This is a genomic window from Gemmobacter lanyuensis (genome assembly GCF_014652355.1).
Classification (GTDB): domain Bacteria; phylum Pseudomonadota; class Alphaproteobacteria; order Rhodobacterales; family Rhodobacteraceae; genus Gemmobacter; species Gemmobacter lanyuensis.
On the sequence record NZ_BMYQ01000013.1, the window covers coordinates 57,672 to 114,233 of the forward strand.

46 protein-coding genes and 1 pseudogene (1 of these 47 cut by a window edge) are annotated in these 56,562 nt (G+C 63.2%); 4 read left to right on the top strand and 43 right to left on the bottom strand.

Features of this window, described 5'->3' with window-relative positions; genetic code table 11:
- The 13 genes from lpdA to IE101_RS16385 form a co-directional block, all read right to left on the bottom strand.
- Positions 1-1,257, bottom strand: partial view of a dihydrolipoyl dehydrogenase gene (lpdA, locus tag IE101_RS16325; protein WP_189634914.1) — the 5' portion only. Its footprint begins 147 nt before the window's first position; only the first 1,257 of its 1,404 coding nucleotides appear in the window; the start codon lies at positions 1,255-1,257; the stop codon falls past the left edge of the window.
- Positions 1,258-1,296: 39 nt separating this feature from the next.
- Positions 1,297-2,208: an HAD-IIA family hydrolase gene (locus IE101_RS16330; RefSeq protein WP_189634915.1), complete on the bottom strand. Its 912-nt coding sequence runs from the start codon at positions 2,206-2,208 to the stop codon at positions 1,297-1,299.
- A 33-nt stretch (positions 2,209-2,241) separates the two neighbouring features.
- Positions 2,242-3,762, bottom strand: a complete 1,521-nt coding sequence (locus IE101_RS16335) for a xylulokinase (protein ID WP_189634916.1) — start codon at positions 3,760-3,762, stop codon at positions 2,242-2,244.
- On the bottom strand, positions 3,752-5,227 hold the full coding sequence (locus IE101_RS16340; protein WP_189634917.1) for an iron-containing alcohol dehydrogenase: 1,476 nt from the start codon (positions 5,225-5,227) through the stop codon (positions 3,752-3,754). Before IE101_RS16340 ends, IE101_RS16335 begins: the two co-directional genes overlap by 11 nt.
- Positions 5,228-5,283: 56 nt before the next feature.
- Complete coding sequence (locus IE101_RS16345; RefSeq protein WP_229804254.1) at positions 5,284-6,288, bottom strand: ABC transporter permease; 1,005 nt, start codon at positions 6,286-6,288, stop codon at positions 5,284-5,286.
- Position 6,289: 1 nt separating this feature from the next.
- Positions 6,290-7,810 (bottom strand): sugar ABC transporter ATP-binding protein, encoded by a 1,521-nt coding sequence (locus IE101_RS16350; protein ID WP_189634918.1) that lies wholly within the window; start codon positions 7,808-7,810, stop codon positions 6,290-6,292.
- Between the two features lie 79 nt (positions 7,811-7,889).
- Positions 7,890-8,864: a substrate-binding domain-containing protein gene (locus IE101_RS16355; protein ID WP_189634919.1), complete on the bottom strand. Its 975-nt coding sequence runs from the start codon at positions 8,862-8,864 to the stop codon at positions 7,890-7,892.
- Between the two features lie 77 nt (positions 8,865-8,941).
- On the bottom strand, positions 8,942-9,613 hold the full coding sequence (locus tag IE101_RS16360) for a 2-oxo acid dehydrogenase subunit E2 (protein ID WP_189634920.1): 672 nt from the start codon (positions 9,611-9,613) through the stop codon (positions 8,942-8,944).
- Positions 9,614-9,623: 10 nt separating this feature from the next.
- Positions 9,624-10,487: a class II fructose-bisphosphate aldolase gene (locus IE101_RS16365; protein ID WP_189634921.1), complete on the bottom strand. Its 864-nt coding sequence runs from the start codon at positions 10,485-10,487 to the stop codon at positions 9,624-9,626.
- 57 nt (positions 10,488-10,544) lie between these two features.
- A complete protein-coding gene (glpD, locus tag IE101_RS16370; protein WP_229804255.1) occupies positions 10,545-12,218 on the bottom strand; it encodes a glycerol-3-phosphate dehydrogenase in 1,674 nt (557 codons plus the stop codon).
- A gap of 99 nt (positions 12,219-12,317) precedes the next feature.
- Positions 12,318-12,560 (bottom strand): biotin/lipoyl-containing protein, encoded by a 243-nt coding sequence (locus IE101_RS16375; protein ID WP_189634922.1) that lies wholly within the window; start codon positions 12,558-12,560, stop codon positions 12,318-12,320.
- A 24-nt stretch (positions 12,561-12,584) separates the two neighbouring features.
- Complete coding sequence (locus IE101_RS16380; protein ID WP_229804259.1) at positions 12,585-13,574, bottom strand: alpha-ketoacid dehydrogenase subunit beta; 990 nt, start codon at positions 13,572-13,574, stop codon at positions 12,585-12,587.
- Between the two features lie 5 nt (positions 13,575-13,579).
- A complete protein-coding gene (locus IE101_RS16385; RefSeq protein ID WP_229804256.1) occupies positions 13,580-14,584 on the bottom strand; it encodes a thiamine pyrophosphate-dependent dehydrogenase E1 component subunit alpha in 1,005 nt (334 codons plus the stop codon).
- Positions 14,585-14,853: 269 nt separating this feature from the next.
- Here IE101_RS16385 and IE101_RS16390 point away from each other — a divergent pair, with 269 nt between their 5' ends.
- From IE101_RS16390 to lipA, 3 genes are all read left to right on the top strand, one after another.
- Positions 14,854-15,798, top strand: a complete 945-nt coding sequence (locus IE101_RS16390; RefSeq protein WP_189634924.1) for a sugar-binding transcriptional regulator — start codon at positions 14,854-14,856, stop codon at positions 15,796-15,798.
- Between the two features lie 140 nt (positions 15,799-15,938).
- Positions 15,939-17,396 (top strand): FGGY-family carbohydrate kinase, encoded by a 1,458-nt coding sequence (locus IE101_RS16395; protein ID WP_189634925.1) that lies wholly within the window; start codon positions 15,939-15,941, stop codon positions 17,394-17,396.
- Positions 17,397-17,424: 28 nt separating this feature from the next.
- Complete coding sequence (gene lipA, locus IE101_RS16400; protein ID WP_189634926.1) at positions 17,425-18,381, top strand: lipoyl synthase; 957 nt, start codon at positions 17,425-17,427, stop codon at positions 18,379-18,381.
- Positions 18,382-18,529: 148 nt separating this feature from the next.
- On the opposite strand, the gene IE101_RS16405 is transcribed toward lipA, so the two are convergent.
- From IE101_RS16405 to IE101_RS16510, 22 genes are all read right to left on the bottom strand, one after another.
- Positions 18,530-19,549, bottom strand: coding sequence for an ABC transporter permease (locus IE101_RS16405; RefSeq protein ID WP_229804257.1), 1,020 nt, complete (start codon positions 19,547-19,549; stop codon positions 18,530-18,532).
- Positions 19,549-21,078, bottom strand: a complete 1,530-nt coding sequence (locus IE101_RS16410) for a sugar ABC transporter ATP-binding protein (RefSeq protein WP_189634928.1) — start codon at positions 21,076-21,078, stop codon at positions 19,549-19,551. The genes IE101_RS16405 and IE101_RS16410 overlap by 1 nt, the downstream gene beginning before the upstream one ends.
- Positions 21,075-22,049: an ABC transporter permease gene (locus IE101_RS16415; RefSeq protein ID WP_189634929.1), complete on the bottom strand. Its 975-nt coding sequence runs from the start codon at positions 22,047-22,049 to the stop codon at positions 21,075-21,077. The genes IE101_RS16410 and IE101_RS16415 overlap by 4 nt, the downstream gene beginning before the upstream one ends.
- A gap of 93 nt (positions 22,050-22,142) precedes the next feature.
- Complete coding sequence (locus IE101_RS16420) at positions 22,143-23,246, bottom strand: sugar ABC transporter substrate-binding protein (protein ID WP_189634930.1); 1,104 nt, start codon at positions 23,244-23,246, stop codon at positions 22,143-22,145.
- 45 nt (positions 23,247-23,291) lie between these two features.
- On the bottom strand, positions 23,292-24,530 hold the full coding sequence (locus IE101_RS16425; RefSeq protein WP_189634931.1) for an epoxide hydrolase family protein: 1,239 nt from the start codon (positions 24,528-24,530) through the stop codon (positions 23,292-23,294).
- Positions 24,531-24,626: 96 nt separating this feature from the next.
- Positions 24,627-26,093 carry a beta-Ala-His dipeptidase gene (pepD, locus tag IE101_RS16430; protein WP_189634932.1) on the bottom strand — a complete coding sequence of 489 codons (1,467 nt, stop codon included), beginning with the start codon at positions 26,091-26,093 and terminating at the stop codon, positions 24,627-24,629.
- A 710-nt stretch (positions 26,094-26,803) separates the two neighbouring features.
- Positions 26,804-27,988 carry an efflux RND transporter periplasmic adaptor subunit gene (locus tag IE101_RS16435; RefSeq protein WP_189634933.1) on the bottom strand — a complete coding sequence of 395 codons (1,185 nt, stop codon included), beginning with the start codon at positions 27,986-27,988 and terminating at the stop codon, positions 26,804-26,806.
- Between the two features lie 2 nt (positions 27,989-27,990).
- Positions 27,991-30,351: an ABC transporter permease gene (locus IE101_RS16440; RefSeq protein WP_189634961.1), complete on the bottom strand. Its 2,361-nt coding sequence runs from the start codon at positions 30,349-30,351 to the stop codon at positions 27,991-27,993.
- Positions 30,351-31,067, bottom strand: a complete 717-nt coding sequence (locus IE101_RS16445; RefSeq protein ID WP_189634934.1) for an ABC transporter ATP-binding protein — start codon at positions 31,065-31,067, stop codon at positions 30,351-30,353. Before IE101_RS16445 ends, IE101_RS16440 begins: the two co-directional genes overlap by 1 nt.
- Before the next feature lie 195 nt (positions 31,068-31,262).
- The gene (locus IE101_RS16450; RefSeq protein WP_189634935.1) at positions 31,263-31,775 is read right to left on the bottom strand and encodes a hypothetical protein; all 513 of its coding nucleotides are present in this window, start codon (positions 31,773-31,775) and stop codon (positions 31,263-31,265) included.
- Between the two features lie 338 nt (positions 31,776-32,113).
- On the bottom strand, positions 32,114-34,879 hold the full coding sequence (locus tag IE101_RS16455) for an AMP-binding protein (RefSeq protein ID WP_189634936.1): 2,766 nt from the start codon (positions 34,877-34,879) through the stop codon (positions 32,114-32,116).
- A gap of 7 nt (positions 34,880-34,886) precedes the next feature.
- Positions 34,887-35,747: a uroporphyrinogen decarboxylase family protein gene (locus tag IE101_RS16460; RefSeq protein ID WP_189634937.1), complete on the bottom strand. Its 861-nt coding sequence runs from the start codon at positions 35,745-35,747 to the stop codon at positions 34,887-34,889.
- Between the two features lie 377 nt (positions 35,748-36,124).
- Positions 36,125-36,871 carry an amino acid ABC transporter ATP-binding protein gene (locus IE101_RS16465; protein WP_189634938.1) on the bottom strand — a complete coding sequence of 249 codons (747 nt, stop codon included), beginning with the start codon at positions 36,869-36,871 and terminating at the stop codon, positions 36,125-36,127.
- Positions 36,872-36,875: 4 nt separating this feature from the next.
- Positions 36,876-37,961: an amino acid ABC transporter permease gene (locus IE101_RS16470; protein ID WP_189634939.1), complete on the bottom strand. Its 1,086-nt coding sequence runs from the start codon at positions 37,959-37,961 to the stop codon at positions 36,876-36,878.
- Positions 37,958-39,073: an ABC transporter permease subunit gene (locus IE101_RS16475; RefSeq protein WP_229804258.1), complete on the bottom strand. Its 1,116-nt coding sequence runs from the start codon at positions 39,071-39,073 to the stop codon at positions 37,958-37,960. Before IE101_RS16475 ends, IE101_RS16470 begins: the two co-directional genes overlap by 4 nt.
- A gap of 134 nt (positions 39,074-39,207) precedes the next feature.
- Positions 39,208-40,239 (bottom strand): amino acid ABC transporter substrate-binding protein, encoded by a 1,032-nt coding sequence (locus tag IE101_RS16480; RefSeq protein ID WP_189634941.1) that lies wholly within the window; start codon positions 40,237-40,239, stop codon positions 39,208-39,210.
- A gap of 93 nt (positions 40,240-40,332) precedes the next feature.
- Complete coding sequence (locus IE101_RS16485; protein WP_189634942.1) at positions 40,333-41,082, bottom strand: SDR family NAD(P)-dependent oxidoreductase; 750 nt, start codon at positions 41,080-41,082, stop codon at positions 40,333-40,335.
- A gap of 7 nt (positions 41,083-41,089) precedes the next feature.
- On the bottom strand, positions 41,090-41,803 hold the full coding sequence (locus IE101_RS16490; protein WP_189634943.1) for an SDR family oxidoreductase: 714 nt from the start codon (positions 41,801-41,803) through the stop codon (positions 41,090-41,092).
- Between the two features lie 163 nt (positions 41,804-41,966).
- Positions 41,967-42,698 carry a FadR/GntR family transcriptional regulator gene (locus tag IE101_RS16495; protein ID WP_189634944.1) on the bottom strand — a complete coding sequence of 244 codons (732 nt, stop codon included), beginning with the start codon at positions 42,696-42,698 and terminating at the stop codon, positions 41,967-41,969.
- A gap of 33 nt (positions 42,699-42,731) precedes the next feature.
- Complete coding sequence (locus IE101_RS16500) at positions 42,732-43,079, bottom strand: RidA family protein (protein ID WP_189634945.1); 348 nt, start codon at positions 43,077-43,079, stop codon at positions 42,732-42,734.
- A gap of 3 nt (positions 43,080-43,082) precedes the next feature.
- Entirely contained in the window at positions 43,083-43,874 is a 792-nt protein-coding gene (locus IE101_RS16505; protein ID WP_189634946.1) for an SDR family NAD(P)-dependent oxidoreductase, read from the bottom strand.
- Positions 43,867-44,676: a shikimate dehydrogenase family protein gene (locus tag IE101_RS16510; protein ID WP_189634947.1), complete on the bottom strand. Its 810-nt coding sequence runs from the start codon at positions 44,674-44,676 to the stop codon at positions 43,867-43,869. Before IE101_RS16510 ends, IE101_RS16505 begins: the two co-directional genes overlap by 8 nt.
- An 84-nt stretch (positions 44,677-44,760) precedes the next feature.
- On the opposite strand from IE101_RS16510, the gene IE101_RS16515 reads away from it, so the two are divergent.
- The gene (locus IE101_RS16515) at positions 44,761-45,978 is read left to right on the top strand and encodes an NAD(P)/FAD-dependent oxidoreductase (RefSeq protein ID WP_189634948.1); all 1,218 of its coding nucleotides are present in this window, start codon (positions 44,761-44,763) and stop codon (positions 45,976-45,978) included.
- A gap of 42 nt (positions 45,979-46,020) precedes the next feature.
- On the opposite strand, the gene IE101_RS16520 is transcribed toward IE101_RS16515, so the two are convergent.
- The 8 genes and pseudogenes from IE101_RS16520 to IE101_RS16555 all read right to left on the bottom strand — a co-directional run.
- Entirely contained in the window at positions 46,021-47,229 is a 1,209-nt protein-coding gene (locus IE101_RS16520) for an NAD(P)/FAD-dependent oxidoreductase (RefSeq protein ID WP_189634949.1), read from the bottom strand.
- Positions 47,226-48,044 carry an NAD-dependent epimerase/dehydratase family protein gene (locus tag IE101_RS16525; protein WP_189634950.1) on the bottom strand — a complete coding sequence of 273 codons (819 nt, stop codon included), beginning with the start codon at positions 48,042-48,044 and terminating at the stop codon, positions 47,226-47,228. The genes IE101_RS16520 and IE101_RS16525 overlap by 4 nt, the downstream gene beginning before the upstream one ends.
- Complete coding sequence (locus IE101_RS16530; RefSeq protein ID WP_189634951.1) at positions 48,041-49,252, bottom strand: pyridoxal phosphate-dependent aminotransferase; 1,212 nt, start codon at positions 49,250-49,252, stop codon at positions 48,041-48,043. The genes IE101_RS16525 and IE101_RS16530 overlap by 4 nt, the downstream gene beginning before the upstream one ends.
- Complete coding sequence (locus tag IE101_RS16535) at positions 49,249-50,871, bottom strand: hydantoinase B/oxoprolinase family protein (protein ID WP_189634952.1); 1,623 nt, start codon at positions 50,869-50,871, stop codon at positions 49,249-49,251. Before IE101_RS16535 ends, IE101_RS16530 begins: the two co-directional genes overlap by 4 nt.
- Positions 50,871-52,955: a hydantoinase/oxoprolinase family protein gene (locus IE101_RS16540; RefSeq protein WP_189634953.1), complete on the bottom strand. Its 2,085-nt coding sequence runs from the start codon at positions 52,953-52,955 to the stop codon at positions 50,871-50,873. Before IE101_RS16540 ends, IE101_RS16535 begins: the two co-directional genes overlap by 1 nt.
- A complete protein-coding gene (locus IE101_RS16545) occupies positions 52,952-54,619 on the bottom strand; it encodes a thiamine pyrophosphate-dependent enzyme (RefSeq protein ID WP_189634954.1) in 1,668 nt (555 codons plus the stop codon). Before IE101_RS16545 ends, IE101_RS16540 begins: the two co-directional genes overlap by 4 nt.
- A 131-nt stretch (positions 54,620-54,750) precedes the next feature.
- Positions 54,751-56,184, bottom strand: coding sequence for an aldehyde dehydrogenase family protein (locus tag IE101_RS16550; protein ID WP_189634955.1), 1,434 nt, complete (start codon positions 56,182-56,184; stop codon positions 54,751-54,753).
- Between the two features lie 222 nt (positions 56,185-56,406).
- Positions 56,407-56,562 (bottom strand): annotated as a pseudogene (locus IE101_RS16555) (electron transfer flavoprotein subunit alpha/FixB family protein); the annotation flags it as partial.

Consider the following 56,562-nt stretch of genomic DNA (forward strand, 5'->3'; position numbering starts at 1 on the left):
CGCCTCGGCACCGATGATCTGCGCGCCGACCAGACTGTCGGTCGCGGCACCAAAGACGCATTTCACCAACCCCTCGGGTTCCCCTAGCACCAGCGCCTTGCCATTGCCGCGCAGCAAGAAGCGGCCCAGACGCACACCCAGCCCCGCTGCGCGTGCCGCCTCTTCCGTCAGGCCGACCGAGGCGACCTGCGGGCTGGCATAGATGCAGGCGGGGATGGGCGCCTTATGCGGCTTGGCGTCAGAGGAGGCGACAATCGCCTCGACGCAGGCGATGCCGTCATGTTCGGCCTTGTGCGCGAGCATGGGCGGCCCCGCCAGATCGCCGATGGCGTAAAGGCCCGGAACGCTGGTGCGCCCTGCCCCTTCGGTCCGAACAGCGCCGCGGTCGAAAGTGACGCCAAGCGCCTCAAGGCCAAGCCCCTCGACATTCGGCACCACCCCGGCGGCCGACAGCAGCCGATCAGCCTCAAGCACCGCACCATCCGACAGGGTGGCAATCACGCCCTCGGCCTGCCGGTCCAAAGTGGCGATCAGAACTCCGTTGCGGATCTCGATCCCGCGCTTTTGCAGGGCTTTGGCCATCAGGCCCGCGATTTCGCTGTCTTCGGTGGGCAGGATGCGCGGCGCCATTTCCACGATGGTCACCTTGCTGCCCATCGCCGCATAGATCGAGGCGAATTCGACGCCAATCGCCCCTGACCCGACAACGATCAGCCGCGCGGGAACGGCGGCGGGGCGCAGTGCCTCGCGGTAGGTCCAGATCAGCTGGCCGTCCGGCTCCAACCCCGGCAGGACGCGCGGCCGGGCGCCGGTGGCCAGGATGATGTGATCGGCGCTATAGCGGCCCGGCCCCTTGGCCCCGCGGGGGGCGGGGGTCGCGCTCTCTGCCACCTCGACCTGACCGGGCGCGGCCAAGTGTGCGGCGCCCCAGATCACCTCGACGCCGTTCTTTTTCAGAAGAAACCCGATCCCTGCGGTCAGCTGGCCGCTGACCTCGACCGCGCGGCCCACCAGCCGGGCGGGATCGATCACCGGCGACAGCGGCGCAAGCCCGAAGCGGTCGGCCTGCCGGGCCGCATGCAGCAGGTCGGTGCCCTTGAGCATCGCCTTGGTCGGGATGCAGCCCCAGTTCAGGCAGATGCCGCCCAGATGGTCCCGCTCGACCAGCGCGACCTTTTTGCCCAGCTGCGCGGCGCGAATGGCCGCCACATAGCCACCGGGGCCAGCCCCGATGACGAGAATGTCGTAATTACTCATTCTTTGATGTCCTTGTGGTCGCGCGCCGCAGGGCGCGCCTCAGATCGTGGGGATGATCCAGTCGGGCCCGATGCGGGATGCCGCGATGAAGGGGGCCACATCGCGCCCTTTGAAAAGACCGTGGTCGGTGACAAGGATGGTGCCATGCCCCGCCGCCTGTCCGCCGAGAATATCGGTATGAAGCGTATCGCCCACCATGCCGAGCCGCCCGCCCCCGAGGCGCTCGGCCGCAATGGCGAAGGCATCTCCAAAGGGTTTGCCGAAGTATTCGACAGTAATTCCGGCACGGTCCTGCAGGTCATGTGCCCAGAATCCGGGTTCGACCGTCAGCCCGTCTTCGCGCGGGGCCACCAGATCGGGGTTGCCCACCAGAACCGGGCGCGGGTTGCGCTGCAGTGCGGCCACCAGCCGATCCTGGTCGGCCACCGTCCAGCGCACGGCCGAGAGGAAGAGGAACCCTTCGGCCGCATCCCAATCGGTCAGATCGTGCAGATGGCGCAGGTCAGCTTCGGTATCGGCAAAGCGATCTTCGGCCGCCGCAATCGCCCCCCAGCACCGCCCGGCATGGGCGGTTTCCAGATGGCGGAACAGCACATCGCGGCTTGAGAGGATCTCCTCGGGGTGGATATCCAGCCCGAGGCGCTGGTATTTGTGGAAGGCCTCGGCGCTGGTGTAGCTGGCGGCATTGGTCAGGATGCAGAAGGGCTTTCCCAGCTGACGCAAAGACAAAAGACATTCAGCGGCGCCGACAATGGCCGTTTCACCGACATTTAGAACCCCGAAGGAATCAAAGAGATATCCGTCGAAATCTCCCAACGTGTCGCGCAGCCCCGCAGCCAGGCGCCCGGCGCCGGGAGTTCCGGCGGCGGGCAGCCGCGGGCGGATCGCCTCATAGCGCGCGAAGGCCGTGTCGAAGGCAAGGGTGGGCTGGGTGGCGGGCGGAGCTGTCATCCTGATCATTTCTGTCGCGTTTCCGGGTCTGGATCAACCGATGTCGGCCATGACCTGCCGCAAGCGCAGGAAATGATCGCGCAGGGCGGGGTAGATGTCTTTGTAGAGGCCGTAGATGTGATCATATTTGGCGCTCTGTTGCGGCTGGGGGTCATAGGTCTTGCCCACGCCGGTCATGGCGGCAGCGGCCTCTTCAACTGACCCGAAACACCCCGCGCCATAGGCGGCGAGGATGCCAGATCCCAGACAGGTCGCCTCGGGTTCGCGGGCGACGCTGACGGGTTTGCCCAGCACATCGGCAATGATCTGGCACCAGAGCGGGCTGCGTGCCCCGCCCCCCATCGCAAGGAAGCGGCGGATGGGCATGTCGCTTGCGGCCTCGGCCCCGGTGGTGGACAGGCGCTGCTCCATCGCGAGGCCCTCGAGAATGGCACGATACATATGGGCCTTGCCATGGCGCCCGGTCAGCCCGAACAGCACGCCCCGAGCGGTGCTGTCCCAATAGGGGGTCAGAACCCCGGTCAGATAGGGCAGCGACAGCAGGCCGTCGGCACCTGCCGGCAACGCGCTCGCCGCGGCCTCAAGAATTTGTTCGGGGTTCAGATCGAGGCCAAAGGGTCGATCGTCGATCCCGGAAAACTGCTGCACGAACCAGTTGAGGTTATAGGTCCCGCCGCCGAAGAAGGTCTCGAAGATATAGCTGCCGGGGACACCGCCCGTCATGGTGCGGAAAGAGCGGTCTGTGCCATAGCTCGCACTGAAGTTGCCCGAAACGATGCCGGTGCCAAGGTTCAGATAGGCCTCACCGGGCTTGGTGATGCCGACGCCAAGGCCCGCCGATTGCCCATCGCCCAGCCCCGCGATGACGCGCAGACCACGGTTCAGGCCCAAAAGCTCGGCCACATCATGGCGCAGGATGCCCAGCACCTCGCCGGGGGCGCAAAGTTCGGGAAACTGGTCGGGGCGCAGCCCGACCTGCCCCACAAGGTCAGAGGACAACGTGAAGGTCCGCAGGTCCACCACCCCCAGCGGATCGACGCTGCCGTAAGAGGTGCGCCATTCACCCGTCAGGCGGTTCACCAGATAGGAATGGACATCGGCCACGCGATCCGTCGCCTCAAGGCAGCGGGGTTCGTGGTCTTGCAGCCAGGCCAGCTTGTACCAGCTGGTCGCGGTATTCGGCGGCTTACCAGTGATCTGATGGATATGGTCCGATCCGAGGCGGTTCACCTGATCGGTGGCGCGGGTATCGAGCCAGAGCATCGCCGGGCGCAGAGCATGGCCTTCCCGGTCAAGGCAGACAAAGGTTTCGCGTTGATGCGTGATGGAAATTGCCGCAAGCCGCGAGGGATCGATCTGGCGGCAGGCAGAGCCAATGGCAGCGATGGTGGCGTTCCACCAATCAACCGGGTCCTGCTCGCCCCAACCCGGATGCAGCGAGGAATGGCTATAGGGCGCACGACCGACGCTGATGCTGGTGCCATCCAGCGACCAGACCACCGCCTTGGCCGCCGTGGTGGAACAATCCAGCCCCAGAACCAGATCACGCGGCATGGTCCACCCCTTTGGCCTGGGCCAGCACTTCATCCACGCGGGCCATGATGCGCGAGACGCCCGCCGCATCCAGCCAGCCGGACAGATAAAGCAGATCGGCAATCGTCAGACGTTCGCGCATGAATTGGCAATTGCCGATCACCCAGCGGGTCAGCTCTTCCGACGGCGCGGGTTTCAGCGCGTCAAACCGCATGGCCGAACCGCCGCGTGACAGGTATTCGACAATCTTGGCCGTGTCGAAGACCAGCGCATCATGGGCCTGCCGGTGACGCGGCCAATCGGCAAAGAAGGCCTCGACGGCGGACCAGCTTTGCTGCAGTGCCAGCAGCTTGCTGCGGTAGCGGCCCTCACATTCCGCACCGATCGCGCCCGTGGGATCAAGATCGGCAAAGGCAGCGCGGCAGACCGCCAGCTGTTCCTCCAGATCGAAGGCGAGCATGGCCGCCGTCAGCGGGGTTTCCGACATGCGGGCGCAGAACACATCCCAGGCTGCGGCGGCAATCACCGCCCCCACGCCCACCTGCGCGCCATGCTGGCTCATGGGGCTGTGGGTCTGGCTTGCGACCATGTCGAGCATATGACTGAAGAGATGCTCCATCCCGGACAGGGTAGCCGTGGTGCCGCCCGTGCCCGTGACGATGCCACGCAGCGACAGGGCGCGGGTCAGGCTTTCGGCAGCGGCAATATCGCCGCTCTGCAGGCCACGTGACCAATCTTCGATCCCGTAGCCACAGATCGCGAGAAGTTCGAGCAGCACCGGCGTGAACGAGCCGTCGACGCCCAGCTCAGACGCCAGATACCAGTCCCCCGGCGCGCAGAACATCGACATCATCTCGCCCATGCCCGCCGCGGTCAGGAAGGCGGGCGCCTCGGCGATGGTGCGCACATCGGCCAGCACCGCATCGGGCCAACGGCTGAGCGCAGTCCTCTTGACCCCGTTCTGCAGCACGACCGAGAAATTGTCGGTGAACCCGTCGACCGAGGCCGCAGTCTGGATCACCACATGCACCGGAACCCCCGCGCGGACCGAGGCGACCTTGGCCACGTCGGTTAGCGTGCCGCTGCCGACCGAGACGATGCAATCGGCGCCCTTCACGCGCGCGGCAGCCTCAGCCAGGATCGGTTCATCGGCATGCAGCACATCGCTGCCGTCATCCAGTTCCACGCGACTGACCCGGTGGCGCCGCGACAAAAGCGCGATGACATCGGCCTTCAGATCGCGGCCTGCGCGGCGGATCACCACCGGATCGACCACCACCCGGATATCGGCGCCCCGATGCCCTGGCCCACCCGCCTCGGTGATATGCCGAGCCACCACGTCGATCAGATGGTCCAGCACGTTTTCCGCGATGATGACATCTTTCATACCAAGGTCGGCAAATTGCCCGCGCGGATCGTTGCGCTTCATGGCAGCGTTGATTCGGTCGAGATGCGACAGATCGTCAATCGAAAGTCCAAGCAGCATCGCGGCGTTCCTTGTGACGCAGGTGACGGGACAGGTACGGAAAGGCAGCGAGGGTCTCAGCGCTGCGCGCTGCGTCGGTCCAGCATCACGGCGAGGATAATGGCAAACCCGATGACCACAGGCTGCAAGTTGGGCGAGACATTGATCAGCGCCATGCCGTTGCGAAGCACACCGATGATCATCAAGCCGATGAAAGTGCCCATCATGCCGCCCGATCCGCCAGCAAGGCTCGCCCCGCCGATCACGACCACGGCGATGACTGACAGCAGATCATTCACACCCGCGGTCGGATGGGCCGCGTCCAGACGGGACCCCACGATCAGCCCAGCCAGTGCAGCCAGGAAACCTGCGGCGACATAGACCATTACCTTGGCGCGGCGGGTGTTGATGCCCGAAAGACGCGCGACTTCCTCATTCCCGCCGATGGCATAAAGCGCCCGCCCCGAGGGTCGGAAGTAGAGCCAGAAAGCTACCACGAGATATACCGTGACGAGGATGACGAATTCCAGCGGCAGACCAAGCACCCGCGCCGAAGTGATGTCGGAAAACCAGGTCGGAAAGCCGGTCACCGGGCTGCCGTTGGTGATGAACAGCGCAAGGCCCGAACAGGCCGACATGGTGGCGAGCGTCGCGACAAAGGGCTGGATGCGGCCGTAGGTCGACAGCACGCCATTCACGAAACCGATGAAGGCACCCAGCGCCAGACCCGCCAGCGTGGTCAGCACGAAAGGCACGCCCATGTCGCGGTAAAGCCAGGCATTGAGCATCAACGTCACCGCCAGCACTGCGCCGACCGAAAGGTCGATCCCCCCGATGATGATGACCAGCGCTGCACCCGCCGCCATGATGCCGATCTCGGACATTTGCGAAAAGATGTTGAACATGTTGCGCGTCGTCAGGAAATAGGGCGACAGCGTCGAGAACACTATACAGACCAGGATCAGCCCGATCAGCGGCCCCGGAATAAACCTCTGCACGGTCTTGATGGCGTTCAACATGGTCTTTTCCTTGCCCTTCTGCGTTGCACCGGTTTTCTGTCCGGTCTGATCCAGCACAGCCATTTCAGTTCCCCCCATGCGCGTCAGCGGAGCTGACCACGGCAAGCGACATGACACGTTCCGGTGTTGCTTCGGCGCGGGGCAGTTCGCCCCGGATGCGCCCGCCCGACATCACCATGACGCGGTGACAAAGACCCAGCACCTCTTCGAGTTCGGACGAAATGACGATCACACTGATCCCCGAAGCTGCAAGTTCGCGGATGATTTCATAAATCGCCATCTTGGCGCCGACATCGACACCGCGTGTCGGTTCATCGACGATGAAGACGCGCGGCGTCTTCACCAGCCATTTCGCCAGCAGTACCTTCTGCTGGTTGCCGCCGGACATGGAACTGACCGGCAGCTCCATCCGGCCGCGAATGTCAAAGCGTTTCTGCTGCGTGCGGCCCAGATCGTCGATGGCCGCGGGCATCACCATGCCCGCCCGCGCCAGCCTGCGTTCCCAGGGCTGCGCGATGTTGCGCGCGGCCGACTGATTGAGCGAGAGTCCCAGCCCCTTGCGGTCCTCCGAGACCATGACAATCCCGGCCTCGATCGCGTCGCGTGGCGAGGACAGGCGCAGCGCGCGCCCGTCCAGACGGATTTCACCCGCCTCGATCAGGTCGGCGCCGGACAGCGCGCGGCCGACCTCGGACCGGCCCGCGCCGATCAGACCCGCAAGGCCCAGGATTTCGCCCTGCCGCAGGTCGAAGGAAATGTCGCGGAAGGCGCTGCCGCGCGACAGGCCCCGCACCTCAAGCACCGGGCGGTCGCCATTTGGGGCCGGGGCGCGATGTTCAAAAGTGAATTCGCGGCCCACCATGCCGTTGATCATTTGTTCCTTGCTGACTGAGGGGCCATCCCAATCGGCTACGCGCACGCCATCGCGGAAGCAGACTACATGGTCGGCAATCGCCTTGATCTCGTCCAGACGGTGCGAGACGTAGATGATTGCGGTTCCGTTGCTTTTCAGCCGGCGCACCTGTTCGAAGATGCGTTCCGCATCCGCCTCGCCCAGCGAGGCCGTGGGTTCATCGAAGATCACGTAACGGGGTTTGCGGAGCAGCGCCTTGCAGATCTCAATCCCCTGCTGCACTGCCATCGACAGACCGCGCACCTGCCGGGCGGGATCAATGTCAAAGCCAAGTGCCTCCAGGATTTCGCGCGACTGGCGGATCATCTCCGCGCGGTCAACCCGGCCGCCGCGGGTGGGCTGACGGCCCAGAAAGATGTTTTCGGCCACGGAAAGATCGGGCAGCAGGCGGATTTCCTGATGTATCAGCACGACGCCGTGCTGCATTGCCTCGGCCGGGGAATGGGGGGCATAGACCTCTCCGTCCAGCCACATTTGACCGCCCGAAGGCAGGATGCCACCGGCGATGATATTGTTGAACGTGGATTTCCCGGCCCCGTTTTCGCCAATCAGCGCTACGACCTGACCGGGCAGGACAGAAAAATCCACCGACTTCAGCACCTGAACGGGACCGTAGCTCTTGCAAAGGCCGCGCACGTGCAGACCGGCGGCATGGGGTGCGGTGTCTAGCATATTACCTGTTCCGTGATAGGGCGGCGGAAATGAACCGGGGAGCTGCGGGCCCGAACGATGCCGGACCCGCAAGGGACGCTTACTTCATGGCCTCGGCCGCCGGGCCATAGAAATCGACCGGCGAGATCGACTCCACGTTTTCGGCAGTGACCAGCACGGTGTCCTGATACTGAAGCTCGGGGATGGTTTCGCCGTTCAGCACCTTGATCGCGTTTTCGACGCCCATCTGGCCCATCTTGTAGGGGATCTGCGCCATGGTGGCCTGGGTCAGGCCCTCCTTGATGCCGTCGAACATGGTCGGGAACCCATCGATGCCGACCGAGATCAGGTCCTCACGGCCCGCCTCACGCGCGGCCTTCGCTGCGCCGAGCGACATGGCGTCGCTTTCCGCGAAAACGGCGGCCAAATCGGGGTTGGCGGTCAGGATGTTCTGGGTGGCCTTGAAGGCTTCGGTTTCATCCCAGTTGGCCGTCTGTTCGGCCACGACCTGGATGTCGGGGTGTTTGGTCAGTGCCTCTTGGCAACCCTGGGTGCGCTGGATTTCGGCGGTCGAACCCAGAACGCCATGCAGAATGGCGATCTTGCCCTTGCCGCCCATCTGGCCGAACATCCAGGTGCAAAGATCACGGGCCGCTTTCACACTGTCGGTGGCGATATAGGTCGCAAGTTCGCCCGAACCCGATTCCGGGCGCTGGTCCACGGCAATGACCGGGACGCCGGCCTTGTTGGCGGCCTTGACGCCCGCCGCCGCCGCAGTCGAATCCTGCGAGATGAAGACCAGCGCGCCGATGTTCTGCACCAGCAGGTTTTCGACCTGGTTCACCTGTTCGCGGCTGTCGTTGTTGGCGACGGCCACGGCGACCTCATAGCCCGCGGCCTCGGCGGCGGCCTTCATGCCGTCCAGCGCCGCAACATAGAACAGAGACTTCTGGTCGGCCACGGCAATGCCGATCACAGGCTTGTCCTGTGCCAGGGTGACCGTCGGCGCCAGCGTCAAGGCGCAAGCTGCCCCCATCAGGCCGCGCAACACCATTCGTTTGGTTGCATTCATCATTTTCGTTTCTCCTCCGCATTGGAAATCTTGTTCTTGGGTCCCGAAGGCACGCGCGGTGCCTTCAGGTTTCTTTGGGCTCAGACCGGGCGGCCTTCGAGCCGGGTCTTCAATTCGCCCATGAACCGTGCCGCCAGCGCGCCATCCACGGCGCGGTGATCGCAGGTCAGGGTGAATTCGCTGATCTGCCGCCATTCCGGCGCTCCGTCGTTCCAGACGTTGCACATCCGGGTCGAGCCGACGGCTAGGATGGCCACCTGCGGCGGATTGATGATGGCGGTGAACTGCTTGACGTCGAACATCCCGAGGTTCGACACCGTGAAGGTGCCGCCGATGACTTCGGCCACGGTGATGGAACCCGCGCGGACCCGCTCCACCAGGGCGCGGCGGCGTTCGGCGATGCCTTCAATCGACAGGCTGTCGGTGCCATGAATGACCGGAACCGTCAGTCCGCGGGGCGACGCGACCGCCAGCCCGACATTAGCGACAGCGTATTGATACACGGCATCATCGCGATACAGCGCATTCATCGCCGGAAAGCGGATGAGTGTCTGAGCACAGGCATCAAGGATCACGTCGGTGACGGTAACGCCGGGGCGCCGCTGGTCTAGGGCGTGCTGCATGTCGATTTCGACGACAATGTCGAACATTGGCGCAGACCAGGCGGTCTGCATCGCGCGCGACATGACCTTTTCGGTCTTGGTGAGCGCGCGTACGGTGACCTGCGGGTCCTGTTCAAGCAGAGCGGTCACGGCGGCCCCCTTATGCGGCAGCAGCGTCAAGGGCAGATTTGCCGATGCAGCCGTAGGATTTCATCTTGTCGATGGTGGCATCGATCATGCGGGTGCGGCCTTCGGCCATCGCTTCTTCCAACTGGCGATCCCCCTTGGCCCAGACCGCCTCGAACCCGGCGCGGAAGGCATGGCGCAAATCGGTATCGGCATTGAACTTGTGGACGCCTGCGGCGCGGGCGGCATCGACCTCTTGCTGCGTCAGACCCGAAGCGCCGTGCAACACAAGCGGAATGCCGGTCGCGGCCTTGATGTCCTTGATGCGCTGGATATTGATTGGCTCCAGCGGGATGCCCGGCACCACGCCATGCACGATGCCCACCGAAATCGCGAGATAGTCGATCCCGGTTTCGGCAACGAAGCGGCGGGCCTCTTCGACATCGGTATAATAGTCCTCCCAGTTCACCGACTGACCCACATCCGGGATCTTGCCCAGCTCGGCTTCGACCGGAATGCCAAAGGCATGGGCGATTTCCACGATCTTGCGGGTGGTGGCGATATTCTCCTCAAAGGGCAGATGCGCGCCATCATACATGACCGAGCTGAAGCCAAGCTTGATCGCCTCAAGCACCTCATCCCAGGAGCCGTGATCAAGGTGGATGACATAATCAGCATTCGATTTTTCGGCGATGCGCTTGGTCATCTCAAAGGCGCGACGGACCCCCATATGCGGGATGATCGCGCGACCAACCTGCAGGAAGATGGGCGAGTTCGACCGCTCTGCCGCCCAGACCAGCGCCTCGGTCGTCTCTTCGTTGTGCATGTTGTAGGCGCCCACGGCATAGCCGCCGCGGCGGGCGTTCTCGATCAGCGACCGGGGGTTGGCTTGTTTCATCTCGGCATCTCCAGGAGGTTTTGGCGCGCCTGACCGGCCGCCGCAGTTTGGAAGGGGTTAGCTCGCCCGGGCCTGCGAGGCCGTGGGCACGTCAAATCGGGTGATATAGTTGAGGTATCCGGCGATCTCGGCCTGCCGGCGCGCCTCGGACCAGCCCAGCCGGCTGGCAAGGATATCCGCGGCGCTTTCAAGTACCTCGCGTCCGCAAGACCCGTTCAGCCCCACCATGATCCGCCGGATCAGTACATCGGTCAGGGTGCGGCAGAATTCGTTCCGGAAGGTAAAGACCAGCTCGGCCCCAATTGCGCCGCTGTCGGGGTCAAAGACCTTGAACAGATCCGAATCCGTACGGCAAAGTTCGAGGATATCGGCAGCGCGGGCGCCATAGACCCCGACCAGCCGGTCCACGACTATGGCATCGACCGGAAAGCTCGCCTTCAGCGCCTGGGCAAATTGGGCCGGATCGGCAATGCGCGCACCGGGGAATAGCGCCTTACGCGTGGGGCAAGGCGGGGCCTTCTTGCCCAGCATGGCAAAGACCTGATCGACGGTTTCCTCGGCAAGGCTACGATAGGTGGTCAGCTTGCCCCCGATGATCGACAGGAGGCCCGGCCATTTTGGCGCGTGATCAAAGATCACATGGCTGCGCGGCACCTTCCATTCGCTTTGCGCCGGGACATAGGGCAAGGGCCGCACGCCGCTGTAGGTGTAAAGCACATCCGCCGGGGTCAAGTTCGCGCCTGGGATCAGTTGGTTCACCTCGCCCAGCAGATAGTCCATTTCCAAGGGGTCGGCCTTGGCGGTATCCGGATCGGCCTCGAATTTCTTGTCGGTGGTGCCGATCATGTAGCGATCGCCCCAAGGGATCACCAACACCAGACGCCCATCGGCGCGGGATTCGTAATAGACTACATCCTTCGGCGCGCCGGCGAAGGGATTGACGATGAGGTGGCTGCCCTTGGCGCCGCCAATATGGCGGCGATCGCCAACATTGGCGTCACCCAGCACCATATCAACCCAAGGCCCGGCGGCATTTACCACAACCGAGGCCCGCAGGCTGTGGCGCGATCCGTCGATCATATCGGTGAATTGCACCCCGGCCACGCGCCCTTCTTCGTGCAACAGGCCATCCACCTTGGACCAAGTGTAAACATGCGCCCCGTCGGCATGGGCCGCCAGTGTGATTTCGGTGCAAAGCCGTTCCGACCAGACGACCTGCCCGTCCATGAAGATGGCCGCGCCGCGCAGCCCGTCGGTGGAGATGCCCGGAAACCGCTTCAGCGTTTCCGACCGCGACAGGATGCGGTGGGTCACCGTGCTTTTATCAAAAGACAGGATATCATAGGCCAGCATCGCCAGACGGATCATCCAGGCGGGGCGGGCATTATGCTTGTAAAGCGGCATCATCAGCGGCACGGGCCTGACGATATGGGGCGCCAGGCGGAACAGCAGTTCGCGTTCGCGCAGCGATTCCCGCACCAGCGCGATATCGCCCTGCTCCAGATAGCGCAGCCCGCCGTGAATCAGGCGCCCCGACCAGCTTGAGGTGCCGCTGCCGATATCTTCCTTTTCCACCAGCGCGACGCGCAGGCCCCTGGCCGCAGCGTCGCGGGCGATCCCCGCGCCGTTGCATCCGGCCCCGATCACGATCAGATCATAGACCGAATCCACGATGCCATCGCCGCGCGGGCTTTGGGTGGTCAAAGTGTGAGTGTCCTGAACCTGTTGCATGACTGCCTTCGTCTTGTCGCGAATGTGCGGTTTTCGGTTCCGGGACGGCGGCAACCCCACCGCCGCCCCGGGAACACCCCTCCGGGAGGAAGAGGGGGATCAGGCGTCGGTCTCGATATAGGCGATGATCTCGCGCACCTTGACCTCTTGCCCCTCGGGAACGAGGATCTCGACCAGCACGCCAGAGGCGGGGGACTCAAGCTCCTGCGTGGCCTTTTCGGCCTCGATCTCGGCCAGAGGCTCGTCTTCCTCGATGCGCTCTCCGACCTTTTTCAGCCAGCTGGTGATGGTGCCTTCGCTCATCCCCATGCCCCACTGGGGCAGCAGAACTTCAACTTTCATGGGTGCAATCTCCTGTATGACGGGTCACTTGCCGCAGACGGTGCGGATGGCCGCGACGATCTTTTCCTTGGTGGGATAGAAGTGGCGCTCCAGCGCCGGGCTGAATGGGATCTGCATGTTCGGCGCAGTGACCCGAAGGATCGGCGCCTTCAGCCAGGGCTGCGCCTTTTCCGCGACGATGGCCGAGATTTCGGCGGCCGCGCCACAGGTGCGGTGCGCGGGTTCCGCAATGACCAGACGCCCGGTTTTCTTGACCGATTCCACGATGCTCGCACTGTCCAGCGGCACCAATGTGCGGGGATCGATCACTTCGCAGGAGACGCCGCTTTCGGCCATCACATCCGCCGCCTGCACCGCCAGCGGCAGCGATCCGGAAATCCCCACGACCGTCACATCGCTGCCTTCGCGGCGGATACGGGCCTTGCCGAAGGGAATGTGGTATTCCTCGTCCGGAACCTCTTCCTTCTGGCCCCAGAGCGGCACGGCCTCGAAAATCAGGACCGGGTCATCACTGTCCACCGCGGACCGCATCAGCCCCTTGGCATCGGCTGCCGAGGCAGGGGCTAGGATTTTCAGACCCGGAATGGTCATGAACATGGAATAGGGGCGGTCGGAATGGTGCGCGCCGGTGTTCAGCCCGTAGAACATGGCCGAGCGGAACACGACCGGGATCGAGCTTTGCCCGCCGAACATGTAGCGGTTCTTGGCCGCCTGGTTCACGAACTGATCCATCGCCATGTAAAGGAAGCTGGAATAGGACAGGTCCACGATGGGGCGCAGGCCGGTCATTGCCGCGCCGATCGCGGCCCCCACCATCGCCTCTTCCGAAATCGGCGTATTGCGGATCCGCATCTTGCCGAATTGCTGGACGAAATCGCCAGACTCTGCGCGCTGCTTGCTTTCGCCGGTGGTACCGTAGACGTTGGCTTCGACATCCTCGCCGATGATGATGACGCGCTTGTCGGCCTGCATGGCCTCACGCTGGGCGGCGCCGATAGCACCGATGTAGGTCATGACGCTCAAAGCACGTCCTCCAGTTCGTAGTGGTCGCTGTAAAGGTCGTCGTAGGCGACGCTTTCAGCCGGATCGGGGCTTTCGAGGGCGAAGGTCGCGCAATCCTCAACCTCTTGGGCGATGACGGCGTCCAGCGCGTCCATTTCCTCGACGGTGGCCCGGTTCATCTCGATCAACTCGGTGCGGAACATCTGGATCGGATCGCGGGACAGCCATAGCTCGCGCTCGGCGGCATCGCGGTAATCGACGTTGATCCGCAGTCCTTCGGAGTGTTCGCGGAAACGGTAGGTCATCACCTCGACCAGCGTCGGGCCTTCGCCCCGGCGGGCGCGGGCCACGGCCTCTGACACGGTGTCATACACGGCCAGCACATCCTGACCGTTCTCAACACGGACACCCGGCATCCCGAAGCCCGCCGCGCGGTCTACGATGCGGCCGCCAGTTACGGTATGGGCCGGGGTAGAAAGGGCATAGTGGTTGTTTTCGCACAGGAAAATGATCGGCAGCTTCCAGGCCGAGGCAAGGTTCATCGATTCATAAAGCACGCCCTGATTCGCCGCCCCATCGCCGAAAAAGCAGATGGCCACACGATCTTCGCCCAGCACCTGCGCCGACAGCCCTGCTCCGACCGCAATCGGGATCGACGACCCGGTGATCCCGGACTCCCCAAGGCTGCCCACCGCATAATCCGCAAGATGCAGCGACCCGCCCTTGCCCTTGCAGACGCCCGTAGCCTTGCCGACGAGCTCCGCCATCAGCGGTCCGAGGGGCGAGCCCATGCCGATGGGATGCCCGTGGCTACGGTGGTTGCCCGACATGTGATCGCCCGGACGCAGCGCCATGCAGGCCCCCACCACCTGGGCCTCTTGGCCGATGCTCGTGTGCACGGTGCCGGGGATATAGCCGCGCTTGACCATCTTCGAAGCGCGTTCGTCGAAGAGGCGGATACGCAACATGCGACGCTGCATTTCGAGCAGGGTTTCCGTCGCGAGATTGGGGCGCGATGTCATGGCAGCTCCGGTTGAAACTTTTGTGCAATTGATGAACATTTGTAGCGTCTGAGGTTTTGTTCTGACAAGCCCAGATTTGCGCCCGACCGATCTTTTTTCGCAGATCGGAATTTTTGGACGTATTTTCAGTTTGTTAGATTTTCTGTGCAGAAAAATTTGCTTGACGGCGTGGGGGTGAATAAAGTGTTCAGGGTAAGAACATGATTGTTTCTGCAAGGCCTTAGCCCTGCAGAGCGCAGCCGACCGCAGGTCGAAACCGAGGCCGTCAGATGAATGACTTTGAGAAGAGATCGAGCGAAATGGCCCGTGCGGCTTGGCTCTATTACGCCGAAGAGCTGACCCAGAGCCAAATCGCCGACAAACTGAACGTCAGCCGCAGCACCGTGATCCGCATGATCCAGCGCGCTCGTGAAATCGGGCTGGTCAAGATTTCGATCGGGGTGCCGTCCGACACGTTCGAGCTGGAACGTGATCTGGAAAATATGTTTGGATTGCGCAAGGTTAGGCTGGTCCCCGAAGCCGTGAACGACCAGATGCAGCGCCGATGGCTGGGCCAGGCCGCCGCCGAGATGCTGATCGAACTGGCGCGCGACGATTCCATCATAGCGCTCAGCTGGGGGTCCACCATGCAGGCGATGGCTGATTCGCTGCAGGGCAGCACAGCGCATAAGGGCATGATGACCGTGGCGCTGAACGGCGGGCTGCACAACGCCAGCCGCGGCACCAACCCGCATGAGGTGGCCGAACAGGTTGGCCAGTTCTTCGGGGCGATTTCGCATTCGCTCTACGCTCCGGTCTATGTTCGCACCGAAGCGACAGCTGCAGGGCTCTACCGCGATGCCGGCGTGCAAGAGGCGCTGAACCTTGCCCGCAAGGCAGGGCTGGTGGTCTTCAGCTTTGGCGGCATTCAGGAAAACGCCACCATGCTGAAACTGGGCTATGTCACCCCGGATGAACGGGAATTCCTGCTGCGGAACGGCGCGGTGGGAGAAATCGCGGGCCGTTGGATCGACCGTGACGGGGTTTCCGTGCGGACCCCCGCCACCATCCACCCCATCGGAATCACGCTGGAAGAGCTGAAGCGCATCCCCGAACGTCTGGCCGTGGCCGGGGGGCAGGAAAAGCTGAATGCGATTCGTGCCGGGTTGAAGGGCGGGCTGGTGACGCATTTCGTGTCGGACGAACGCACTGCGCATGAACTCTTGGGGCGCTGATCCCACAGGGGGTCACCCTGCCCGCTGACCGCCCCACCCATACTAATTTGACACTTATGTTCAGTTGACGGACATTTGTTTCAGTCTTACAACTTCTCCCAAGACAGCGGCAAGCTGTCACCGCGACGGGGAGGGTTGCGATGATCCTAGGAATCGATCTGGGCACGTCGATGGTGAAGGCCACGGCCTTTTCCATCGACGGGCGTTGTCTGGGTTCGGCGGCACGCCGGACGGTGCTGAACTACCTGGGCGCAGGCCGAGTTGAACAGGATTACGAACTGCTGGTGCAATCCGTTGGCGCCGTGGTGCGCGAAGTCGTCGCCAGCACCGGACAAACCCCGATCGCCATCGGCATCACCGGCCAAAGTGACGGCCTGTGGCTGGTCGATGACAAGGGCCATGCCACGCAGGCGGCGGTGTCTTGGCTTGATGATCGGGGGAACCCCTATCTCAAGAACTGGATCGACAACGGCACCTTCGAGGCCGTTTTCCGCCGGAACGGCAATGCGATTTTCCCCGGCAGTCATGCCCCGCTGATTGCCGCAATGGCGGCCGCGGACCCGGCGGCGCTGGAGCGGGCGCATACAGTAACTTACCTCAAGGATGCGATCCTGCAACGGCTTACAGGCGTGCGCGTGACCGATGCCTCGGATGCCTCGCTGCCCTTTCTCGACACCCGCACCCGCGAATATGACCCCGAGATTTTCCGCCTGCTGGGGCTGGAGACGTATCGCCGCCTGCTCTCTCCGGTCATACCCGCACCGGGCCAAGCCTTCCCTATGACGAGGGCGGGGTCCGAATTGACCGGGTTACCCGAAGGCATCCCCGTGCATGCCGGGCCCTTTGATCTGCCCGCCTGCGCGATTGGCGGTGGCGTGCGCAATGTGGGGGATGGTCTGATCATCGTGGGCACCACGCTCGCCTGTGAGGTGCTCGTCGATGAGGTCCGCACCGATGGCCCGCCGGTCGGGATGACACTGTGCCTGCCCGAAACCGGGCGCTGGATCCGCGCCCTGCCCGCCACGGTGGGCACGGCCTCGCTCGACTGGATTTTGGGGATCATCGGTGCCGATGCCACGGACGTCGACCGCCTGCTGGCGCAAAGCCGCCCGGGGGCAATCGGGGTGGCGGCGCTGCCCTATTTCTCGGCCACCGGGGAACGCGCGCCTTTTGTGGATGTGAATGCGCGCGGCATGCTTTCCGGTCTCAATACCTCGACCACACGGGCCGATCTGGTGCGCGCGGTCTGTGAATCGGTCGCCTATGCCGCGCGGCACTGCATCGAAGCGGCGGGGCTGACGGGCAATCTTTACGTCTGCGGCGGGGGATCGAATTCGACCCTCTGGAGCCAGATGATCGCCGATGCGCTGCAAATTCCGCTGCATATCTCACCCCGTCCCGAAGTGGGCGCGCGCGGCGCCTCGATGGCGGCGCTAAGGGTGATCGGTGTCGATTTCGACGCAGATGCCTGGACACGCCCAGAGGGCGTGATCACGCCAGACAAGGCGATGGCCGCCCATTACGAACGCGGCTTCGCCTTTTACCAAGAGATGGTCGCCGCGGCGCGCCCGCTCTGGCACAGCCCCTACCGGGTGTAGCCATTTTCCGAACGAAGGAGCCAAGCCCTTGCGTGACCTGACCATTCCGTCCGAGCGCCACCCTGAAAAGGCGCATCGGCCCGATATCGAACGCCTGAAACGGCCCGATTGGATCCGCGTGCGCGCGACCCATTCCAAGGCCTTCAAGGACACGCACGACACCGTGCGCGCCCACCAGCTGGTGACAGTCTGCGAAGAGGCGGGCTGCCCCAATGTCGGCGAATGCTGGAGCCAGGGCCACGCCACCATGATGATCATGGGCGAGATCTGCACCCGCGGCTGCACCTTCTGCAACGTGGCAACCGGCAAGCCCGATGCGCTGGACCTGTTCGAACCCGGGCGCGTGGCCGATGCGGTCGCCAAGCTTGGCCTGTCGCATGTCGTCATCACCTCGGTCGACCGGGATGATCTGCAGGATGGGGGCGCCGCGCATTTCGCCCAGACGATCCGCGCGATCCGCCACCGCACCCCCGCAACGACGATCGAGGTTCTGACCCCCGATTTCCTGAAATGTGACGCCCGGGCGCTGGAGACGGTGGTGGCCGCGCGACCTGATGTCTTCAACCACAATCTGGAAACCGTGCCGGGGCTTTACCCCACGGTCCGGCCCGGCGCGCGTTACTTCCATTCGCTGCGTCTGCTGCAGCGGGTGAAAGAACTGGACCCGACCATCTTCACCAAATCCGGCATCATGGTCGGTCTGGGGGAAGACCGGCAAGGGGTGGGGCAAGTCATGGATGACATGCGCGCAGCCGAGGTCGATTTCCTGACCATCGGCCAGTATCTGCAGCCGACCCCGAAGCATCACCGCATCGACCGCTACGTCACGCCCGAGGAATTTGCCGCCTATGAACGTGCGGCCTATGGCAAGGGGTTCCTGATGGTTTCTGCTTCGCCCCTGACCCGGTCGTCCTATCACGCCGGGGCGGATTTCGCGCAATTGCGCGACAACCGCCTGAAGGCACTGGGGAAAGCAGCGCGCTGACGTCCTGCCCTATCGGAATGTGCGGCGCCGGGAGTTTTCCCTGGCGCCTTTTTCTCTGCCCTGCAGCCGAGGTGCAAAAGGAAACGGCCTGCCCGGCAACCGCCGGACAAGCCGCACACATATCGTCCCGGGCCGAAGGGCGACAGCGTTACTTGATCACCGCGCCGCGCACGCGCGACGTGGTCAGCGCAACTACGGTGATGATGAAAAGGCCGTAAACAAGGCTCTGCGCTTCGGCGCCAAACCCCATAGCCTGAATGGCAATCGGCACGAAGGCCACGGTCAGTGCCCCGAACACCACGTTGATTGGGTTGGTCTGCCCGCCCGAAATCGAGGTGCCGCCCACAAGCGCAGCCGCGATCCCCGGCAGAAGCAGGTTACTGCCCAAGCCGCTGGCCGAGGCCGATCCAGCCTGTGCCACGATCGCAAGCCCCGCAAGACCGCCGCTCAGCCCTGAAATCGCATAGGTGATGACCTTGATGGGCAGGGTCGGCACGGCAGAAAGCGTTGCCGCGCGTTCATTCTTGCCGATTGCCGTCATGCCAAGGCCTAGGCGGGTCAGCGAGAGCAGGCCCCAATAAACCAGCGCTACGAAAACCCCGATCCAGAATGTCAGCGGCGCGAACAACAGCGAGGTGCTGTAAAGCGCGGCGATCAGCTCCCGGTTTTCCGAGATGTAGATGGTCTGAGAGTCGCTCGTGACCAGAGCCGCAGTCTGCAGCAGGCCAAGCGTCCCCAGCGTCAACGCAAAGGACGGTACCTGCGTAACCGCGACCAGCAGCCCGTTCAGGATACCGATGGCAACGGTCACCGCCAGTACCGCCACGATGCCCATCACCCCCATGCCCGGCAACCAAAGCGCAACAAGAATGGCGCCGACCATGCTGATCGCCGCATTCGAGAGGTCGATGGAGCCGATGTTCAGCACCATGGCCTGCCCCAGTGCGACGAACAGGATGGGTGCGGCCGATGCCGTGACGATGGAAATCCCCAGCGGCTTCAGGTAGTTGGGGTTCAAAATCCCGACGATCAGCAGCATCGACACAAAGACCAGCACCGGGGCCAGCGCATGCCAGGCCGCCACGACGCGATGGCGCGTCAGACCGCCCGGCGGGATCACGCCGCCAAAGCTCGGCTGTGAGGAGGAGATCGTCTGTATCTTGTTCATCATACCATATCCGCCACGATGTCCTGAATCGCCAGGTTCCGGTTGCTGTGAAGGTCATGCCGGGCCGAGCGCAGCCCATCGCGCATGACGATGATGTCGTCGGCCATCTCTAGCGCCTCTTCGATGGTATCGGGGATCAGGATCACCGCCACCCCGGCCTTGCAGGCTGCGCGGATCTGGGCGTTCACCGTTTTTGATGCCCCCACATCCAGCCCGCGCAACGGGTGATCGAGGATCAGAACCTTCAACGCATCGCTGTTCAGCCATTTGGCCATGACGACCTTCTGCTGGTTCCCGCCGGAAAACTGCCCCAGCGGCAGCGATACGTCACCGGGCCGCACATCCAGACGGCTGAACCAGTCCTTCGCCACCCGTGCCATGGTACGGGGCCGCAGGAAGGGGCCAACCGCGCCGACACCCGGATTGGTCAGTGCGATATTGCGGGTTGACGACAGCCCCCCCACGATGCCTTCCACCTTGCGTTCGGCGGGCACAAAGGCCAGCCCCGCCGCCACCGCCTTGCGGATCGACCAGCGGGATACAGGCTTGCCGTTGATTTCGATGCTGCCGCCATCGTGGGTTTCGGCGCCAAAAAGTGTACGAGCGAGCGATTCACGCCCCGATTTTGATGCCCCCACCAACGCGAGGATCTGGCCGGGATGCACCTCGAACGAGATATCATGGAATTCCCCCTGCCGAGACAGGCGCGTCACTTTGACCGCAGGCTTGCTGGCCACAGCCGGGCGCTGGCGGGCGTGGATCACGGGTTCCGCCTGACCGTCCACCATGGCGCTGAAGAGATCCGCCTTGGACACCCCGGCGGTGGGGCGGTCGCTTGACAGCGATCCGCTGCGCATCACGACCACGCGGTCACAGATCCGCAGGATCTCATCCAGACGGTGCGAAACGAAGATCACGCTGGCAAACTCGCGCAGCTTGCGAATTTCCCGTTCCAGCACCGCGGTTTCCTGCTGTTCCAGCACGGCCGTTGGTTCATCAAGGATGACAAGCGGGGTCGATCGCCTGCCGGGGTCGATGCAGACCGCGCGGGCAATTTCTACCATCTGGCGGTCGATGAAGGAGAGGTCTGAAACCTTGGTATTCGGGTTCAGCTTTGCCCCGATCTTGTCCAGCACCTTCTGCGCCTCTCGGTTCAGACGGCCCCAATCCTGAAGGCCGAGCCGCGACAGGGCGCTTCCGGTCATGGCATGCTGTTCGATGTTTTCGGCCACCGTGAGGTTGGTGAAAAGCGACTGCTCCTGATGCACCACGCCCACCCCCGCCGCGCGGGCATCATTGGGACCGCGGAACTTCACCTCGACGCCGTTCATCTCGATCTTGCCGGTGTCGGGCTTTTCGATCCCCGCAAGGATCTTCAGCAGCGTGGATTTACCGGCGCCGTTTTCGCCCACAAGGCCCAGCACCTCGCCGCGCCGGATTTCAAGAGAGACATTGTTCAGCGCCTTAACGGCCCCGAATGACCTGCTGACATTGATCAGCCGCAGGACAGGAGGAGGGGTCTGGGTCATTTTGCCACCTTCAGGCGGTTGCGATGCGGCCAGGCGACCGTGACGATCGCGAGAATGAGGATCAGCCCGAAGACGCCCTGCTGGTAATCCGGGTCTACCCCCGCCAACACGAGGCCATTGTTCAGGATGACCAGTAGGAAGACCCCAAGCGAAGACCGCAGAACGCCGCCTTCCCCCCCGCTGAGCGCGGTACCGCCGATCACGGCCGCCGGGATGACGGTGAAAAGCTGGGTTGAACCGATGTCCGAGGACCCGGAGCCAAGCTGCATGGTGGCAAGGATGCCTGCCAGGGCACTTAGCCCCCCGGCGATGGCAAGCGCCATGATCTTATAGCGCGAGACACTGATACCGCTTGACCGGGCGATCGCTTCATTGTTGCCGATGGCCAGCAGACCGCGGCCGAAACGGGTGTAATTCATGATCACCAGACCAACCACGACGACAGCGCCGGCCAGCCAGAAGGAGTTCGGGATGCCCAGCGTCAGCCGTGTGGGCCAGCGGGCGAGGGCTTCATTCGTCAGGCTGGGCAGAAGCCCGTTGCCGTAAAGCATAATCCCAATGCCAAGGCCGACATACCAGGTACCTAGCGTGGCAACAAAGGACGGCACTTTCAGCCGTTCATAGATCAGCCCGGCAAACAGCCCCAGCGCGACCCCGGTTCCCAGTGCGATGACCCAGGCCCAGACCCCGTAATCTAGGCCCGTGCGGGTGTTCGGCGTGATCAGGATCCAAGCCATACCGGCCGCCCCCATCACGCCCTGCACCGAAAGGTCGATCGACCCCATCAGGATGACCAGCGTTGCCCCGACCACAATGATCAGCGGCACGGATGACTGGAACAGCACGTTCTGCAGGTTCTCCACACTCGCAAAGCGCGGGTTCAGAAACGAGAACACGACCATCAGGGCCACAACCGCGAGGATCAGCCCGGTCGGCCCCTTGCTTTCCCTGGACAGCAGATGATTGACCATCTTCTTTCTCCTCAAATCTCAAATGATTGGTGCGCCTTGGGGCCATGACAGGTCTGGCCAGGACACCCCGGCCAGACCCGCCGCGTCAGGCGGTTACCATTCAGAGGCGTCCGCGCGACCGCCACCAACCAGCGGCATGGGATCGGTCGCCCAGGGGCCATTCTGGACCAGACGATCCACGAAGGCGGCCGGGGCGCCCGGTTCGTCATACTGCAGATATTGCTGGTAGTTGCCGGGGGTGACGCAGCTCAGCTGGAACAGGCTTTCGCGTTTGTCGTCAGACAGTTCGCTTGGGACGATCTCGCCCGTGGCGGCCAGATAGGCGGTGTAAAGACCAACCGCCGAGGCCATGTAACCGCGATGGAAGGTTTCGCCGACGATGGCATTGTTGCCGCGGCCCGATTGGATGTCTTCCAGCGTCTTGGGATACAGGCCGTCCGAGGCGAATTTCACCTTGTCCAGCAGCCCGGCATTTTCGAACGACTGCATCGCGCCGATCTGCATGCCGTCATCTGCGCTCCAGACGCCGTTGATCTGATCGCCGTATTTCACGATCAGGTCTTGCGCGTTGCGGGCGCCCAGTTGCGGGTCCCAGTTGGAGGGACGTTCGTCCAGGATCTTGATATCGGGCCAGTTGGCCTCGATTTCGGCGCGGAAGCCGGCCACGCGGGTTTTCGACGTGGTCGAATCCGGCACGCCCGGCAGCAGCACCACATTGCCCTTGCCGCCGATGGATTCGGCAATCGCCTTGGCACCGCACGCGCCCGATGACAGGCCCGGAATTTTCTGGAAGGCCACGAAATTGTCGCCCACGTCCTGCGGTTTGTAATCGGCGGGCTTGTTCCACCAGATCGTCACATAGCCACCGGCCTGCTTGACCGCGTCCACAATGGTCGGCGCGTCGGACGAGGCCACGGTATTGACGAACATGATGGGCGTCTTGCCGCTGGCAAGGATCGACATGATCCCCGCGATCTCGGTCTGGGACGAACCATTGGAGTTCACGATCTCCAGCGGGATGCCCAGCTCTTCGGACAGCGCCTTGCCGCCTTCGATGTTGGAGATCATGTAAGGGTTCGTGGTGTTGATGACGGAAACCACCAGAACCATGTCTTCCTTGGCAACCGGGGCGGCCAGGGCAGCACCAGAGAGTGTGCTGGCCGCGATACCGGCCAGCAGCAGAGATTTCGTTTTCATGTTTTCCTCCGTTGGACTTGTTATCTTGCGTTTCGGGTCCGCGGATCAGCCGCGATAGGCTCGAAAGAAGGTGCGCAGGTCGCCGACGAACAGGTCGGGCACCTCAAGAGGCGCAAAATGGCCACCCTGGTCATGGACGCGGTATTGCTTGAGGTTGAAGTACTTCTCGGTCCAGGTCATCGGCGGTTTGTAGATCTCGCCGGGGAAGATCGAGACGGCAGTGGGCACGCCCACCACGGGGAAGCGGTCATGGCTGGGCTTCCACGGATTGCCGCGGCATTCCCAGTAGTAGCGCGACGAGGTGCCGCCGGTGCTGGTCAGGAAATAGACCGCCGCGGTGGTGATCAGATCTTCCTTGGGCCAGACCTGTTCGAAGGCCGCCGTGCCCAGGCCGCGTTCTGCCAGACCCCAGAAATAGCGTTTCTCGGTGATCCAGGCGAGCTGGCCTGCCGGGCTGTCGGCCACCAGCGCCGCCAGCGTCTGCGGCTTGGTCAGCTGCATTTCGCCATAGCCGCTTTCGTTCTGCACGAAAAGCTTGCCGCGTTCGAACCATCCGGCTTCCTCGGGCGTGTATTCGCTTTCGGCGGGCAGCCCCAGCACCGGGTCGAAGGTGACGCCTGCGGGCTGGTCGGGGTGGCTGGGCAGATAGTGGCTCATCTGTGCGGGGAAATGGGTATAGACCCCGATCACATCGTCTTCATACTTGTGGCCATGCTGCTGGGCGATCAGCGCCCCCCAGTCGCCCCCGGCGGTCGCATAGCGCTCATAGCCCAGAACCTCTTTCATCAGCACGTTTTCAAGATCGGCCGTGTGCCAGAAGTTCCAGCCCGTTTCGCGCAGCGGCGACGAAAAGCCATAACCCGGCAGCGAAATCAGCACGACGTCAAAGCTGTCTTCCGCCTTGCCGCCATAAGCCTCGGGGTCGGTCAGCGGCCCGATCACCTTGCGAAGGTCCCAGAAGGTCCAAGGCCAGCCGTGATGGATCAAGAGCGGCATCGGATTCTTGCCCTTGCCCTTCACATGGATGAAGTGCAGCGGCACGCCCATCAGATCGACCTTGAACTGCGGCAGCTCATTCATGCGGCGTTCAACATCGCGCCAGTCGTAGTCTTCGATCCAGTAGCGGATCAGCTCGCGGTGATAGGCGGTGTTGTAGCCGTATTTCCAGTCGTCATTGGCGAAGTCATCCGGAAAGCGCGTGCGCTTCAGCCGGTCCATCATGTCAGTCAGATCGGCCTCGGGAATGGCGATCTTGAAGGGTTTCACATCGTATTTCGGTGCCATCCTGGTTTCTCCCTCGTGGCAAATCTTCCCTGTTTGCCCAAGCGAACGGGCGCTTGGGCAGGTCTGCGATGTCAGATGTCAGAGGTGGCGGCCGGGTTAGTGCTTCAGGCTGCGCATCACATCCTTGATCAGCGGCCAGACGCGCGCCGCCGAGGTGTGATCCATGGATTCTTTGGGGGAATGCAGGTCGTAAAGGTTGGTGCCAATACCGATGGTATCGAGCCCTGCAATCCGCTGGGTGAACATCCCCAGTTCGAGGCTACAGACCGAAACCAGCACATCGGGCTTGTGGCCCATCACACGTTCATAGCTGTCCTTGGCGATCTGCAGCATGGTCGAATTCGGGTTCCAGGGGAATTCCGGCGCATCCAGCCCGATCTGCGTGGCGGACACACCCTCGCCTGCAAGATCGGCCAGCAGCATCAGCTGATCCAGCACCGCATGCTTGCGCGAGGTGACGGCGCTGGTGATGGTGCAGATGATCTCGACCCCGGGCTTCGTCATCTTCATCAGCCCGATATTGTTCGAGGTTTCCCAGTTCCCCGGCACATCGAGGTTCTGGTTGGTGATCCCGTTGGGCATCAGCGCGATGGCCTGTACCAACCGGGCCGAGGCGCGGGGCGAAAAGGCCTGTGCGGGGGGGTCGTCGACGCGCCTCGTGGCAATCCGCATATCGGGGTCAGCCAGACGGAATTCGTGCCGGATATCAGCCGCCAGCGCCGCAACCGCAGCCTCAATCGCGCCAGTCGCTTCGGGCGGAGCCATGAGCAGCGCCTCAGCCTCGGCTGGGATGACGTTGTTCTGCACGCCTCCCGAAATCCGCGCGATTTGCACCGCCCCCGCCTGGATGGCCCGGCGCACCAGCCGCCCGATCAGCACGATGGCATTGCCGCGTTCCTGATCGATGTCGAATTCGCAATGCCCGCCCCGCAGACCCCGCAGGTCAATCAGTAGTGGCACTAGGCCCGGTTTTGGCACCTGCCATTCGGCGTCGAAATCTAGACGGCAGGACACATCTCCCGAACAGCCCGCAAGCAGTTGCTTTTCGTCAATCCAGTTGAAGTCGATCATGCGCTTGCCGGTTAGAAGCTTCAGGTCGATGCTGTCACCGCCGACCTTGCCCATCTCCTCCATCACCGTCATCACGCATTCCAGCGGCGGGTGAGGAATATCGGTAGAGTCGAGCAGCGCGAGCATATAGCTGATGCCCAGCCCGTTATCGGCGCCAAGGGTCGTGCCCTCGGCCCGGATTCGGTCGCCATCGACCTTCAGCTTGACACCCTGGGTGGCAAAGTCGTGCAGCACACCGTCATCCAGCTTGCAGACCATGTCGATGTGGCCATGCAGGATCACCGTAGGCGAATTCTCGTACCCCGGCGTGCCCGGCTTTTTCACGATGATATTGTCAAGCGCGTCACGGTGAAACACCAGCGCCCGCGACGTGGCAAAATCCGCAATGAAATCCGTCGCTTGCTTTTCATGTTGTGAACACCGGTGCTTGGCGCTGAGTTGTTCGAAAAAGCCCATCACTTCCTGCGGTTCAATCCCTTGCAGCACTGACATTCCGTTCTCCCTTGTCTCCCCTGCGGCGATGCACCCCATCGGGACGCCTGCCTACTTCTGTCAGTCGGCGGCCCACACGTCACCCACGACCAGCCGAAATCCCGGCTTGTCTTGTGTTGTGTCCTTCGTGTCCTGTGCCACAGGTCTGGTGGCCTCCTCTGCCCCCAGCGGTCCCGCAGTCAAGACTCTGTCGCCGCCCCCTCTTCGATTGGCACTTATGTTCACATTAGTGGACATTTGCTTCTTTCAATACGGATAACAAACAGCCCGGAATCTGACAACAGAAATTCTGCGTCGGCCGGAAATTGCGCCAGATGAAGCTTTCATGATGATTATCAGATGGTTGCTTGGGGGCTGTTACTTCGGCAGCTCTGGCAGCTATCCCGATTCTCTCCGGTGGCGAGGTAGCGGGGGCTACAATTCAGCATGATTCTGCAACACGTCTGGGCGCCGCTGTGCCCAAATTCAGGATCACCTCCGGGTCCGCCGACCACATCGGGCAGCCCACCTGCCAGCATTCAGGTGGACATGCCCGGCCAGAATCCACAGCGCTGCATCACAGGCATGACCCGCCCTGCGACTGCTCAGGCCAAAGCCGGCTGAAACACGGCAGCCGCAATCGAGCGGTTACCCACGATCAGAGATCGGCAGCTTGGGGTCTGGGAAGAAGCTCGGTTCTGCGATTGCAAAACGAACCTGCGACGATCTTTTCAGAGATCATCCGTTGCGGTGACATGCGTGCCGTTCAGGACGCGATCGCTGGGATGCAGAATGACCTGATCGCCCGGGTGCAGCCCCCCAAGCACCTGCGCATGGATATCATCGCGTTCGCCCAGGACGATGGGCTGGATCTCGGCGCGATTGCCGCGGACCACGAAAGTTGCCCAGTCCGCACCATCTCGGAACAAGGCCCCGATGGGTATGGCCAGCGCATCCTGGACCGTCAGGACAGAGATCTGCGCGACGACCCGATAGCCATGCGCAAGCGCCTGCCAATCTTTGCGGTCGCCCGTCAGGCGCAACAGAACCTCGACCCGCTGCTCATCGATGCCCAAGGCCGATGTGCGGGTGACGGCGGTCGGTTCGACCTGCTCGACCTCGGCAGCAAGGTCGGGGCCGCCCCAACCAGTGATCCGCGCGGCAGCCCCTGGTCGGACTCGGACAGCATCACGCGACAAAAGGTCCACCCGCAGCACCAGATCGCCCGGATCGCCAATTACGAGGATCGGGGTGCCCGGTTCGACGATCTGGTCATCTTCGGTCAGCACCTGCAACACCCGGCCTGACACCGGGGCGGTCACCGGCACGCAACAGGTTTGCTCTCCGCCAATGCCGAAAGGATCAAGCACCGCGGCTGCGCTGTCACGCTCGCGCTCCCGCATGGCGGCTGTGGCCCGGGCGCTGTCCACCATCGCCGCGGCCGTGTCCCGTTCCAAGAGGACAAAATCGAGCTGGTGACGCGGGATTGCACCGCGATCGAATAGGGCGATGGAACGGTCGGCCTCGGTCATGCGGAAGGCCAGCGCCGCCTCGGCTTGGGCGAGCTGTGCCTTCGCCAGTTCGACCGCGGCGGCGGCGGCGGCAAGGCCCGCCTCGGCCACGGCGCGGGACCGTGCGTCGAGCAGGGCAGGCGCAACAGGGCCCAGCAGGGCCACGGTATCTTCGGCCATGACCGCGTCGCCTGCATGCAGGCTGATCCGCTGCATCCTGCCGGCAATTGGCGCCGAGACGGTGAACACCTCGCGGATTTCGGACTTACCTTCCCCGGCAATCGTGACGTTGATGGTGCGCGCGGCGACAGTGGCCACCTCCACCTCGACCGCACGCGGCATCAGCGCCCACATGGCAAGGCCGAGGGTCGCGAGGGCAAGAATGACAAGGATCGCCCGGCGCATGGTCACTCTCGTGTTTTCAGAACCTCGATCAGGTCGAGGCGGTTGATCCGTTGCCGGACAGCAAGGGCAGAAAGGACCGCGGCGGCACAGGTGACCAGGCTGGCAGTGGCATGGACGCCCGGCCCGATGATGAAGGGCACACGGTAAAGGTCAGAGGAAAAGGCCGCAACCATGGCGCGCGCCATGGCATAACCAAGGAGCCAGCCAAGTGGCTGTGCAAGCACCACAATCACCGCCAATTCCAAGAACAGGATTGCGGCAACTTCGCCCTTGCTGAATCCGAGCACCCTCAGGCTAGCCATTTCCCTTCCCTGTTCGGACAGGGAAATACGGGCAAAATTATAAATCACCCCAACCGCGATCACACCGGCCAGTCCGACAAAGACCGTGATCATCACGGTGATGTTTTCGGCCAATGTCGCGCGGAACTGCGCAACCGTCAGCGCCATGACCGACAGAAACCCGGTTTCGGGCGCTGCTGCAGCCGCGTGAAAAAAGGCTGGCGCCTGATTTTCGTCGATCAGAAGATTGACGCCCGAGATCGCCTCGGCGCCGCCCGTCGCGCGGTGAAGTGCGCCCAGCTCCATCGAGGCGCCCAGACCAACATACCCAACAGACAGGCCGCTGACCGGCAGATTGACAGTACGTCGCGACCCATCGAGGAAGGCAACGGTAACGGTGTCGCCTTGTCGCACACCCAACCCCTGCGCCAACGCCTCCGACAGGATCAGGCCAGCTTCGGGCATGTCCATTGGGCGCAGGTCGCGGTCCAGCACCCGCGACAGTTGTGGCATGGCCGGTCTGCCAAAAACCGTGACCCGGCGCGACACATTGCGGTGGCTGATCGTCGCGGCCACTGCCCGGAACGGCTCGGCTGCCATGACGCCGGGCATGGCGCGGGCGGCAAAGGCGGCGCGCGGCGGTTCGGGTTGGCCGAAAACCATCTGCACATCCTGCTGCTCGGCCCGGAAGAAGCTGATGTCGATCATCCGGTCGATCGAAGCGAAGGACCAGAGCGAAGCCACCAGGATTGCCACCGACATCGCCATTCCCAGCACCCCCGACAGCGTGCGCCAGGGCCGGTGCAACAGGTGTCGCAGCGTCATGACCGATGTCTGGCGCAGGCCAAGCTTCCGCCACAAGCTACCCCCTTGCGACCGATAATCCGCGGGTGCAGGCGGAGTCATGGCAACCGCGGGCGCCAAAAGCAGCACCGAACGGACCGACAAAAGCGCCCCGGACACTGCCGCACCCGCCGTCACCAAGGCCGCGAGGAAGAAGAGGCCCAGATCGCGCGAGAAGACGAGGAACGGAAACGCGAAGAACTGCGCGTAGATGTGCGCCAGTTCCGCCCCCATCCACTGCCCCGCCACTGCGCCCATGGCAATGCCGACAACCGCGATGGCCAGCACAAATTCGACATAGTGCTGCGCGATCGCACGCGAAGAATAGCCGATGGCCTTCAACAGGCCGATTTGTTCGCGTTCCAGGGTCACAAGGCGCGAGAGCGTCATGTTGACCAGCATCGCCGCGACCAAAAGGAAGATCGGCGGCAGCACCTTCACCATCGTGCCCAGTTGCTTCAGTTCGGCATCAAGAAAGGCATGCGAGGTCTGATCTGCCCGCGCCGTGGCGCCGGTGCCGCCATAGGGGACGGTCAGGCGGTCGACCTGTTCGATCACCCAGTCGACCGACGCGCTCGGGGTAAGCTTTACCACCAGATTCGAAAAGGCCCCATCAAGTTCATAGGCGGCCGCAAGCGCCTGACGCGGCAACCAGCCGATGCCATAGCGTCGCGGGTCGGGCATCATCTCGCCGGGGCCAAGAGCGTAGATGAACTCGGGCGACAGGGCAATTCCGGCGACCGTCAACTCGCGTCGTTGACCGTTGAGAACGAGCGCCAGGGTCATCCCCGGGCGCAGGCCATGAGCCGTGGCAAAGCCTTCCGACAGCACGACTTCGCGCGAAGACCCCGGATCGGCCAGCCGCCCCTGTCGCAGATGCAGACGGTTCAGCCCAGCCGCCCCGTTTTCCGGCAGCGAGACAAGGAGCATCGCTCCCGGCTCTTGCAGACTCGGCAGGTCAAGTAACGCCAGCTGCACAACCCGCGCCTCGGCCGCCAGAACCCCGTCTATGGCACGCACATCGTCCAGCAGGGCCAAGGGTGCGCGGGTCACATCGGCAAAGACATCGGCAAAGCGATAGCTCTCGTAATAGCGCGTCCGAGTGTCGGAAAGCGAAGCAAACGCGCCGTTGCCCAAGATCATCGTCGCCACCCCTGCCGCCAGCACCAGCGCAATGGCCAGCGCCTGCGGCCAAAGCCGGACTAAATCGCGCAGGACTTTGCGGCGCAGGGGAGGCATCACCAAGAGACCTCTGCCGGGGCTTTGCGCGAGGCGTTCACCCTCTCGGCGACAATGCGCCCGTCGGCAAAGCGCAGGACGCGATCGGCGATCTCTTGAATCGCGGCATTGTGGGTGATGACCAGCGTCGTCGCACCGATGCGGCGGTTCACCTCGACCAGCGCCTCCAGAACGCGCACCCCGGTGGCAGAGTCCAAAGCGCCGGTCGGCTCGTCACATAACAGGACTTCTGGGTTCTTGGCGATGGCGCGGGCGATGGCCACCCGTTGCTGTTCGCCCCCAGACATTTGCGCAGGGAAATGGTCGGCCCGGTCGGTCAGCCCTACGATCGCAAGCGCCGCTTCAGGTGTCATCGGATTGCGGGCGATCTCGGTGACCAGAGCCACATTCTCACGCGCGGTTAGGCTGGGCACAAGATTATAGAACTGAAAGACAAATCCCACATGGTCACGCCGGTAAAGCGTCAGGCCCCGCTCATCCAGAGCCGTCAAATGGTGGTCCTTGAACCAAAGATCGCCCGAACTGGCCGCGTCCAGACCACCGACGATGTTGAGAAAGGTCGATTTGCCAGACCCCGAAGGACCAAGGATGACGATGAAATCGCCCTGCGCCGCCGTAAAATCGACCCCGCGCAGCGCCTGCACATCTCCGGCAGCAGAACGGTAGGTCCGGGTCAGACCCCTTGCACGAAACACGATTTCCGGCCTGTCGCTCATTCGCCACCCCCCTTCATCGTCTACGATTGCATGAGCATAAGCCATAATCCAACTGACGACCCATGACGTGGATCAAGGTATCTGGCGGCCTTCGGAAGCACCGAGGCTCGGATAGAGGCTTCTCTCGTTGTTTGCCAGTGGGAGTGCCCAAATCGATCGTCCCCGGACTGGAAATCCAACGGATCGCCCCGGCGTTTAAAGCGAGGTCGATTTCGTCCGCGAAACAGCGACGGACCAAAGGGTGATGCAGCTGCCCACGATCTCGGACAGGTAATCGCAAGCAACATGCAGATCGGCCGTGGCTCCATGGTGGTCGCGGTATGGGGGCACGACGAGTTGAAGGGCTGTGGCGATGGCAAGAGTGTTTGGCATGTGATGAAAGGTCGCCTTGGCCAGACCTTGTGCTGCGAGATTGTCCAGACTGATACCCATAACATTGGCCGGGATATGCAGCATTGCGACTGCCCCCTGCTCTCGGCCGGTCTCGATTTCCGCCACCAATACGCGGTTCACACGCCGCTTCGCGGCAAGGACGGCTTGGTCCTTCTGGCGTCGGCTGGCCACCAGCGTCCGGCCCACGATCTGCCTACCGCGCGCCAGAAAACCCGCCACGTTATTCGCCCGATCGTGCCAGCGAAACAGATCTTCAGATGCATCGGCCTTGGCCAGCGCCTCCCGGAAATCCCAGAGCGTGGCGGCGTCGGACACTGGGCCGGCGAAGCCAAGCCTACAGGACCGCATCCAGCTGAACCCGCCGCTTGCTCGCCTCAAGGCTAAGCCTGTGCAGGCTCTACAGCACTAGGACGAGGAACTACAGCACCACTTCCGTTACGAACATACCGCGCGTGGCCCCGGCGCGGCCGCAAGCAGCGCGCAAGAGGATCGGGCGGAAGACCTTGAGATCCGCCGCAGTGATCAGCACATCCATAAAATCGCCCCTGACGGAAATCTCCAAGCTACATCAAGCATAGCCAAGAGAAAGGTAAATCGCACCTGCACTGAAACAACATCAAGTTGGCACGTTCTGTGGTGGCGGCCAGATGAGGTCATGTCACCTCGGTGAACCAATGATAACCTTCTTCGCAGAGTCCGAGATGAAGCCGTGTCACAGTGCGGAGGCCATGGAGAAAGGAAATGGAAATCTCACGCGTCTCGCCCGGTAGAAGGGCAAAAGGCAGCGGGACGGTCAGGTCAGGTTTTCGGTGCGGACGCCCTTGCTCGGACGGCGCAAGGCTATGGACGGTCAGGGCAATTCCGCTGATGGCCCCTTCCGCCCAAATCATCGGTCCGGCATTGGTGATACGGACCTTCAGCTGACCGCGCCCATCACCCTGAAAGCTGGTTTCGGCCGAGAGGGATACGCGACGCCCGGCGGGGCCGAGAGGTCCGCTGGGATCGTGACGCGCGAGATCGATTTCTTCGCGCAGCGTTTGGGCCAATGCGGCCACATATCTTGGCTGAAAGAACTGCCCATGTGCCCCCGGAATATCGGCGCGGCGGCTTCGGGGTACATATCTTGGCCAGGCGGTCTGTGGCTGGGCGAATAGAAACCGTGGGTTATGCCTCGCACTCGCGGCCCCGAAAAGCACCAGATGTCTGCCAGCATAGGGGATGGGGAGCGCGCGCTCCATGAAGATCAGCGACGCGACATGCACCCCCGCAGTCCAAAGGTTGTTTGCCAGATTCAAGGCAATTGGCGCCGCCTGGCAGTTGCCGCCGACGACGACAGAAGCCAAGGACCCCACCGCGTCAAGGGCCCGCATTGCGTTCCCTGCGACTAGACGCTCGCGCCAGGGATCCGGGGCGTCAGGTGACACGATGCCATTTAGGGATCGGAACGCAAGCAAGGGCTGATCCGCCCCGAGGGCGCCTGCAAGGGCCTCCGCTTCGTTATGGTTGTTGAAACACCACACAAGCGGGGTGCGATCACCGTCAAGATTGAACCCGCGCATCGTCCCTTCGGCGTCAACCGCCGCCCCGGTCGAGCGGGCCATCAGGATGGACAACCGGCGAATTGTATCGCTGGCTCTTGAGGCTTCGTCCGTCGGGCGCTGGACCTCTGCCGCTGACATCCAGAGTGCACCCGGCGTGATTTCGGGCGTAAACAGTCCGCCGAAAGAACGCCCAAACCGCTCGGCAACCTCGAGCTCGATCTCCATCAGAGCAAGCGAATCCGCCCCAAGACCCTCGAGACGGTCGCCGGCGGCAACGGGGCGTTTCAACGCTTTCGACCAGATCGCCAGATACCCCGAGGGCAGGTCAGGATCGGTCTGGACGTCGGGGGTGACCGGGATCATGCGCCGCAGCGCTCCCACGTCGCATTTGAAATTCGCGAGGCGCGGCATCGCGGACAGGAGGACGATCCTGTCCGGAACGAGGTGCGCGGGCACCTGCCGACCAAGCTCGCGGCGCATTTGATCTTCGGACAAGTGCGTCGATGCGGTTTCGACAAAGGCATAGACCCGCACGCGACCGCAAATCTCCTCTGCGAGGACGACCGCATCCCTGACGCCGCCCAGTTCCCGTAAGGCAGCCTCGATCTCCACCGGATCGAGCCGGTAGCCCCGGATCTTGATCTGGCGATCTGCACGCCCCACGAATTCCAGCAATCCGTCATTGCGCACCCGCCCAAGATCGCCGGGACGGAAGCAGCGCCAACCCGGTCGTCCCGAAACAGGGCGGAATGATGCTTTGGTGAGCGCGGGATCGTTCCAGTACCCCCGCGCAATATACGGACTTGAAATCTCAATGAATCCCACCTCGCCGGCGGCAACCTCCTGCCCGCCAGCGTCCACGAGGCGCATCTCGCGGTCGAGAATGGCATGACCGACCGGCACGGTCACGCCGTCAGCAGCCCACCCATCCGGAATTGTCCATTCCCGGTAGAGTGTCGCGCACTCGGTCGATCCTATGCCGGTGTAGACGGAACAGCCCTCGGGCAGCCTTGCCCGCAGATCGCTGAGGTCGCGTGTCAAGAGGCGGTCGCCCGCGGTGTAAAGAACGCGCGCCTCAGGGCAGATGTTCCGCTTCTGCGAACTCATCAACGCGCGAAGGACAGGCGGCATGGCGTGAAGAACGGTGACCTTCCGTCGATCCAGATCCTCGAGAACATGCGACAGGCCCTCACGCCGCAAGTCGGACATACAGAGGGTCGCCCCGTTCAGCAGCGCTCCGAAGATGTCGCGGATGGCACCATTCACGGCAGGAGAATAAAGCAGACTCAAGCGGTCCGCAGGCGTCAGTCTGACAGCTTGCGTGAATTGCATGACATCGTGAAGCAGGCCCGTCTGGTCTTGCCACACTCCCTTTGGCGTGCCTGTGGAACCGGAGGTATAAAGGACATAAGCCGGGTTGTCGGGACGGATCGGGGCCAGATCGACCGGTGCCGTGGGCATGTGTGGGCTGATCAGCCGAAGCCCTTCGGGCATGTCCCCCAGCACCGCGCGGGCGTGTTCGGGCTCGCAGATCATCACCTGTGCGCCACTATGGGAAAGAATGCGAAGAAGGTGTTCCGCCGGGAAGCTTGGATCAAGCGGAACATAAGGACGGCCCGCCAACAGCGCACCCATCATCGCGCATGGCATTGTCCGCGTGGCAGGCAGGAAAAGCGCAACTGGCTCTCCCTCGCCCGAAGCCGCCGCGATAAGCGAGGCGATGGCGCGGGCCTTCAGGGCAAACGTGCGATAATCGATCGCACCCTCGGAATCCACGATCGCGACACGCGCCCCGAAGAGATCGGCAACCCTTAGAAAGCGATCCGCGACCGGCCTATCCAGATCGGCAGGGCCGAGGGGTGCGATATCCCAAGCCATGGTTCGACTATCCTTCTCGCGCAGCTCCCAGAAAGGCGTCGATGTTTGCTGCAGGTGTTTCCGGCCAAATGACGCAACCGGCCCCCAGCAAGAACCGCCTGTTCGCCATGCACGAACGAATGGCCTTGGTGGCCGCGAACACCTCGGCCGCGGTGCTTTGTGCCAGCAAGCTGGGCGCCAGCCCTCCTGCGAGCCAAAGGTCCGGATGTCGCGCCGCTTCGTCCAGGACGGCCGGGTTGTCCTCAAACGATGTATGAAGGATCGACCCGGCAAAGCTTGTAGCAAACCACTCCGGGTGCCCTGCACCGTGCAGATGGACCAGGTTCACTGCATCGGGACCAGCTGCCCGAACGCACGCCAGCGCTCGCCCCAGCCCGAGGGCGCCATATTCGGGTCTCGTGCCGTGTTGGACGGCCAAAAAGACACCATCCACCCCGATGTCCCGAAAAGTTTCAATCATTCGCACGGTGCGGTCGGTCAAGACATCAAGCGCCGCCCTGACCAAATGCGGCACGGTATGGATATGATCCTCCCAAACGCCGCGGGCCAAAGTGCAGGCCTGGAACATCGGATCGAAGATCGTCTGTACCAATGGCGTCTCTCTGGGGATCTGGGAGCGCAATCGTCGGGCAGCCTGGAAGTGGAGTGACAAATGGCTCTCTGACGGAGAGCATTCAATCACCTTCATCCAATCCTCGGGGGCAGAGACGAGAGCGGGACCGAAATCACGCCGACCCAGCCTGTCGCCGGTCCAGGCATCCGTCTGGCCGAGGTCGCGCAATTGAAAACTCGACGCCGGGGTGATCTTTACGATGTCCGCAGGAAATCGCTGCTGGAAGGCCAGGGTGGCATCTACCAAGCCATCCACGCTCTGGTCCGCGACCGGGTGATGGCGCCAGAGGGCAACCGGAGCTCTCAGACCTCCGGATAAGGAAGACACAACCCCCGCAGCCGTCATAGACGAGATGATCCCTCCGTGCCTCGGTCCATGTCGGCCACTGTGCCTCAGGTCGGGACATGCGTACCGACAAGGGCCGGTCCGAAGCAAGCTGAACTTACGATAGTTCATCCTGAACAAAGATTTCACGCTGCATTTACAATCAGATAGAAGTGATTCAGCTCGGCTTCGGCGGTCGATAGCAAGGCGATAACCCGGGCAAACCAAGGTCTGAGGTGGCCTAGAATCTTGCGGATATTGTGGGCCCCGATGTCATCGGGGCGCTGTTTTCAAGATATCGGCAAGGATCAGTGGCCCAAGACCTGAGACAGGAACAGCCGGGTGCGATCACTTTTGGGTTGGCCGAAGAATTCTTCGGGCGGGGCTTCCTCGATGATCTCGCCCTTGTCCATGAAAATCACGCGGTCTGCCACTTTTCGGGCAAAGCCCATCTCATGCGTGACGCAGACCATGGTCATGCCTTCCTGGGCCAGCGTCACCATCACATCCAGCACCTCGGCAATCATCTCGGGGTCAAGTGCACTGGTCGGTTCGTCAAAGAGCAGGATTTCCGGCTGCATGCACAGCGCCCGCGCAATCGCCACACGCTGCTGTTGCCCGCCCGACAGTTGGCCGGGGAATTTCTGCGCCTGATCGGGGATGCGGACCTTTTCCAGATAGCGCATGGCCGTGGCCTCTGCCTCTGCGCGCGAGATCTTGCGCACCAGCATCGGCGCCAGAGTGCAGTTTTCCAGCACGGTCATATGCGGAAACAGATTGAACTGCTGGAACACCATGCCCACCTCGCGGCGGATTTCGTCGATGGAGCCGAGGTTGTCGTCCAGCTGGGTGCCAAAGACGCGGATCGCGCCGCTGTCATGTTCCTCGAGCTGGTTGATGCAGCGGATCATGGTGGACTTGCCCGACCCGGACGGGCCGCAGACCACGACCTTTTCGCCCTTCGAGACGGTCAGGTTGATACTGCGCAGGGCGTGGAAGGTGCCGTAGTACTTGTTCAGGTCGGTGATTTCGATGGCAGGTGCGGTCAAATCCATGACATTAGTCCTTGCGATGGCCGACATTCATCCGGGCCTCGAGATAGGCGCCATAGCGCGAGAGGCCGAAGACGAAGGCAAAGTAGATGGCAGCGATGAAGACATAGACCTCGGCATAGGCGAATTTCCATTCGCCGGTCTTGAAGGCCGTGTTGCCCGCCGCCAGAAGCTCCATGAAGCCGACGACGACGATCAGCGACGTTTCCATGAAGGCAATGACGAACTGGTTGATGGTTGCGGGCAGCGCTAGGCGAAACGCCTGCGGCAGCACGATGCGGAAGGTGCGATGCCAATAGGTCAGGCCCAGGGCCTTCGCGGCCTCTTCCTGCCCCTTGGGAATACCCTGAAACCCGCCGCGGATGATCTCGGCCTGATAGGCGGCGAAGAACAGCGCCGCGCCAAAGAGAACGCGATAAAGCTTTTCCCCGATCAGGAAGCCCGGCAGCATGAAGGGCAGCACGATCGCGCAGGTGAACAGGATCGACAGCAACGGCAGTGACCGGATGGTATCGATGATCCAGCCCGTCACCCGCGCGATGACCGGATATTCCGACCGTCTCAGCAGCGCGAGCCCGATGGCCAGCGGCATCCCGATGATCCCGGTGGCGACGAAGATGAACAGCGTCAGCGGCAGGCCGCCCCATTGCTGTTCATTCACCGGCACAAGGCCAAGCACGCCCCCGCGCATCAGAGTGTAGAAGATCACCGTGCCCAGCACCCAGACCAGCGCCAGGCGGCCAAAGCTCCACATGCGCGGCAGGCAGGACAGCAGGATCACCACACCGACCACCACGCAGGCCAGCGCCGAGCGCCACTGTTCTTCGTAGGGGTAGATGCCAAACAGAATGACACGCCAGCGCACCGCGATCACCGACCAGCAGGCGCCACCGTGGGCCACGCAGGTCTCTTGCGTGCCATCGGCGCCGAAGGTTGCGCGGATCACGCCCCAATCCAGCAGAAACCAGCCGATCCATGCGATGACTGCGGCGCTGAGCAGGGTCATCAGAACCGCCAGCGGCGATCCGAAATAGTCGCGGCGCAGGCGCCGCAGGCGGGCGGACTGCCCGCCGGGAAGGGATGATGCGGTCATGCGGACCCCGTGGTCTGATGGCCCTTCAGCGCGATTGCCCGGTTCAGGCGGTTCAGCACAGCGGCAAGCGAGAAGTTGATGAGAAGGAACCCGGCCATGAGGATACCAATGAATTCAAAGGTCTGGCCCGAGTGGTTGATGGATGAGGCGATGACCATGAAGAAGTCGGAAAAGCCCACGGCAATACCCAGCGTCGTCGCCTTGATCAGCCAGACATATTGGTTGATCAGAATGGGCAGCATGGCCCTGAACGCCAGCGGCAGCCGCACGCGGGTAAAGATGTGCCAGGACGACAGGCCAAGGGCTGCCGCCGCCTCCATCTGCCCGCGCCCCACGGATTTGAAGCCGCCGCGCACGATCTCGCCGACATAGGCCGCGCCATAGGTGGTGATCGCGATGGCAAGGGCATAGAATTCGGGCTGGATGCGGAAGCCACCGTCGATCTTCAGGCCCTGCAAAGCGGGCAGCGTGACCCAGGCGTCGGCCGGATCATGGCCCAGCACCACAAAGACACCGGCACCGATCAGCCCTGCCAGAACCGCCAGCAGCGCGACTCGGCGTTGGCCTCTGGGTTCCACTCGGTTGAAACGGCGCGCGGTCAGCACCCAGATCGCCAGCCCAAGCCCGACCAGACCCGACAGCACCGCCAGCGCCACCGTCCCCGGCCCGACCATCAGGCCCGGTAGATAGAGCCCGCGCGCATTGATCAGCGCGCCGCCAAAGGCAATCGAGGCGCGTGGCGCAGGCAGCGCATTGGCCATCGCATACCAGAAGAACAACTGCAGGATCAGCGGCAGGTTGCGGAAAATTTCGATGTAGATCGTGCCCAGAAGCCGCGCCGCCGGATTGCGGCCAGACCGCATCAGCCCGACCACCAGGCCCAGCACCGAAGCCCCGGCAAGCCCGAGGGTGCCCATGAACAGCGTGTTCATCAGCCCCATCAGCAGATACCACCAGTAGGGGTCTGCCGTGGTTGTGGGAAGCAGCGAGAAGTTCATTTCCCAGCCGGTACTTTTCCACAGGAAATCAAACCCCGAGGTCAACCCCTGTGTCGCCAGATTGGTCCGCGCGGTCAGCGTCGCGGCAAGGACAAGAAGCAACAGGCCGGCCACGAAGCCGGCCTGAAGCGTTACCCTGCGAAACGCCCTGCTGCGCAAGAAAGACGGTCCCGTCATTGGCCTGTCCTCCGCTATATGTTGAGCAAAGCGCCGTGCCGGATGAACCGGCACGGCCCGGGACCGAAGGATCAGTCAACCACCAGCGGGAACAGCACGCCGCCCGCGTTCCACAGCGCGGTCATTTCGCGCGGCATCTTGTAGGGCGATTCCTGACCAAGGCTGCGCTCGAAGATCTCGGAGTAGTTGCCGACCTTCTTGATCACATTATAGGCCCAGTCATCCTGCAGACCCAAACCTGTGCCCATGCCCGGCGTCGCGCCCAGGAACTTCCCGATCTCGGCGGTCGGCGGATTGGCTTTCACCTCATCGATATTTGCCGAGGTGATGCCCTCCTGCTCAGCAAAGAGCAGCGCCGACAGCGTCCAGTTGGCAATATCGACCCAGTTGTCGTCGCCCTGACGCATGATCATGACTTCAGGCTCCAGCGCCAGCACGTCGGGCAGCAAAACGTGGCTGTCGGGCGCTTCGGATTGCGAGGCGGCAATCGCCAGCACCGGCCCCCACTGGGCGTAGGTATCGCAACGACCCGAGAAATAGGCGGCCTCGACCTCTTCGTTCTTCTCGATGGCGACGATTTCCATCTTGATGCCCTTGGCCTGCAGATAGGAGGCCACCTGACGTTCGGTCGAGGTCGAGGCGGGAACGCAGATCGAACCGCCTTCGGCGTCCTTCAGCGAGGTCAGGTTCAGCTCCTTGTGCGCCATCACCTTGGTCGTGCCAAGGTAATAGGACATCGAGAATTGCAGACCCAGTTCGGTATCGCGGCTGCGCGTGCCGCCCGAAGCCTTGATCACGATGTCGATGTCACCCGATTGCAGGGCGGGCCAGCGCTGCGCCCAGTCGATCGGCACGATATTCGCCTTGGCGGGATCGCCGAAAATGGCGGTGGTCATGGCGCGGCACAGTTCGATATCGATGCCCTTCCAGACGCCCTTGTCATCGACCTCGGCAAAGCCGAGGTAGGAACCGATATCGCCCGGGCAGTTCAGCTGGCCACGGGCCTGCACCGATTTCAGCGTGTCGCCCGTTCCGGCTTGCGCCACACCGGCCGACAGCGCCATCGCACCAGCAGCAAGGGTCAGTTTCAGTGTCGTTTTCATGGAGATTCCCTGTTTTGTGATGGAAGCAGGACTTTGTGCATGACGCCGCAATCGCCTGCGTGACCTGCGGCGCCTTTGACCTGGGCCGGGGACTCAGGCGTAGATGTAACCGCCTGAAACAATGACGTTTTCACCGGTCATGTAGGTATTCTTCGGCCCGCCCGCCATCAGCACCCATTCGGCGATTTCGGTGGGTAACGCGCCGCGCCCAAGCGGGCTTGCCTTGGCCAGTTCGTCGAGGAAGCCCGAGGCGCGCGCCTTCTCGGTCGCCATGCCCGCTGGCGCGACCGAGTTCACCAAAATCCCGTCAGGGGCGACGTAATCGGCAACTGATTTCGTCAGGCTGACCACGGCGGCCTTGGTTGCGGCGTAATGGATGTTCTTCGGATGCGCCTTGAAGGCGTCGACCGAGGTGATGTTGACGATGCGGCCGCGCACATGGGCCACCGGCTCTTGCGTCTTCATCTGTTCGATCGCGGCGACCATCATGTGATAGGTGCCCTTGATGTTGACCGCGTTCGACAGATCCCATTCCTCATCCGTCACGCCCAGCGTGGGACGACGGGGGTAGATTGCGGCGCTGTTGATGAGGGTATCGACCCGGCCGAGGACCTCGGCCACCTGACGGAAGGCGGCATGCGAGGCCGCTGCGGTGCGGATGTCGCAGGCCACGGCGACGCAGCGCAGGCCCTTGGCCTTGGCGCTGGCTAGCGCGGCTTCGGCGGCCGCGCCATCAATGTCGATGATGCCGATTCCCACGGCGCCCTCGGCCACCGCCATATCCACGAGCAGCGCGCCCAATCCGGCAGCACCCCCGACAACCACAAGATTCAAGTCTTTCATGTCTGCCTCATTTGAGCGAGATAGGGGGAACGGGCCGCGTCGGCATGATGTCGAGCCGCGTGACATCGGCCCGCGCAGGCAGACGCAGCAGCGCCAGCACCGCGTCGGCAATGTCCGAGGGCATCAAGGAATCGCCGCCCGCATACATGGATTGCCGGGTCTCGGCGCTCAGCACGCTTTCATAAAGCGCGGTCTGCACGCGCCCCGGCACCAGTTCGGTCACGCGGATGCCATCGACCGCAACTTCGGCCCGCAGGCTGGCGGCAAAGGCAGAGATCGCGGCCTTGGTCGCGGCATAGACTGCAAAATTCGCACCCGGCGCATGGGCGGCGGAAGACCCGGTAAAGACCAGATGACCCGATTTCGCGGCGCGCATCTGCGGCAGGACCAGCCGTGTCAGCGACAGCACCGCCTGCAGATTGACCTCGACCGTCTGGTCGATATCGTCAAAGCCCATCGTGTCGAAGGGGCCGGGTTTGGGCATCACACCCGCATTGTTGATCAGGATATCGACCTTCACCCCCGTCAGCGCGGCCTTGAGCGCGGCGCGGTCCGACAGGTCCAAGCACAGGGTCTCGATCCCCGGCGCCTCAGCGGCAAGATCGGCGAGCGCCGCCTGATTGCGCCCGGTGGCGAGGACGGCATAGCCCGCCTGACGCAGGGTGATGGCGATGGCGCGGCCGATACCGCTTGTCGCCCCCGTGACCATTGCGCGTTGCATGGAACCTCCAACTCTGGTTTGGGCAGGATGTCGCCACGGGGCCTTTTGCAAAAGGAAGAAAAACCGCGAAAAGGAAAGCCAGCCTTTCCATTCGACGCGCAAAATGAAAGGCCCGGCCGCAGGCGAATGCGGTCGGGCCTTGCATGGGGGCGGATCTGTGCTGTCAGGTCGGTTTGGGCTCCAGACGGTCCTTGCGCCCAGTCGCATGGGCCAGGGCGCGCAGTCGTTCCAGGCTGTTCAGCAAGTGGCTTCGCATGGCCGCGCGGGCGGCATCGGGCTGGCGGCGTTCGATCGCATCGACGATCGCCCGGTGTTCAGCATGAATACGATCGAAATATTCGTCCTTCAGCGCCGCGCTCAGCACGTAGCCCAGTTGAAGACGCGGGGCGATCTGCTGGCTGAGATAGGTGAGAAAATCGATGATCTGCGCGTTATGCGTGCCGCGGGCAATCAGCAGATGGAAATCATGGTCATAATGCACGCGCGTCGCGGCGGGGTCGGGATGGGCGGAATCCACCCGCTCCATCTCGGCGCGAATGGCGCGGGCCTCTGCGTCAGCGCAGCGCTCGGCGCAAAGGCCCGCCGCCTCCACCTCAACCGCAAGGCGCAGCTCCAGCAGAGCGATGGTCTGGGGCAGCGCCGCAAGGTCCTGATCAGGAATGGAAAAACTTCCCAGCGGCGCCTCGGAAACAAAGACCCCCTTGCCCTGCCGCGGCACGACCAGCCCCTCGGATCGCAGCCGGGCAATCGCCTCACGCACGACGGTGCGGCTGACTTCGAAGCTGAGGCAAAGCTCAGCTTCGGTGGGCAGTTGCGCGCCGGGGCCAAGCTTGCCGGTCCGGATCTGATCGAGCAGACCTTCAAATACGACGGTCGAAAGAGATTTCCGTTTCATCGGCACCCTGCGGTTTAGCTGCGCCAAGCCCTATCAGAGCGCGGCGGTCACGATCAACTCTACCAGCATCCCCGGCTTGGCCATTCGGCCTTCCCCGCTTGATCGCGCAGGCGCATGTTCAGGCGTGATCCAGGCATCCCAGACGCGGTTCACGGCGTCAAAGTCGCGGATATCGTCCAGCCACATCTGCACATGCAGGATGTTCTCGCGCTTGCTGCCCGCTTTGGCGAGCAGGCGGTCGATCTTGTCCAGAACCTCTTGCATCTGGGCCTCGGCGCTGGTGCCGGGGGTGCCGACCTGCCCGGTCAGATAGACGGTGCCGTTATGGACGACGCCATGATGGATGCGGGTATCGAAATCGAATCTTTGAATCTCGGCCATGGATCAGCTCCGGATCGGGTTGCCGCGCTGGTAATGCGCGTAGGGAGCCTGCACGAGCCATCCGGCATCGACAGGCAGGGTCACGCCGGTGATGCTGGCGGCGCGGTCGGAACAGAGGAACATCACCGCCTCGGCAATATCCTCGGGCTGCACGAATTTCTTCAGCGCGGTGGTCTCAAGGATCGCCTCGGGGTTCCGTTCCCCGGCGGCAATCTTGGCCTTCAAGCCGTCGGACAGCGTAAAGCCCGGCGCAACTGCATTGACGCGCACCCCCTTGGGACCCAGCTCGTTTGCCAAAATCTCGGTCAGAGCCTTCACCGCCTGTTTGCCCGGCGTATAGGCCGGAAGCGACAGCGGCGCGAATGAAGCCAGTGATCCGACATTCAGGATTGCCCCGCGCCCCGCCGCCGCCATCAGACGGCCAAAGACCTGACAGCCCAAGAGCGTGCCGCGATAGTTGATGCGCCACAGTTGTTCATCTTCATCCAGCGGCTGATCCAGCACGCGCTTGCCGCTTTGCAGGATGCCCGCACAATTGACCACGATTTCGGGGGTGCCAAAGCCGTTCTGCACCGCCGCGCCAAGCGCCTCCATCGCGGCGGCATCCGCGACATCGACCGGCAGGAAGGCCGCGTCGCTGGCCCCGGCGGCGAGGCAATCCTGCGCGACCGTAGCGCCCCGTGCGGCATTGCGCCCGGCGATCAGCACCCGGTGCCCCTCGGTGGCAAAGCGCAGCGCCACGGCGCGGCCAATACCCGAGGTGCCCCCGATCACAAGCGAAATCGGTTCAGACATCGCGGTTCTTCCTGTCCACATCGAAGAAATCGACCCAGGCCTGCATCTGGCAATCCATCATCGGGCGCCCGGCTTCTGCATGGCAGCCACGGGCGCGGGCCTCTTGCAGCAGACGCGTCTCGCTCGGCTCCATGATGATGTCGAAGATCACCATGCCGGGCCGCGCGTTTTCGATGGCCATGGGCAGCGGATCGGCGGGTTTCATCCCGATGGGCGTGGCGTTTACCGCGATATCCATCCCCGCCGGATCAGCCGGGCCGGTCACGACGCTGCAGGCCGGGAATTCACGGCGCACTGCGGCGGCCAGCGCCTCGGCCCGGTCGGCATCGACATCGGCAATGGTCAGCTCGGCCACCCCCTCTTCCGCGAGGCAATGGGCAATCGACGATCCACCACCCCCTGCCCCGACCAGCAGCGCGCGCTTGCCCTGCATCACGTGGCCCTTGGTCTTCATCGCCATGACAAAGCCATAGCCGTCGAAATTGTCAGCCTCCCATCCGCCTTCGGGCAGGCGGCGCAGCACATTGGCGGCACCAACACGGGCGGCGCGCGGATGGGCCTTCACCGCCTTCTCCAGCAGTTTGCCCTTGTAGGGGATCGAAACGATGATGCCGCGCAGGTTCTGCATCGCATCCAGACCTGCCCAGAGATCCTCAAGCCGGTCCGGGGTGCAGGTCATCGGCACCATCAGGCTGTCCAGGCCGCGGTCCTCAAACAGTGCGTTGAAGGCACCGGGACTTTTCGCATGTCCAACCGGGTGCGCCAGCATGGCGAAAACATCGGCCTTTCCTGTTCCTCGCATCTTTTGTCCTTTGCATGGATTCGGGGCTTGCGCTTCTCTTGTTATCAGTCATCATACAAATGACAACTGAAAATGAGCCGCGCCATGCCGATCCCCCGTTATGTCCCCCCGAAACATCGCAGCTATGACGTGGTCATCGTCGGCGGCGCCGCTGTCGGTTCGTCCGTGGCCTACTGGTTGGGCGAGGAAATGCGCGGGAAACTGTCGGTTCTGGTGGTAGAGCGGGATTCGAGCTACGCGTTTTCCTCGACCGCGCTGTCGACCTCGGCGATCCGGCAGCAGTATTCGAACCCGATCAATGTGCAGATCAGCCAGTTCGGCGTTGAAATCATTCGCAGTTTTCAGGACCGCATGGCCCCGTATTTTCCGGGCGAACCCGCGCCGGATCTGGGATTCAAGGAGTATGGCTATCTCTATTGCTGTTCGCCCGAAGGAGCCGCGTCCGCAAAGGCGCGGGTCGAGATGCAGCGCAGTCTGGGCGCCCATACGGTGTTTCTGGAACCCGAGGCCCTGCAGGCGCAATTCCCCTGGCTGAATGTCGAGGATCTGGGCGGCGGCAGCTGGGGCGCGCAGGCGGAGGGGTGGTTTGATTCCATGGGGCTTCTCATGGGGTTCCGCCGGGGCGCGCGGGCTTTGGGGGCCGAATACGTCGACAATGCGGTGACGGGGCTGGGTGTGGAATCGGGGCGGGTGACGACGGTGCAGCTTGCCACGGGCGAGGTGATATCCTGCGGCACGCTGGTCAACGCCGCGGGTCCCCGCGCGCAGCAGGTCGCAGCCATGGCGGGTCTGTCGATCCCCGTCGCGCCGTTCAAACGCTACAGCTTCGTCTTTTCCAGCGCGACACCCATTCCGGGGCGCATGCCCAATGTCATTGATCTGTCCGGCACTTTCGTGCGCCCCGAGGGTCCGCTGTTCCTGACCGGCAATACCCCCGGGGATGACGGCCCCGCCGATTACGACGATTTCGCGCCCCGCCACGAAGAGTTCGAGGATGCGATCTGGCCCGCGCTCTACCACCGCATCCCCTCTTTCGACGCGCTGAAGGTGCAGCAGGCCTGGACCGGGCATTACGAGATGAACATGCTCGATCATAACGGCATCGTGGGTTTTCACCCCGAGGTGACGAATTTCATGTTCGCCAACGGGTTCTCGGGGCACGGGCTTCAGCAGTCGCCCGCCACGGGCCGCGGCGTGATGGAGCTGATCGTCCATGGCGGGTTCCGCACCCTGGACCTTTCGCCGATGTGCTATGAACGCATCCCAGCAAACCGCCCCTTCATGGAAGATGCCGTGATCTGATCCAGATCACGGCACCCCGATGTTCCGCAAAGGTCGATGATGTCAAATGACGGCTTTTTCCAAGAACGGACGCCCTTCGAGGATGCGCTCATAGCCGACCTCGGTGAGATCCAGCGTGCGATAGGCGCCGTATATCAGCAATTCGGCCACCCCGCGCCCGGCGGCGGGGCCTTGCTGCAACCCGTGACCGGAATAGCCATTGGCAAAGACAAAGTTTGTCACCTGCGGATGGCGGCCGACGATCAGGTTATGGTCCAGGCTGTTGAAATCGTAATGCCCGGCCCATTGATTGACGACCTTGATCGCCTCGAACGCAGGTGACCGTTCTGCCAGCGTCGGCCAAATCTGGTCTTCGAATTCGGTCCAGCGCGGTTCGAAATCGTCCCAGTCGACGGCGGGGTCTTCCAGCGGCGGAGCGCCTGACAGGAAGAACCGGCCTTCGGGGCGGCAGAACACCCCCGAGGGATCGATCATCAGCGGCAGTCGGCCGCCATTCACCGTGGCGCTACCCTCGGGCGTTTTGGCGCAGTCGAACACAAAGAGCGTGCGCTTGCGCGGTTCAACCGGGACATCCAGCCCCGCCATGCGCGCCGTCAGCGCCGCCCGCGGACCCGAGGCATTCACCACCGCCCCGGCCTGCACGCTTGCACCGGATTTCAGCGTGACACCCGTCACCCGGTCGCCCGCGCGGGAAATCGCCACCACCTCATCGGTGATGTAATCCACACCCAGTTCACGTGCCTTGGCCTTGAAACCGTTCATCAGCCCGGTGTTGGAAAACCAGCCCTCGCCCGATTGGCCATAGCTTGCCAGACGAATGTCATCGACATTCAGATGCGGGAAGGCGCGGTGCAGATCCTCTTGCCCCCAGAGGACGACATCCGCACCGCAGGCGCGCTGAACCTCATGGTTTTCGCGCAGCGTCTGTTCCTGTTCGGCGGTATTGGCAAGGAAAAGATAGCCGCCCTGATGGAAGTTCAGATCCGGCGCCGCTTCGCCCGCGACCTGCATGGTCCGGGCAAAGTCGCGGATGAAGGCGCTGCCGAACTGGCTGATCTTCACGTTGATCGGGTTGGAAAACTGCACCCGGATCGACGAGGAGGACAGCGAGGTCGAGGCATAGCGATAGGTCGGGTCGCGTTCGACCACGAGGACTGACCCGTTGAAATCAGGGTTCGACGCCAGAAAATAGGCGACGGCAGAGCCGATGACCGCCCCGCCCACGATAACTACGTCGTAAGACGCCTTCATTTTTCCGCCTCATCATCCGGGTGGCCCAGATCGACGAACCAGCCGCCCAGATGCTGCACCGCAGGGGCCTTCGGATCGGGAACCGGGGTGCGGGCTTCAACCGCGGCACGGAAGGCTTCGGTATTGTCCTGCGGGCGATAGCCGAGGTGATCGGCCAGACGGTTGTCCACCGGCTTGACCGCATTATCGGAAATCCCGAAGGACACGGTAAAGCCCACACGCGGCGCAGTCAGGGCGGCGGCGGTCAAGCGGTTGCAATCTTCAAACGACAGCCAGGACCAGAGCATCCGCCGGTCTGCCGGTTCCGGGAAGGACGAAAAGATGCGCAAAGCCACGCTTTCGATGCCGAACTTGTCCCAGTAGAGACGGCCCAGATCCTCGACAAAGCATTTCGACAGTCCATAAAGCCCGTCGGGACGATGCGGGGCATTGGTGTCGATATGATCTTCCAGCCGATGATAGCCGATCGCATGCACCGACGAGGCATAGACCACCCGTTTGACGCCGTGTTTCCGCGCGGCCTCATAGATGTGGTAGCTGCCGCGGATATTGGAATCGAGGATCTCTTGCCAGGGGCGCTCCATCGGGGCGCCGCCGAAATGCACGATGGCATCGCAGCCTTCGACCGCCGCCATCACTGCCGCGTCATCGGCCAGATCAAAGGTGACGGACTCTTCATTCGGCGCAAGGTCGGTGATGCCGTTGCGGCTGGCCAGACGCAGCTTCCGCGCCAGCGGCGCAAGACCGCGGCGCAGTTCGGTGCCAAGGCGCCCTGCGGCGCCGGTGATCAGGATGGTATCGTAACGCGGGGTCATTTGGCCTCCGAAAGGGCAGATACGGCGCGGCCGATCCGGGCAATCGCCTCGGTCAGCACCGCGTCCGAGGTCGCGGTCGAGATGCGGAAAAAGGGTGACAGCCCATAGGCCGATCCCGGCACCGAAGAAACATGCCCCTCGGCCAGCAGGTAATTGGCGACAGCCACGTCATCGGTCAGGATGTCGCCCTTTGGGGTGCGTTTGCCGATCAGACCGGCGCAGCCGATATAGGCATAGAAGGCGCCTTCCGGCGGGGGCAGCGTCAGGCCGGGGATCTGGGCCACGCCCGCGACCACCAGATCGCGCCGCCGTTCAAAGGCCGCGCGAAACGCGCCCACGCAATCCTGCGGGCCAGTCAGCGCAGCCAGCGCCGCCGCCTGCATCGGGGCCGCGACCGAGGTGCAGGATTGGCTTTGCACCGTGTTCATCGCCTTGATCAGCGGGGCCGGACCCGCCGCATAGCCCACACGCCAGCCGGTCATGGCATAGGCCTTTGCCACACCATTCACGATCAGCGTGCGCGATTTCAGTTCGGGGCAGGCCTTGCCGAAAGACACGAATGCGCGCCCGTCAAAGATGATATGTTCGTAGATCTCATCCGACAGGATCAGGATCTGCGGATGGCGGGCCAGCACTGCCCCCAGCGCCTGCAGCTCGGCTGCCGAATAAACCGCGCCCGAAGGGTTCCCGGGTGCATTCAGGAACAGCCATTTGGTGCGGGGGGTGATCGCAGCCTCCAGCACCTCGGGCGTCAGGCGAAAGCCCGCCTCGGCGCTGCAAATCGGGGTGACGGGGGCGCCGCCCAGCAGTTTCACCATCTCAGGGTAGCTGACGAAATAGGGGGCGGGCAGGATCGCCTCATCCCCATCGTTCAGGGTGGCCATCAGCGCGTTGAAGATGATCTGCTTGGCACCATTGGCCACGACGATATCATCGGGGCCATAGTCCAACCCGTTCTCGCGCCGGAACTTTTCGGCCACAGCCGCCCGCAGCGCCGGCGTCCCGGCCGAGGCGGTATAGAGCGTTTCACCCCGCAGCGCCGCCGCATGGGCGGCTTCGGCCACATGCGGCGGCGTCGGGAAATCCGGCTCGCCCAGACCGAGGTCGATCACATCCACCCCGGTCGCCCGCAGCGCCTTGGCTGCCATCGAGGCCGCCATCGAGGCCGAGGGTTTGACTGCCGCAAGGCGGCCCGCCACATAGGTCATTTGCGATCTCCGCTCAGATAGCCTTTCAGGATGTCATTGGCCCGGGCCTGCGGGTCGCGCAGGGCGGGGTCGCCATATCCGCCGCCGCCGGGCAGATGCAGCACGAGCTTGCGGCCCGCGGGCACGTGCTGCCAGCCTTTTGGCTTCAAGCGCGTCCCGTCGTCCAGTGCTGCCATGCCGGGGGCACCATTCTGCCCTCCGTCACGGCCGCGCGGCGCGTTCTGGATACGGTCGAACATGGCCGAAAAGTCAAATTCATGACCCTCGGCCGGGGCGATTTCGATGATCTGGCCCAGACCGCCGCGATACTGGCCATCGCCTGCGGAATCCGGGCGCAGCTCTTTGCGCCAGATCACCACGGGGCCGGTATGTTCGGTCGCCTCGATCGGCATGGTCATCACACCCGAGGGGAAGGCCGTCGCGTTCAGGCCATCCTGTTCGGGCCGCGCGCCCATCCCGCCCGAGTTGAACATCAGGATCTCGGCCCGGCGGCCGTCCTGCCCGGCGGCGGGGCGCACCGACATATGGATGTTCCACAGCGCGCCCGAACCTTCCGCCAGGATCTTGCCCGGCAGCGCCTGCGCGAGCGCGCCCAGCACCAGATCGGGCACCATATGGCCAAAGACATGCCGCAGGCTGACCGGCGCGGGCCGCGGCGCGTTCAGGATGTTTTCAGGCGAGGATACGGTGAAAGGTTCGAGCGAGGCCCAGTTGTTCGGAATGTCGGGCGCCACCACGCATTTCATCGCATAGCAGGCATAGGCCTTGGTATAGATGATCGGCACGTTGATGCCCCAGCGGCTGATGCCATCGGTGCCACCGAAATCGACATTGACCGTCTCGCCGCGGGTTTCCAGCGTCGCCATCAGCTTGACAGGCGTGTCATAGCCATCGGTCACCATGACATTCGTCCAGGCACCGCGCGGCAGCGCCGCGATCCGTTCCAGCGTGGCGGCGCGGGTGCGGGCGAAGATGAAGTCCCCCAGGTCATCCAGCGTATCGAGACCGATCTCCTCCATCATGGCGATCAACCGATTGTGGCCGACATCGTTGCACGCCGCGAGCGAGTAGAAATCGCCCACCACCTGATTGGCCTCGCGCACATTGGTGCGCAGAATGCGGACCAGATCGGCGTTCACCACGCCACGTTCGGCGAATTTCATGATCGGGATCTGGATGCCTTCCTCATAGACCGATTTGCCATCGGCCCCGAAGCCACGCCCGCCCACATCCACCACATGCGCGGTGCAGGCGAAGAAGCCGACCAGCGTATCGCCCTTGAAGCTCGGCGAAACCATGGTGATGTCATGCAGGTGGCCCGTGCCCTGCCAGGGGTCATTGGTCACATAGGTATCGCCGGGGAACATGTTCTCGCGGCCGATTTCGGCGATGAAATGCAGCACCGCCTCGGCCATGGTGTTGACGTGGCCGGGGGTGCCGGTCACCGCCTGCGCCAGCATCCGGCCCGCAGGGTCGAAGACCCCCGCCGAAAGGTCGCCCGCTTCGCGCACAGAAGTGGAAAAGGCGGTGCGCAGCAGTGTCATGGCCTGTTCTTCCACCACGGAAATCAGGCGGTTCCACATGACCTGCATGTGGATTTCACGGGTCTGGTCGGACATCAGACGATCTCCTTGCGAAGCATCAGAAGCGAGCCGTCGGATTGCATCACGACGTCGAAGGGGGCGGTGACCACGGTCGAGGTTTCGCGTTCCACCACCACGGCGGGGCCAGAGACGCGGTCGCCGGGGGCGAGGCTGTCGCGCGCGACGATGCCCGTTTGCAGCACGCTGGCCGAGGACGGATCAAAGACCGCGCGCGATTGCGGTGCCGAAAAGCTGCGGCTGCCGTGGGTCAGCGTGGCCGGTTCCGGCGCAGGGCGTTCATCGGCAGCCTTGACCGAAATGGTCACAATCTCGATCTCAAGCCCCGAAAGACCATCGATGGCGCGTCCGAAGAACCGGGCATAGGCATCCAGGAACCGGGTGCGGATCAGTTCAACATCCGCCGCGGTGAAGGCACGGTCGGGCAGCGGAACCGGAATTTCCCAGCCTTGGCCGCGATAGCGCATGAACGCCACGATTTCGCAGAGGATCTTGCCCTCGGTGCCCTGACGCACAAAACCCTCAGCCGTGGTCTTCAGATCGGCGATCAGGCCGTTCACGGTCGCCGCATCGAATGTGCTGAGGCCGATGATACGCGAGGCAAGCGATTCATAGCCGAAGGGCGCCTTGAGGAAACCGATGGCCGACCCCACCCCTGCCCCCGGCGGGATCAGGCAGCGATCGATGCCCAGCTTTTCGCAGAGCCGTGCAGCGTGCAGCGGTGCCGCACCACCAAAGGCCACCATCATGTTGTCCGAGATGTTCTTGCCGTTTTCCACCGCATGAACGCGGGCGGCGTTGGCCATGTTCTCGTCCACCACCTCGCCAATACCGAAGGCGGCCGATTGCGCCGAGAGGCCGAGCCGGTCGCCGACATGCGCGGCAATCGCGCCGGCGGCCAGATCGGTCGAAAGCTTGATCGCGCCACCTGCAAAATTGTCCGGGTCAAGTTTGCCGAGGATCAGGTCCGCATCAGTGATCGCCGGGCGTTGGCCGCCGCGCTGATAGCAGGCCGGGCCGGGTTCGGAAGCCGCACTTTCCGGGCCGGTCTGGATGCGCCCCATGGCATCGACCCAGGCGATGGAGCCACCGCCAGCGCCAATCTCGATCATCTCGATCACCGGGATGGAGATCGGCATCCCCGAACCCTTGGCGAAACGCGTGGTGCGCGCAACCTCGAACGAGCGGGCGGTTTTCGGGGCGAAATCCTCGATCAGACAGATCTTGGCAGTGGTGCCGCCCATGTCATAGCTGACGACCTTTTCAAGGCCAAAGCGCCGCGCCACATCGGCGGCAAAGATCGCGCCACCTGCCGGGCCGCTTTCTACCAGACGCACCGGGAATTCGGCGGCGGTTTCCACGGAGACCAGACCGCCCCCGGAATGGATCATGAAGACCGGGCAGGTTGCGCCCTTTTCGGCCAGCCGCACTTGCAGCCGGTCAAGGTAGCTTGCCATCTGCGGGCGCACATAGGCATTGGCGCAAACGGTGTTGAACCGCTCGAATTCCCGCATCTGCGGCGAGACTTCGGACGAGACCGAGATTGGCAGATCCACTTTGGCGCCGATGATTTCGCGGGCACGGGCCTCATGCGCGGGGTTCAGGTAGGCGTGGATAAAGCCGATGGCCACAGCCCCATAACCGCCCGAGGCGATCTGGTCGGCAATCGCCTCCAATGCGGCCTCGTCCAGCGCCGCGAGTTCTTGCCCCTGCGCGCCGATGCGACCAGCCACGGTGAAGCGATCCTCGCGCGGCACCAGCGGCGTGGGCAGCGTCAGGTTCAGGTCATATTGGTCAAAGCGGCTTTCGGTCCGCATCTCGATCACGTCACGGAAGCCCTCGGTGGTGACGAAGGCCGTGCGCGCGCCACGCCGTTCGATCAGCGCATTGGTGGCCAGCGTCGTGCCGTGGATCACGATCTCCAGATCGGCATAGCCGATGCCGGCATCGGCCAGAACAATGTCCATGCCATCAAGAATGGCCTGTTCGGGGGCGGTGTAGTTGGTGAGAACCTTGGTCGAAATGATCTTGCCCCGGAGATCCAGCGCAATATCGGTAAAGGTGCCGCCGATATCGGCCCCCAGTCGGATCGAGGAAGTCATTGGGTTTCCTTTGCTTTCAGCGCGGCTTCGCGCATCTGCGACAGCGTCTGACGCGGGGTCAGCGCCTCGGGCGAGATCACAAGGTCAAGCAGGGCGCCGGTGGCCGAGGCCCGCGCACGGGCAAAGGCGGCCGGAAAATCCGCTGTGGTTTCAACACGTTCGGCATGCATCCCATAAGCGCGCGCCAGGGCCACGAAATCGGGGTTCACCATGTCGGTGCCCGAAACGCGGGCCGGATAGTGGCGTTCCTGATGGGCCCGGATCGTGCCGTAGATGCCGTTATTGAGCAAAAGCACGATGGGCTGCGCGCCATATTGCAAGCCGGTCGCAAGCTCCTGGCAATTCATCTGGAAATCACCGTCCCCGGCAAAGCAGACGACCGTCCGGTCGGGATCGGCAACCTTGGCGGCAATCGCCGCGGGCAGGCCATAGCCCATCGCCCCCGATTGTGGCGCCAGCAGCCGCGCCTTGGGGCCGAATTTGTAGAACTTGTTCGGCCAGACGGTGAAATTGCCTGCGCCATTGGTCAGGACTGCGTCATCGGGCAGCACGTCCCGCAAATGCGCGGTCGCCACGCCCATATCCACGGGCGAGGGCAGCGGCGGCAGATCAAAGCCCGTCTCCCAGCCCGCCCGCGCCCGCGCCCGCCAGTCGGCCCAGGCGCCCGCAACCGGGGTCAGGCTAGCGGCAAAGGTGTTGGGCCCGGCCTGAATACCCAGCGTCGGCTGATAGATCTTGCCGATTTCACGGTCGGATGCATGGACATGGATGAGCTTCTGCACCGGCACCGGGACCGAGAGCAGCGTGTAGCCATCGGTCGTCATCTCGCCAAAGCGGACGTTGATCGCAAGGATGGTATCGGCATCGGTGATCAGGCGGCGCACATGGGCGGGCATCCCGACCCCGGCCTCCCCCGCAAACACGGGCGAGAAATTGTCGAACTGGTCCTGATAGCGGAAGGCGGCGATCACGGGGATATCGCTTGCCTCGGCAAAGGCTTGGAGGGCGCGGCTACCCTCAGCCGTCCAGTTGCAGCCGCCCATCAGGATCAGCGGGCGCTTCGCGGCGGACAGCAGTTCGCGCACCTCAAACAGGGCCGCGGTATCGGCGGCGGGTTCACGGACCCGCGCCACGCCTGTCAGCGGAGCAGCATCGGTCAGGCTGGTCAGCATGTCTTCGGGCAGGGCAATGACCACCGGGCCGGGGCGCCCGGTCAACGCCGTGGTCCAGGCGCGAGCGAGGATTTCAGGGATGCGGCCCACGTCATCAATCTCGACTGCCCACTTCGCCATGGTGCCAAAGACAGCGCGATAGTCGATTTCCTGAAACGCCTCGCGGCCTTTCATATCCGTGCCGACCTGCCCCACGAAGAGGATCATCGGCGCGGAATCCTGCATGGCCGTATGCACGCCGATCGAGGCATTGGTCACGCCGGGGCCGCGGGTGACCATACAGATCCCCGGTTGCCCCGTCAGCTTGCCCCAGGCTGCCGCCATGAAGGCAGCGCCACCCTCGTTGCGGCAGTTCACAAAATCAAGCCGGTCTTTCGTGTCATGCAGCGCGTCCAGCACCGCAAGATAGCTTTCGCCCGGCACGCCGAAGGCCTTGGTCGCCCCCAGTGCCAGCAGGCTGTCCACCAGCACCTGTCCGCCGTTTCGTTTCATTGCATCATCCCCTTCTTGACCGCGCCGAACACGGGGGCACGGCAAGTTCTGGTGGTCATTCTGGCAATCCAGGCCGGTTCGGAAAACAAACTTCGCCCGAAAACATGAAATTTATTCTTTCTTGTTTTCGCTCATCCAGCGAAGGTGTAGGCGGTTTTCACGGCGGTGTAGAAATCCATCGCCATGCGTCCCTGTTCACGCCCGCCCAGGCTCGACGCGCCGCGACCGCCAAAAGGCACATGATAATCGACACCTGCGGTGGGCAGATTCACCATGACCATGCCCGCCTTCGATCGGCGCCGGAACTCGGTCGCCTCACGCAGCGATCCGGTGCAGATGCCAGAGGAAAGTCCAAATTGCGTGTCATTGGCGACGGCAACGGCCTCTTCGAAATCCGCCACCGCAATGACGGCGGCGCAGGGACCAAAGATTTCCTCCTGAGCCACGCGCATGGAATTGCGCGCGCCCAGAAACAGCGCCGGGCTCTGGAAGCTACCGGGGCGGTTCAGGCGCTGGCCACCCAGCACCTCACAGCCCTCGTCGGCGGCGATCCGGACATAATCCAGGTTCCCCGCCAATTGCCCCTCGGAAACGACAGGCCCGATCTGGGTTGCAGGGTCGAGCGGGTCCCCCACGCGCAGCGCGGTCATCGCAGCGGCAAGCTTTTCGACAAAGGCGTCATGCACCGGTGCCTCGACGATAAGGCGTGAAGAGGCCGTGCAGCGCTGCCCGGTGGAAAAGAAGGCGCCGTTCAGACAGGCCGCGACAGCAAGGTCCAGATCTGCCTGTGCCGTCACGATCATGGGGTTCTTGCCCCCCATCTCGAGCTGCACCTTCTTCATCCCGCGGGCGCAATCCAGCGCGATGCCGCGCCCGACGCGCTCTGACCCGGTGAAAGAGATCGCAGCCACACCCGGGTGGTTCACCAGCGCGGCGCCGATCTCGGACCCGCGGCCCATCACCAGGTTGAAGACCCCCGCCGGGCAACCGGCCTCGGCCAAAATCTGCGCAAGCAGATGGGCGCAGGCGGGGGTCTGATCTGCGGGTTTCAGGATCACGGCATTGCCCGCCGCCAGCGCCGGGGCTGTTTTCCAGGCCGGAATGGCGATGGGGAAGTTCCAGGGCGTGATCAGCCCCACAACACCAAGCGGCTCGCGCGTGACTTCGGCCTCGACGCTGTCGCGCAGCGAAGCGAGCTTCTCGCCGGGATTGCGCAGCGCTTCACCGGCATAGAAGTGAAAGAGTTGGGCCGCGCGCAGTGCCTCGCCCTTGGCTTCGGCAAGGGTTTTGCCCTCTTCCCGCGCCAGCAGGCGACCCATCTCTTCGACCTTTGCCAGCAGCAGATCACCCGCCCGGCGCAGCACATTCGACCGCAACTGGGGCGAGGCCGCAGCCCAACCCAGCTGGGCGGCTTGCGCCGCTTCAATTGCCTTGACGACATCCGCGGCAGTGCCGCGCGCATAAAGCCCAATCAGATCGTCCGGGTTGGCCGGGCTCCGGTTTTCCGCCGCGCCTTCGGTGGGCTGCCAAAGCCCATTGATGTAATTGCACTTCAGTTCGGTCATGTTTTCGTCCGTCGTCATCTCGTGCACAGGTGCAAACCCGGCCGTTCTGAGGCGAACTATTCACCAAAGGCAGAAAAGGAACCGCAAAGAACAATTCCTTATAAGAAGGTTTTTCTTTGTCTTCAGGCCAGTTTGCAAAACGCCTGCCCGTCCTGAGACAGGCGTTTGCGGGGTCATGTCTGCTGAGGTTTGGACCGGAATGCCCGTCCCAATCACTCGCAACTAGAGCTTGTCGGTGAGTTCCGGGACGGCGGTGAAGAGGTCTGCGACGAGGCCGTAGTCTGCGACCTGGAAGATGGGGGCCTCTTCGTCCTTGTTGATCGCGACGATGACCTTGCTGTCCTTCATGCCGGCGAGGTGCTGGATCGCGCCCGAGAT

Bases quoted from the DNA above. Each gene is read 5' to 3' on its own strand.
- IE101_RS16455 (WP_189634936.1), bottom strand. From the start codon at position 34,879: ATGGCTTGGGATATCGCACCCCTCGGCCCTGCCGATCTGGATAGGCCG.
- IE101_RS16505 (WP_189634946.1), bottom strand. From the start codon at position 43,874: ATGTCTGAACCGATTTCGCTTGTGATCGGGGGCACCTCGGGTATTGGC.
- IE101_RS16440 (WP_189634961.1), bottom strand. From the start codon at position 30,351: ATGCCTCCCCTGCGCCGCAAAGTCCTGCGCGATTTAGTCCGGCTTTGG.
- IE101_RS16470 (WP_189634939.1), bottom strand. From the start codon at position 37,961: ATGACCGCATCATCCCTTCCCGGCGGGCAGTCCGCCCGCCTGCGGCGC.
- IE101_RS16495 (WP_189634944.1), bottom strand. From the start codon at position 42,698: ATGAAACGGAAATCTCTTTCGACCGTCGTATTTGAAGGTCTGCTCGAT.
- IE101_RS16490 (WP_189634943.1), bottom strand. From the start codon at position 41,803: ATGCAACGCGCAATGGTCACGGGGGCGACAAGCGGTATCGGCCGCGCC.
- IE101_RS16405 (WP_229804257.1), bottom strand. From the start codon at position 19,549: ATGAACAAGATACAGACGATCTCCTCCTCACAGCCGAGCTTTGGCGGC.
- IE101_RS16550 (WP_189634955.1), bottom strand. From the start codon at position 56,184: ATGACCGAACTGAAGTGCAATTACATCAATGGGCTTTGGCAGCCCACC.
- IE101_RS16330 (WP_189634915.1), bottom strand. From the start codon at position 2,208: ATGACAGCTCCGCCCGCCACCCAGCCCACCCTTGCCTTCGACACGGCC.
- IE101_RS16375 (WP_189634922.1), bottom strand. From the start codon at position 12,560: ATGAAAGTTGAAGTTCTGCTGCCCCAGTGGGGCATGGGGATGAGCGAA.
- glpD (WP_229804255.1), bottom strand. From the start codon at position 12,218: ATGCAACAGGTTCAGGACACTCACACTTTGACCACCCAAAGCCCGCGC.
- IE101_RS16465 (WP_189634938.1), bottom strand. From the start codon at position 36,871: ATGGATTTGACCGCACCTGCCATCGAAATCACCGACCTGAACAAGTAC.
- IE101_RS16485 (WP_189634942.1), bottom strand. From the start codon at position 41,082: ATGAAAGACTTGAATCTTGTGGTTGTCGGGGGTGCTGCCGGATTGGGC.
- IE101_RS16435 (WP_189634933.1), bottom strand. From the start codon at position 27,988: ATGCGCCGGGCGATCCTTGTCATTCTTGCCCTCGCGACCCTCGGCCTT.
- IE101_RS16410 (WP_189634928.1), bottom strand. From the start codon at position 21,078: ATGACCCAGACCCCTCCTCCTGTCCTGCGGCTGATCAATGTCAGCAGG.
- IE101_RS16425 (WP_189634931.1), bottom strand. From the start codon at position 24,530: ATGGCACCGAAATACGATGTGAAACCCTTCAAGATCGCCATTCCCGAG.
- IE101_RS16415 (WP_189634929.1), bottom strand. From the start codon at position 22,049: ATGGTCAATCATCTGCTGTCCAGGGAAAGCAAGGGGCCGACCGGGCTG.
- IE101_RS16340 (WP_189634917.1), bottom strand. From the start codon at position 5,227: ATGCTGCTTGGACTTTCGATTGACGATCTGTCGCATCTCGACCGAATC.
- IE101_RS16535 (WP_189634952.1), bottom strand. From the start codon at position 50,871: ATGTCCGACCAGACCCGTGAAATCCACATGCAGGTCATGTGGAACCGC.
- IE101_RS16345 (WP_229804254.1), bottom strand. From the start codon at position 6,288: ATGGCTGTGCTGGATCAGACCGGACAGAAAACCGGTGCAACGCAGAAG.
- IE101_RS16530 (WP_189634951.1), bottom strand. From the start codon at position 49,252: ATGACCTATGTGGCGGGCCGCCTTGCGGCAGTCAAACCCTCGGCCTCG.
- IE101_RS16420 (WP_189634930.1), bottom strand. From the start codon at position 23,246: ATGAAAACGAAATCTCTGCTGCTGGCCGGTATCGCGGCCAGCACACTC.
- pepD (WP_189634932.1), bottom strand. From the start codon at position 26,093: ATGTCAGTGCTGCAAGGGATTGAACCGCAGGAAGTGATGGGCTTTTTC.
- IE101_RS16515 (WP_189634948.1), top strand. From the start codon at position 44,761: ATGCCGATCCCCCGTTATGTCCCCCCGAAACATCGCAGCTATGACGTG.
- IE101_RS16390 (WP_189634924.1), top strand. From the start codon at position 14,854: ATGAATGACTTTGAGAAGAGATCGAGCGAAATGGCCCGTGCGGCTTGG.
- IE101_RS16510 (WP_189634947.1), bottom strand. From the start codon at position 44,676: ATGCGAGGAACAGGAAAGGCCGATGTTTTCGCCATGCTGGCGCACCCG.
- IE101_RS16540 (WP_189634953.1), bottom strand. From the start codon at position 52,955: ATGACTTCCTCGATCCGACTGGGGGCCGATATCGGCGGCACCTTTACC.
- IE101_RS16380 (WP_229804259.1), bottom strand. From the start codon at position 13,574: ATGACCTACATCGGTGCTATCGGCGCCGCCCAGCGTGAGGCCATGCAG.
- IE101_RS16545 (WP_189634954.1), bottom strand. From the start codon at position 54,619: ATGAAACGAAACGGCGGACAGGTGCTGGTGGACAGCCTGCTGGCACTG.
- IE101_RS16385 (WP_229804256.1), bottom strand. From the start codon at position 14,584: ATGACATCGCGCCCCAATCTCGCGACGGAAACCCTGCTCGAAATGCAG.
- IE101_RS16355 (WP_189634919.1), bottom strand. From the start codon at position 8,864: ATGATGAATGCAACCAAACGAATGGTGTTGCGCGGCCTGATGGGGGCA.
- IE101_RS16395 (WP_189634925.1), top strand. From the start codon at position 15,939: ATGATCCTAGGAATCGATCTGGGCACGTCGATGGTGAAGGCCACGGCC.
- IE101_RS16500 (WP_189634945.1), bottom strand. From the start codon at position 43,079: ATGGCCGAGATTCAAAGATTCGATTTCGATACCCGCATCCATCATGGC.
- IE101_RS16445 (WP_189634934.1), bottom strand. From the start codon at position 31,067: ATGAGCGACAGGCCGGAAATCGTGTTTCGTGCAAGGGGTCTGACCCGG.
- IE101_RS16480 (WP_189634941.1), bottom strand. From the start codon at position 40,239: ATGAAAACGACACTGAAACTGACCCTTGCTGCTGGTGCGATGGCGCTG.
- IE101_RS16365 (WP_189634921.1), bottom strand. From the start codon at position 10,487: ATGAAACAAGCCAACCCCCGGTCGCTGATCGAGAACGCCCGCCGCGGC.
- IE101_RS16520 (WP_189634949.1), bottom strand. From the start codon at position 47,229: ATGAAGGCGTCTTACGACGTAGTTATCGTGGGCGGGGCGGTCATCGGC.
- IE101_RS16335 (WP_189634916.1), bottom strand. From the start codon at position 3,762: ATGCCGCGTGATCTGGTTCTGGGGCTGGATTGTTCCACCACGGCGGCC.
- IE101_RS16350 (WP_189634918.1), bottom strand. From the start codon at position 7,810: ATGCTAGACACCGCACCCCATGCCGCCGGTCTGCACGTGCGCGGCCTT.
- IE101_RS16525 (WP_189634950.1), bottom strand. From the start codon at position 48,044: ATGACCCCGCGTTACGATACCATCCTGATCACCGGCGCCGCAGGGCGC.